The following is a 57,671-nucleotide window of genomic DNA, read 5'->3' on the forward strand; positions in this document are numbered from 1 at the left end:
GCTTCGCGCAGCAACAGCGGCGCCAATCACGGCCTTGGCCTGGCGATCGTCAAAGCCATCGCATTGATGCACGGCGGCACCGTGTTCGTGCGCAGCGAGCATGGTGTGAATACGTTCGGGATTAATTTGCCGAGTTGAGGTCGGCGCCCTGCCGTGTGGATGACTGATCGTTCCCACGCTCTGCGTAGTAACGCCGCCCCAGGATGCTCCGCGTCCCAATCCACGTTTGAATGACGCGGAGCATCATGAGCGGCATTCCCACGCAGAGCGTGAGGAACGATCACAAGCGCACGGTGGCGAGGCCGCATGGACCGCACCTACGGATCAGGTCCTGCGCTTTTTCAACTCGCGCCTCAAGCGCGAATTGTCCACCGCAAGCGCCACAATCATTAGCGTGCTTAGCAGCTCAATGCCCTTCAGACCCACGTAATGCCAAAACACCCACGCGGCATAGGCGACGATCACCGCGACTGTCAGTAGCAAGATTGAGTCTTTCACACCACATGTCCCAAGAATCGATAAATGGTTTTGCCCGGCGTGGCGGCTTGGTATATGCCTGGATACATGTGTAAGCAATGGACCAACCAGTCAGTCCTCAGGTTATGTGTTTGGGCAGTGAGAAGCACGTCGGATAAAGTCGCGCCGTTACCAAGCACCCTTCCGGTAGCGACGGCAATGCTTCCAATCACCGCACCCAAATAGAACGCCGCCGAGCATGCCCCGACGATTGCCAGTTGCTCTAATTTGGTACCCGCGCGCAAAAACTCATTAATGGTCACTTTTTTACCGAATTTCTCGACCTGGCTGAGAAGCGTCGTCGCTGTCGCAACCGCGCTCGTGACAGAGCCAAAAAGCGATTGAGGCGCAGGCAGGCCCATGCTCTCCATATTTTCTTTGAAGTAGCGGTAGAAATCTGACACCGACGCAATCCGGTTATAAGCGACTTCAAGGTGGCAAAGGTTATGGGACCTACGGCGGGATTGATGGGCAGCAATGCCACTCTGTCGGTAGGAAGTGTCCGAAATGGCAGGAGGATCAGGCCTACATATTTGCGGCGCTCTTACCCATGTTCGCGCCTGCATTCCGGCGATGCGGAGCGTCATGAGCGGCATTCCCACGCAGAGCGTGCGGAACGATCAGCAGGTAGACCCGGAGAACGGTGAACCTGCCGATCAGGGCAGGCAGTGATCAACCCTTCTTGACGAACTCCGACTTTAACTTCATCGCGCCGATGCCGTCGATTTTGCAGTCGATGTCGTGATCGCCGTCCACCAGGCGGATGTTTTTGACCTTGGTGCCGACCTTGACCACCAGTGAAGAACCCTTGACCTTCAGGTCCTTGATCACGGTGACGGTGTCGCCGTCCTGCAGGGTATTGCCCACTGCGTCTTTGATCACCTTGGCGTCATCTGCCGCGTCGGCGCTGGCACCATCAGCCGACCACTCGTGGGCGCATTCCGGGCACACCAACTGGCTGCCATCTTCATAGGTGTACTCGGAACTGCATTTCGGGCACGGCGGTAAGCTCACGGCGGATCTCGCATCAGAGGGAATAGGCGCAGGATTATAAGGGTTTTTACCCAACCGAGGAGCAGGCGCTTCAAAGACCTTGAAACATCGCCTGCTGTTGTAGTCTCACGCTAGGACGGCGTCATGCCGAGGTCAGGCTCAGGAGGCTCACAGTGAACGATCAATTTGACCTGCAGCGCTTTGTCGATGCCCAGGCATCCATCCATGAGCGCGCGTTGGCTGAACTGAAATCCGGGCGCAAGCAGTCGCACTGGATGTGGTTCGTGTTCCCGCAACTGGCGGGCCTGGGCCACAGCGACATGGCGCGCCGGTACGGCATCAGCGGACGTGAAGAGGCGATTGCCTACTTGCAGCATTCGGTATTGGGCGAACGGTTGGCGCGCTGTTGCGAGGCGCTGCTTGAGTGGAAAGACCGCAGCGCCATGCAGATCATGGGCTCGCCGGATGACATGAAACTGCGATCGAGCATGACGCTGTTCGCGGCGGTGGCGCCGCAAACACCGGTGTTCCAGCAAGTGCTTGACGCGTTTTTTGGCGGCAAGCCAGATGCCGTGACGCTGTCGAAGTTAGGTTGAACCGTCGCACTTACGACCGTCGATTACCTATGAAGCGCGCCGGGACAGACGCAAATCCGTAGGAGCCGGCTTGCTGGCGAACCCGTTGTGTGAACGATATCTACGCATCTGATGCTCCGCGTTCGCCAGCAAGCCGGCTCCTACAGGACCAGAGACATCCGCAAGACCTAACGCACGCCACGCCAACGGTGCGCGCTATGGTGCTCAAGCCGCACTATATGTCCGCGGTTACGCCAGCGCCGTGTCCATCACCATCATCAAACAGAAGCCGGCCAGCAATCCGAAGCTGGCGATTTTGTCGTGCCCGTTACGGCGGGATTCGGGGATGATTTCGTGGGTCACCACCAACAGCATCGCCCCTGCGGCCAACGCCAGCCCGAGCGGCAACAGCAACGCGGCAATTTCCACCAGCCAGGCGCAGAGCACCGCAAACACCGGCTCGACCAGCCCGGACGCCGCGCCGATCAGGAACGCATTGAGCCGTGACATGCCGGCCGCCGCGAGCACCAGCGCAATGACCAGCCCTTCCGGTACGTCCTGCAGGGCGATGCCCATCGCCAGGCTGTCGGCATGGGCCAATCCGCCGCCTGCCGACACCCCCACCGCCATGCCTTCGGGAATGTTGTGGGCGATGATGGCAATCACAAACAGCCAGATGTTTGAGGGGATCTTTGGTTTTTCGGCCACCTCCGACAACTGCGGCCCGCTCGATACCAGCGTGTCGACTACAAACAAACCGGCAGCACCGAGCAGTATCCCGAAGCTGACCAAGGCGCCGGCGCCCCATGGACTAAAGCCCAGATCGTGTGCGGCACCCAGGCCCGGCACGATCAATGAAAACGCCGTCGCCGCGAGCATGATGCCGGCGCCGAAGCCCAGCAGCCCGTCGGACACGGCCAAGGGCATACCGCGGATTACCAACACCGGCACGGCGCCCAGGGCGGTGCCCAATGCGCAGATGGCGCCACCTTCAAGGGCTCGCAACATCCTGGGTTCCAGCGCTACCCACGAAAGCCCCTGGGCGACCAGCAATCCCGTGCCGACGAGTACCAGAATCGAGCCCAATGCCAGCCGCAATAACCGTCCGCTGCCGAGAGCCAGTATGTCCGAGCGCATAAATCGCCTTATCTCAGATCTGGGAGGTTTCAGCCGAGCGCCGCTGCGTAGCGCTTGGCGACTTCATCCCAGTTGACGACGTTGTAGAACGCGGCGATGTATTCCGGACGACGGTTCTGGTAGCGCAGGTAATAGGCATGTTCCCAAACGTCGAGACCGAGGATCGGCGTGTTGCCGTTCATGAGCGGGCTGTCCTGGTTGCCGCTGCTTTCCACGACGAGCTTTTTGTCCGGCGTGACGCTCAGCCAGGCCCAGCCGCTGCCGAATCGGGTCAGCGCCGCTTTGGTGAACGCGTCCTTGAACGCCTCGAACCCGCCCACTTGCTCGTCAATCGCCGACGCCAGCGCACCGCTCGGCAAGCCGCCACCCTGGGGGCTCATGACGTCCCAGAACAGTGAATGGTTGGCATGGCCGCCGCCTTGGTTGATGACCGCCGGGCGCAGTTTTTCCGGGAGCTCGGCAACACTGGCCACCAGCTTTTCGATGGGCCAGTGGGCGTATTCAGTGCCCTCGACCGCCGCGTTGAGGTTGTTGATGTAGGTCTGGTGGTGCTTGGTGTGGTGAATTTCCATGGTCTGCGCGTCGATGTGCGGCTCAAGCGCATCGTAGGCATAAGGCAAGGCTGGCAAGGTAAATGGCATATCAGTGGACTCCGAACGAGAGGGTGCCGGCGCGGACGGCAGTGTGCTGAAGCGCCGAGCGGGAATGTTCGCCGTGGCTGTTGAGCAGGCGTTGGGTGCGTGGGTACTCGCCGTACTGACCGACGAAACCCAAGAGTTCGCTGTAGGTTTTTGTACTGTGTCGCAGCGCTGCCTGACGCAAGGCGGGTGCCATCTGCGGGTGTTTAATCACCTTCAGGAGGCGCTCATGAACGGCGCAAAGGTATTCGGAGCTCTCCTCCGGCTGACCCAGGCTCAAGTGCAGATCCGCCAGGTTGTGGTGCGAAATCACCAACGCTGCCACCGCCTCATCGGCGACGCTCCAGCGGTCGAAAAGCACCTGCGCCAGCGCGAGCGCTTGCAGGTACAGCTCACGCGCATCGATCAGGTCGCCTCGGTTGAAGCAATCGTTACCGCTCAGGATGGTACGTTTCCATTGCTCCATGGCGCAGGTCCTCACGAGTGGCGCCGGCGATCAGAAGCCGTCGGCAGGGCGTTTTGCGGGTTCGATGGCACGGCGTCGGTCAGAACAATCGACGGCAACAAGACACAGCTCGCCAGACGCTGGGCGAACGCCTGCACCCGCTGCTGTTGCGCGGCGGACTCGGCAAGCGCCTGCATGTCCCGCAACGGGCGCCACGCCTGGTCCAGACAGAGGCAACGCCAATGCCAGGGCAGCGCGGTATCGCTGGCGGTGTCGATGAGCAGGCGAAAGGTGCTTTCGCAGATGAGGGATTTGGGCGTGGCGGTAAAGCGCGCCAGATAGCGGCCTTCGGCGAGGTAATGTTCGATGACCCGCGGCTCGTCCGGATCCAGCGCGCAACGAATCCGCAGGCTTAACGCGCGCCAGTTTTCCAGGTACGGCGACTCGTGCAGAACAGTACCCATGACCGAGGCCCACTTAACGAATGAGATTCATTATTAAATGAGTTTAAGAATCAAAACAAGCCCATGCCGTGCATTGGGTCTGAACGCAGCTCAAGAGAACGCCAGAGGTGAAAGCCTGCCCGTACTCCTTTCCTCAGAGTTTGCCGCGCAACGACCAAAAAAAGGCCCGCGCCGTCAATCGGGGCAGGCCTTCAGGATGAAGCGTTAAGCAGGACGAACTCAGCTCCCCGCCACCATCATCTTCTCGATCAGCACCGAACCTGTGCGTATGTTGCTGCGCAGCTCCAGATCACTGCCCACCGCAACGATCTGCTTGAACATATCGCGCATGTTGCCCGCGATGGTCACTTCCTGAACCGGGAACTGGATCTCGCCGTTCTCCACCCAGAAACCCGCCGCACCGCGGGAATAGTCGCCGGTGACCATGTTCAGGCCGCTGCCCATCAACTCGGTTACCAGCAAACCGCGCCCCATTCGGCGGATCAACGCGGCCTGGTCTTCGGTGCCATGGCTGACGAACAGGTTGTGCACGCCCCCCGCATTCGCCGTGCTCGGCAGGCCCAGTTTGCGACCCGAATACGTGCTGAGGATGTAGGACACCAGGTCGCCATTTTCGACGAACGGCTTGGCGTAGGTCGCCAGGCCATCGCCGTCGAACGCGGAGCTGCCCATCGCGCCCACTAAATGCGGGCGCTCGTCGATGGTCATCCATTCCGGGAACAGCCGCTGGCCGATCGCGCCTTCCAGGAACGACGATTTACGGTACAGATTGCCACCGGAGATCGCGCCCATAAAACTGCCAAACAGACCGCCCGCCAGTTCTGCGGAGAAGAGCACCGGTACTTCGCAGGTCGGCACCGGCCGGGCGCCCAGGCGGCTCGCTGCGCGCTCGGCGGCTTTCTGGCCGATCAGTTTTGCGTCCATCAGCAGCTCGCCACGGCGATTGACGTCGTACCAATAGTCGCGCTGCATCTGCCCTTCGCCCTCGGCGATCATCACGCAACTCAGGCTATGACGGGTCGACGCATAACCGCCAATGAAACCGTGACTGTTGCCATACACGCGGCAGCCCTGATGCACGTTCAGCGTGGTGCCGTCGGCGTTTTTGATCCGGCTGTCGGCGTCAAAGGCGGCGGCTTCGCAGATCAAGGCGCGCTCGATGGACTGCTCAGGGGTGATGTCCCACGGGTGGAACAGGTCGAAATCCGGCTGATCCCTAGCCATCAGGGCGGCGTCGGCGAGGCCCGAGCTTTCGTCTTCCGAGGTGTGTTTGGCGATGGCCAGCGCCGCTGCAACGGTCTCGCGAATGGCATCGGGGCCGCTGGCGGAGGTGCTGGCCGAACCTTTGCGGTGGCCCACGTACAAGGTGATGCCAAAACCCTGGTCACGGTTGAACTCGACCGTCTCAACCTCGCGCTGGCGCACCGTCGTGGACAGGCCCTGTTCCAGTGACACGGCCACTTCGCACGCGGTCGCGCCCTGACGTTTGGCTTCAGCGACGATCTGTTCGACCTGTTGCTGCAATGCCGGCAAAGCCTGCGGGCCGACGCTTTCTGATGCACTCATGACGTACTCCATCAAATTCCGATTTCAGCAGCCGGGCCGGACAATCACGCCCCGACTGGTTATCATGGCGGCGTTTATTTGCGGACGGCCCCCATGGTTGATTCTTACGACGACTCCTTTGACGGAGAGAAAAGCAAAACCCAGGTCAAACGAGAGCTTCACGCTCTGGTGGAGCTGGGCGAACGCTTGACGACATTCAAGCCCGATGTGCTGGCCAAGCTGCCTCTGACCGACCCGCTGCGTCGGGCATTGGCCGATGCTTCCAAGCACACCGCGCACATTGCGCGCAAACGCCACATTCAATTCATCGGCAAGCTGATGCGCGATCAGGATCTGGACGAGATCCTGGTGCTACTGGATCAGCTCGACGCTTCCACGCGCCAGTACAACGAGCGTTTCCACAATCTGGAACGCTGGCGTGATCGCCTGGTGACCGGCACTGACGACGTGCTTGAGCAGTTCGTCAGCGAATACCCGGACGCCGATCGTCAGCAACTGCGCTCGCTGATCCGTCAGGCTCAGCACGAAGCGGCACAGAACAAAGCCCCCACCGCAACCCGCAAAATCTTCAAATACATCCGCGAACTGGACGAAACCAAACGCGGACTTCGCTGAAACTGCTGCGCCGTTTGATCACTCAAACGGCGCACGCCCCTCTACTTCTCACGCCCCGCCTGTGCCGCCAACAGTGATCGCATCGATTTTCAGCGTCGGCTGACCCACGCCCACCGGCACCGATTGACCGTCTTTGCCGCAGGTGCCGACGCCGCTGTCCAGGGACAGATCGTTGCCGACCATCGACACACGGCTCATGCATTCCGGCCCGTTGCCAATCAGCGTCGCGCCTTTGACCGGGGCGGTGATCTTGCCGTCTTCGATCAGATAAGCCTCGCTGGTGGAGAAGACAAACTTGCCGCTGGTGATGTCCACCTGCCCGCCGCCTAGATTGGCGCAATAGATGCCGCGTTTGACCGAGGCGATGATTTCCGCCGGATCGCTCTCGCCGCCGAGCATGTAGGTGTTGGTCATGCGCGGCATCGGCAGGTGCGCGTAGGACTCACGACGACCGTTACCCGTGCGCGCCACACCCATCAGCCGAGCATTGAGCTTGTCTTGCATGTAGCCCTTGAGCACGCCGTTTTCGATCAGCGTTGTGCACTCGGTCGGGGTGCCTTCGTCATCGACGGTCAGGGAACCGCGGCGATCGGCCAGCGTGCCGTCATCGACGATGGTGCAGAGTTTCGACGCGACCATCTCGCCCATGCGACCGCTGTAGGCCGAACTGCCCTTGCGGTTGAAGTCGCCTTCAAGGCCGTGGCCGACCGCTTCGTGCAGCAGCACGCCGGACCAGCCCGAGCCCAACACCACCGGCAACGTGCCAGCCGGCGCCGGAATCGCCTCCAGGTTGACCAGCGCCTGACGCAGCGCTTCACGGGCATAGCCCATCGCGCGGTCGTCGCTGAGGAAATAGCGGTAATCGGTACGACCGCCGCCGCCGTGTCCGCCGCGTTCACGACGGCCGTTCTGCTCGACGATAACGCTGACGTTGAAGCGCACCAGCGGACGCACGTCGGCTGCAAGACCGCCGTCCGTGGAAGCAACAAGGATGCGCTCCCAGACACCGGCCATGCTCACGGTGACTTGCTGGATGCGCGGGTCCAGCGCACGTGTGGCGGCGTCGACGCGCTTGAGCAGCTCGACCTTCTCGGCGCGGGTCATGACTTCCAGCGGGTTGTCCGGGGCGTACAGCTGGGCGACGTCCTGGGTGGTAAACGCCTGAACCCGGCCGTTCTGACCCGCGCGTGAAATCGACCGTGCGGCACGGGCGGCCTGGGTCAGGGCTTCAGGGGTGATGGCGTTGCTGTAGGCGAAACCGGTTTTCTCGCCCGATTGCGCTCGCACGCCAACGCCCTGATCGAGGTTAAAGCTGCCTTCCTTGACGATGCCGTCTTCCAGCGCCCAGGACTCGGAAATCTGCCCTTGAAAATACAGGTCGGCAGCGTCGATGCCTGGGCCGGCCAGCTCACCGAGCACCGATTGCAGGCTGTCGATACTCAGGCCGCCTGGCGCCAGAAGGTGTTCGCTGACAGAGGACAAGTGGCTCATATTCACTCCGGGGTATTGGCAGGTCGCACGGCGGCCTGCGAAAAAAATCGCCGGTGATTCGATACCGGCATGCGCGCCCGTACGGACGCTTGTTCTACGCTGTCTCTTTCGGCCAGCAGCACGGCTTCACCCTGTGCCTGCTCGGCCAACACGCGGCCCCATGGGTCTATGATCGCCGCGTGCCCAAATGTTTCTCTCGGTCCCGGATGAATTCCGCCCTGCGCGGCTGCCAGCACGTAGCACTGGGTTTCGATAGCCCGGGCGCGCAGCAGAATTTCCCAGTGCGCCGCGCCGGTCACGGCCGTGAACGCTGACGGCGCAGTGATCAGCTCGGCGCCGGCTTCACGCAGCGCGGTATACAGCTCTGGGAAGCGCAGGTCGTAACACACCGAAAGCCCCAGACGCCCCACCGGCGTGTCAGCCACCACCACATTGCTGCCGTGGGCGTAATCGTCGGATTCGCGATATCGCCCTCGTGCATCGGCGACATCGACGTCGAACAGATGAAGCTTGTCGTAACGCGCGACTTGCCGGCCCTGATCGTCAATCAACAGTGAACACGCCGTGACCTTGCCATCGGGCTGACCTTCGGGGGGCAGCGGCAGTGTCCCGGCCACTATCCATAACGTGAGGTCTCGGGCAGCAAGTTTCAACCATGGCAGGATCAATCCTTCGCCAAGGGCCTCGGCGCGGCCGATGGCGGCGACATCACGACGGCCCATGGCAGCGAAGTTTTCCGGGAGCACGGCCAGTTTCGCCCCCGACGCAGCAGCCTGTTCCAGCAACCGCCGCGCCTGGGCCAGATTGCCCTCGATATCGCTCTGGCTGACCATCTGAATGACTGCGAAGGACATAAACGCTCCCTGATCGATAGAACTGCACTCTACCCCAAGCACCGGTGATTGGGCTTGCCCCACACGCTATCTCAGCTTAGTGGGACCGGCTTGAGCCGGGAAGGCGTCAGGCGTCACACTGCAAAACTGTCGGCGTTCCAACCGGCCTCTTCCCGGCTGAAGCCGGTCCTACGCACGGCGCACACCCTGTTGGACTGGCTTTAGCCGGGAACGCGTCAGGCGTCACACCGCGAAATCGAGGGTGTTCAGACTGGCTTCTTCCCGGCTGAAGCCGGTCCCACTAAAACCGCGTATACCTTGTAGGACTGGCTTTAGCCGGGAAGGCGCCGGGAGCCAAACCACAAAACTGTCGGTGTTCCAGCCGGCCTCTTCCCGGCTGAAGCCGGTCCCACTAAAACCGCGTATACCCTGTAGGACTGGCTTTAGCCGGGAACGCGTCAGGCGTCACGCCGCAAAATCGAGGGTGCTCTGACTGGCCTCTTCCCGGCTGAAGCCGGTCCCGCTGACACTGCGTATACCCTGTGGGACCGGCTTTAGCCGGGAAAGCGTCGGGCGTCACGCCGCAAAATCGAGGGTGCTCTGACTGGCCTCTTCCCGGCTGAAGCCGGTCCCACTGACACCGCGTATACCCTGTGGGGCCTGCTTTAGCCGGGAAAGCGTCAGGCGTCACACCGCAAAATCGAGGGTGCTCGGACTGGCCTCTTCCCGGCTGAAGCCGGTCCCACTAAAACCGCGTGTACCCTGTGGGACACGCTTCAGCCGGGAAAGCGTCAGGCGTCACGCCGCGAAATCGAGGGTGTTCAGACTGGCCTCTTCCCGGCTGAAGCCGGTCCCACTGACCGCGTGCACATCGTGGACCGGCTTTAGCCGGGAACGCGTCAGGCGTCACACCGCGAAACTGTCGGCGTTCCAACCGGCCTCTTCCCGGCTGAAGCCGGTCCTACGCACGGCGCGCACCCTGTAGGACTGGCTTTAGCCGGGAACGCATCGAGTGTGACGCCACACATTCGTCCGCCGGGCGCACACCTCACTGAGGCTTCTCGAACGGCTTGTCGAAGGTGATCTTGGGTTCTTTCCATGGACCTTCCACCTTGTACTGCACGCTGGCGAAGCGCGATACGCGGTCACCCAGCAGTTTGTCGACCAGAAACAGCGCGCCGCCAATCGCCGGCGCACCGACGATCAAGGCGGCAATCGGCAGGTTGTTGGTAACAGGCAACGTCACCAGAAGCTTGGCATCAACCCGGTCACGGACCATGTCCAGTGTGCCGTTGAGCTCAAGGTTGGTGGACGGCCCCGTCATGGTGATCGGGTCGCGGGTCACGTAGACGCCGTCGCTGGCGACCAGCAGACCTTTGACCTTGTCATAGCTCAGCCCCTTGCCCAGCAGGTCGGAGAAGTCCAGACGCAGACGCCGACCAATGGAATTGAAGTTAAGCAGGCCGAACACCCGCAACGCCTGCGCTCCGCCCTCGACTTCGACGAACTGGCCGTTCTTCAGCGTCGCGTCCAGGCTGCCGGAATAGCGTTTCAAGCCCACCCACGCGGGCGAGCCCGGCCAGCGGCCGTCCGCGTTCAGCTCGAACTCCTGGCTGGTCACCGTGGGCGCGAAACCCCAGGCTTTAAGCACATCGGCCAGATTCTTGCCGCTCACCTGGCCCTTGAACCAACTGCTGGTCGCCCCCGGGGTGCCTTCCCAGCCACCGTTGCCCAGCAGCGCAATGCCTTTGAGGCCCAGATTGAGGTCAGCCAGTTGAAGCCCGTTGGGCGTCGGCCGGACCTTGAGCGACCAGGCGCCCATCAACTGATCGCCCTGAAACAACTGGGTGATTTTGATGTTCAGCGCGGGGATCTTGCGCGGGTCGACATCCGCCAGCGGATCCGGGGCGTTTTCCACGACAGCGGCATTCGGGTCCGGCGCCGGCAGGCGTACATACAGCAGGCTGATGTCGATCGGCGCGGTCTTGCTGTCCGGCAGCGTTGCCGTGCCCTTCACTTTAGCGCTGTCCAGCGACAGCGCCCACGCAGCAGCACTGCGCGCGAGCTGGACGCCCGCCTGCTCCAGGGTCGTGCCCATCGCGGTCAGCTTGCCGATCTGCAGGTCGACACTGTTGAGCAACTGCTTGGCGCTGCCGCCCGGGTCATTGCCGGCGTAACGCTCAGCCATGGCTTGCCAGGGCGCTATATCAAGCTCGGACAGTGAACCGCGAAGACGCAGGCCCTTGCTGTCCGGCACGATCGCCCCGCCTTCGCCCAAAAACAGCTCGCCGCGCCCTTCTCCGAATTTGCCGGGCGGCGATGCGAACGCCAGATTGGCCATATTGCCGTAGCCGACGTCGATGCGTCGTTCCGGGCCCTGCAAGTTCATACGAAAATCGGTGTCGCGCGTCTCATCAGCGGCTTTGCCGAACGGTGCCGGCAGATCGACGGCGAGGCCTTTAAGGTTCGAGTTAATCTGCAGCTGGCTGGCGTTGCCGTTCAATGTCAGCTGCAGTTGGTAGGGCAAGTCACCCGAAATCGGCAGCGGCTGCGTGACGCCCAGCCAGTCGGTCAGACGCTTGCTAGCGACCTGGCTGCTGGCGGTGATACGCGTCACCGGCGCGCCGGGTTTGCCTTCGGCGAAAATCTCGGCGTTCACCGGCTTGTCGAAGGCGACAGCCTTAATGTTCTTGCCGCTCAGGCCCTTGGTGTAATCGAACCGGAAGTCGCCGCGAAGCTGCGTCAGCTCCAGCACAGGGTCGGCGAGCTTGAGCCGCGCGCTGTCGGTGCTGAAGTCCACCACGACCTTCGGGTCCTGCCCCTTCACCAGAGGAATATCCAGATTAATATGGCCCTGCAGCGGCCCTTCCGCCTGCCAGCCGGCGAAGATCTGGCCGGTGCCGATCGGCGCTTCCTGAAGGATCTTCATGCCGTCCTGAAGGCTGCCTTTCAGGTTCCCATCAACCAGCAGATGGCTGGACTGACCCGCCGCAACGTGGGGAATGTCCACCGCGACATTGCTGACCTGGGTGTTCAGCAGCTGACCTTTGTTGGCGCGGATGCGCACGCCGCTGTTTTCGACGAAGACGTCGCCGTCTACGTTGGTCAGCTGCGGCCAGCCCGGCTGGAAGGCCAGGCTCGCATTGCGCACTTTGAAGAACAGGCTGATGACCCGTGCGACGGCGGGTGCGTCGTGGTTGATCGAGCCTTGGTACTGGAAGAAACCCTGATCGACATTGCCGCCCAGGATCGCGGTGCGCAGCCACTGGTCGAGGGCCGGGCTGAGGACAGCAGGCAGGTATTTGGAGGTGTAGCGACCGTCGCCGTCGACCAGCCCGACGCGCAGGTCCATGTAGTCTTCCTGGCTGTGATCGAAGTGCAGACGGATGAGGAAATCGCTGGCGATAGTGCCCTCCTCCGCCGCCACCTTGATGTACGGCGCGATCAGCGTGAAGCCTTGATCGTCCAGCGTCCAGGTCAGACGCGCGTTGGCGTGACGGTACTTCCACTCGTTACGGAAGATCGGGTCCAGGTGCAGCATGAAATCGTCGGTGTCCAGGCGCAGTTCGCCCTGGCCCAGGTCACCGCTGATGGCACCGCTGACGTTCCCCGCCGCCGGCGCGCCGTGGTAAGCGTCGAAGCCTACCTTGTCCAGATTGGCGGCGAAGCTCAGTCGCTTCGGCGCCTCGGCCTGTGGCCGGTAATCGACCAGCACGTTGCGCAATCCACCGGTGACTTTCAAGCGGTCGAGCGCCACCATCGCCGGGTCGGGCAAGGGCGCCAGTGAGTCAAGCAGCGGCGTGAGGGGCGTCAGATCAAGCCGATCCGCCTGGACGTGCCACAGCGCCTGGCTGTCGGTCGTCGCCGCGGTCTGCTGCAAGTGGATGCGGCTTTCCCAACGCTTACTGTTCAGGTCCATCGCCAGCGAATCAAGGGTGGCGCTGAAGCCTTTTTCATCGCGCTGAAACCAGGCGTTAAGCGCCAGGTTGTTGATGCTCGCGGGCTTGCGGTCCGCGTACGCGCCTTTGAACGTCGGCGCATTCAGGCGCGCGACCGCGCTTTGCAGCGAGCCCTTGCCCCAGTTCAGCCAGAACTCGCCACCGGCCTTGAGCTTCTGAATCTTCCATTCACGGGTCAGGCTCTTTGGCAGCCAGTGCGACCACTCGCTTTGCGGCACGCTCAGGTAGGCCTGTGCCTCGCCGTCGCGCCATTCATGGGCGCGCACCGTGGAACGGATGTTCAGCGACAGCGGCTGACCGTCGGGCAGGTTCAGGCGAGCGTCGAGACGCTGATGCAGGCTGCCGGTCTTCAGCGTCAGGCTTACATACGTCAGCGTCAGAGGCGATTGTTCGTATGGCTGCAAGGTGATCTGGCTGTCGAACAGCGACAGGTGCGAGACCATCTGCATCTGATTGAGGATTTTCTCGGGGTCCACGCTCTGCTCAGGCTGCACGGGAAGCCCTTGCAGCGCCCAGTGGCCAGTCTGGTCTTCTTTCAGGCCAATCTGCAGGCCGTCCAGCTCAAGACGCTCAAGGCGCACTTCGCGGTGAGTCAAGCTGGCAAGCAGGTCAGGCATGGCCCGCACGTGATCAAGTCGAACGGCGTTACCGCCCTCGCCAACCATCACATCACGTGCGACGAAGACAGGGGCGAAGCCGCTCCAGCTGCCTTCCAGCCGACCAATACTGACCGGCATGCCCAGCGCGGTCTGCGCCTTGGCTTCAACGTCGGCGCGGTATTCAGCCACCATCGGCACCAGTTGACGGCCAACGCTCACGTACAGCGCAACCAGAACCACCACGAGGGCGCACAGCGTCAGGCCCCAGCGGGTCAGCGCAGCCAGAAACCGGGTCAGACGCTCCATGTCGCTGCGCCTCCGCAAAAACTGCCTGCAAATGGCATCCGGCCCAAGGGTGCAGGTGCGGGTACGTCCAGGTTGTGCTCAATCGCCACGCGTTGTTCTCGTTGGACGGCATCCGTTCCGTCTGCCTCAAGGGCACTGTTTTCTGTATTCAACTGCACCGCAACCGAGTAGCGCGGCGCATCACGCACACTCAGAGCAACACGACGTCATATTGTTCCTGGGAGTACATGGTCTCGACCTGGAAGCGAATGGTCCTGCCAATGAACACTTCCAGCTCGGCCACGTTGCCGGATTCTTCGTCGAGCAGCCGGTCGACCACTTTCTGATTGGCCAGCACTCGGTAGCCCACGGCCTGATAGGCACGGGCTTCGCGCAGGATCTCCCGGAATATCTCGTAGCAGATGGTTTCCGGGGTCTTCAGCTTGCCACGGCCCTGGCAACTGCTGCACGGCTCGCAAAGCACTTGCTCAAGGCTTTCCCGGGTACGCTTGCGCGTCATCTGCACCAAGCCCAGTTCGGTGATGCCGATGATGTTGGTTTTGGCATGATCGCGTTCAAGCTGTTTTTCAAGCGTACGCAGCACCTGACGCTGGTGCTCGGCGTCTTCCATGTCGATGAAGTCGATGATGATGATGCCGCCGATGTTGCGCAGGCGCAGCTGGCGAGCGATCGCTATCGCCGCTTCCAGATTGGTCTTGAAAATGGTCTCTTCAAGATTGCGATGGCCCACGAACGCACCGGTGTTCACGTCGATGGTAGTCATGGCTTCGGCGGGATCGATTACCAGGTAGCCGCCGGACTTGAGCGGCACCTTGCGGTCCAGCGCCCGCTGAATCTCGTCCTCGACGCCATACAGGTCGAAAATCGGCCGCTCGCCGGGGTAGTGCTCCAGGCGGTCGGCAATTTCCGGCATCAGCTCGGCGACGAACTGGGTGGTCTTCTGAAAGGTTTCGCGGGAATCGATACGGATTTTTTCGGTGCGCGGGCTGACCAGGTCGCGCAACGTACGCAGGGCCAGGCCCAGGTCCTCGTAGATCACGCTGGCGGGGCTGATGGTTTTGATCTGCTCACCGATCTGATCCCACAGCCTGCGCAGGTAGCGGATGTCCATCATGATCTCGTCCGCGCCCGCGCCTTCGGCCGCCGTGCGCAGGATGAAACCGCCCTTTTCCTTGATGCCTTCTTTGGCGACGCAATCGCTGACCACTTGCTTGAGGCGTTCGCGCTCAGCCTCATCTTCGATTTTCAGGGAGATACCGACATGGGCCGTGCGCGGCATGTAGACGAGGTAGCGCGACGGTATCGACAGCTGCGTGGTCAACCGCGCACCTTTGCTGCCGATCGGATCTTTGGTGACCTGCACGACCAGACTCTGCCCGTCGTGGACCAGCGAGCTGATGGTCTCCACGGCAGGGCCTTCGCGCATGGATATTTCCGAGGCGTGAATGAACGCCGCACGGTCCAGGCCGATGTCGATGAACGCCGCCTGCATGCCAGGCAGCACGCGCACGACCTTGCCCTTGTAAATGTTGCCCACGATTCCGCGACGCTGGGTGCGTTCGACGTGCACCTCTTGCAACACCCCGTTCTCAACGACCGCCACGCGCGATTCCATTGGCGTGATGTTGATCAGTATCTCTTCACTCATGACTTGTCACCTTCCGGGCGTTGCCAACAGGGTATGCCGAAACGCTGAAGGATTTCTGCGGTTTCGCACAAGGGCAAACCGACCACGGCGGAATAACTGCCACTGAGGTTTTCCACGAACACCGCGCCCAGGCCTTGAATGCCATAGCCGCCGGCCTTGTCGCAGGGCTCGCCGCTGGACCAGTAACGACGCGCCTCTTCTTCCGGGATCGCCCGGAAACGCACTCGGCTGGTGACCGTTCGGGTTTCGCAGCGCTCTTCGTGCACCACGGCGATGGCGGTCAGGACTTCGTGCTCTCGACCGGAGAGGGCCGCAAGCATGGCCAGTGCTTCGGCTTCGTCCGCCGGTTTGCCGAGGATGCGCCCGTCGAGGACCACCGCCGTGTCGGCGCCGAGGACGCAGGCGGTAGGGTAGGCGGGATCATTGGCCAGCTGCAGCAGCCCGGCGTCGGCCTTGCCACGCGCCAGTCGCAGGACATACGCGGCAGGGGTTTCGTCAGCCAGAGGGGTTTCGTCGATGTCGGCGCTGAGGGTCGTAAACGGCACGCCGATCTGGGTGAGCAGCTCACGGCGGCGCGGGGAGCCGGAGGCAAGAAGCAGTTGGGGCATGGGACGTCTCCGTGTCGTTGATCACAAGCGTAGCCTTGGTGCACACCGCAGACGTGATGGTGACCACACCGGCCTCTTCCCGGCTGAAGCCGGTCCCACTAAAAACAGATCGCGTATCTGATGCCAATCTCACTGATGCGTCGCGTGCTTGTGGGACCGGCTTTAGCCGGGAAAGCGTCGGGTGTCACGCCGCAGAATTGAGGGTGCTCGCACTGGCCTCTTCCCGGCTGAAGCCGGTCCTACAAAAACTGGCAGATGCCGTTCCCACTTACCTAATTGATCTTCAACCGCAGCCGCAACCCACGCAGACCATAGCTGACCCACGGCCAGAGCAAAGCGCTGACCAAGGCTGGCAACACCAACGCGAGGGTGGGCTGGCGATTGCCGGTCAGGGCGCTGAGCCACAACTGCACCAGCTGCGCGAGGCCGAATATCACCAGGATCACCAGACACTGCTGCCACATCGGGAACATCCGCAAGCGCTGCTGCAACGACAGCACCAGAAACGTAATCAGCGTGAGGATCAATGCGTTCTGCCCCAGCAACGTGCCGTAGAGCACATCCTCGGCCAGCCCCAGCATCCACGCCGTGACCATGCCGATCTTGTGCGGCAGCGCCAACGCCCAGAAGGCCAGTAACAGCGCGAGCCACAAGGGGCGAAAAATCTCCATGAACTGCGGCAGCGGTGAAACGCTGAGCAGCAGGCCGATGGCGAAGGTCAGCCAGACCACCCAGCCGTTTCGTGCGGGAGCGTGACGCGCCATTATTCTTCCCTCTCGCGTGGGGCGGCCGGGGTCGCAGCGGGTGTCGCCGGTCGGGTGGCGGCAGGTTTTGCCGCAGGTTTGGCCGGCGGCTTGCTGGTCGCGGGCTTGGCAGGCGTTGTTGTCGCCGGGGCGGTGGTGGCCGGAGCCGACGCGTTGGTACTGGACGGCGTCGACGAAGCACTGCGCGCAGCAGGTTTCGGCACGGTGGCCGGAACGACAGGTTTGTTCGGCGTGGCCGCAGGGGCAGCGCCCGGCACAGTCGCCGATGGCACCGCTGCCGGATCAGCCGCCTGACGATCAAGGGATTCCTGCTGCTGCGCGGCGTCGGCAGCGCGCTCCTCAGGGGAACGGCCGTCCGAGAACACCAGCAACAGATAACGACTGCGGTTCAATGCCGCGGTGGGGACTGCCCGCACAATGGCAAAAGGCTGGCCGGAGTCGTGAATCACTTCCTTGACCGTCGCCACCGGATAACCGGCCGGGAAACGCTGACCCAGGCCGGAACTCACCAGCAGGTCGCCTTCCTTGATGTCAGCGGTGTCCGCTACGTGGCGCAGCTCAAGACGTTCCGGGTTACCGGTGCCGCTGGCAATCGCGCGCAGACCGTTGCGGTTCACTTGCACCGGAATGCTGTGGGTGGTGTCAGTCAGCAGCAGCACACGGGAGGTGTACGGCATCAATTCGACCACCTGCCCCATCAAGCCGCGCGCGTCTAACACTGGCTGGCCCAGAACCACGCCGTCGCGCTCACCCTTGTTGATGATGATCCGGTGAGTGAACGGGTTGGGGTCCATGCCGATCAGCTCGGCGACTTCGACCTTTTCGTTGACCAGCGCCGATGAGTTCAGCAGCTCGCGCAGGCGCACGTTCTGCTCGGTCAGGGCAGCCAGCTTTTGCAGGCGGCCTTGCAGCAGCAGGTTTTCGGTCTTGAGTTTTTCGTTTTCGGCGGCGAGTTCGGTGCGGCTGCCAAACTGGCTGGCGACGCCCTGATACAGGCGCTCGGGCAGATCGGCAATCCAGTAAGACTGCATCAGCACCAGCGACATCTGACTGCGGACAGGCTTGAGCAGGGTGAAACGCGCGTCCACGACCATGATGGCCACAGACAGCACGACCAGCACCAGTAGACGGACGCCCAGGGACGGGCCCTTGGAGAAAAGCGGTTTAATGGGCCGCTCCTTCCAGAGATGCGTGAGTGGGGCTGTGCTTATTCATGCGACATGAAACCGGCCTGATGCGGGTTGATGGAAATGCAGGGTGCCAGACTTGCAACATCGCTGCGCGACGTCAACAGGTCGGACACGAACAGGCAGCACGGTAAGGTGCTGCCCGTTAAGCGCAACATGCTGCGTTCCGGCGATTTATTCGCTGGAGAGCAGGTCCATGGTGTGCTTGTCCATCATTTCCAGCGCACGACCACCGCCACGCGCGACGCAGGTCAGCGGGTCTTCGGCCACGATGACCGGCAGACCGGTTTCCTGAGCCAACAGTTTGTCCAGGTCACGCAGCAGCGCGCCACCACCGGTCAGCACCAGACCGCGCTCGGCGATGTCCGACGCCAGCTCTGGCGGGGATTGCTCCAGCGCGCTCTTCACGGCCTGAACGATGGTTGCAAGGGATTCCTGCAACGCTTCCAGCACTTCGTTGGAGTTCAGGGTGAAGGCACGTGGCACGCCTTCAGCGAGGTTACGGCCGCGTACGTCGACTTCACGCACTTCCCCGCCCGGGTAGGCGGTACCGATTTCCTGCTTGATGCGCTCGGCGGTGGATTCGCCGATCAGGCTGCCGTAGTTGCGACGCACGTACGTGATGATCGCTTCGTCGAAACGGTCGCCACCCACACGCACGGACTCGGCGTAGACAACGCCGTTCAGGGAGATCAGCGCGATCTCAGTGGTACCGCCACCGATGTCGACGACCATTGAACCGCGAGCTTCTTCAACCGGCAGGCCGGCACCGATGGCTGCTGCCATGGGTTCTTCGATCAGGAATACTTCACGGGCGCCGGCACCCAGAGCGGATTCGCGGATGGCGCGACGCTCGACCTGGGTCGATTTGCAAGGCACGCAGATCAGCACGCGAGGGCTTGGCTGCAGGAAGCTGTTCTCGTGAACTTTGTTGATGAAGTACTGAAGCATTTTTTCGCACACGCTGAAGTCGGCGATGACGCCGTCTTTCATGGGGCGAATGGCGGCGATGTTGCCCGGGGTACGGCCCAGCATTCGCTTGGCTTCCATCCCGACAGCAACAACGCTCTTCTGATTTCCGTGGGTCCGAATGGCCACAACTGATGGCTCATTCAGCACAATGCCGCGCTCACGCACGTAAATAAGGGTGTTGGCAGTGCCCAGGTCGATGGAAAGATCGCTGGAAAACATGCCACGCAGTTTCTTGAACATGGGGAAAGGACCCTAGGCAACGCGTGGGTAAAAAAGTGCGGCAAACTCTAACAACGACAGGGATTTTGGGCAAGGAGCCAATATGTTAAATTGGCGGTTTTTCCGAGCACTACCCTGGAAGATCGCGGCCTTATGACCGTTTAAAGGGCGTAGTGTTCCGCAATCTGACGTACGGCTCACCCCGTGCGCATTCCACTGGAGAACCCCATGGCGCTTGATCGCTCCGACGTGGAAAAAATCGCTCATCTGGCCCGACTGGGCCTCAATGACGCCGATATCCCGCGTACTACTGAAGCACTGAACAGCATTCTCGGGCTGATTGACCAGATGCAGGCGGTCGATACCACCGGCATCGAGCCCCTCGCGCACCCCCTCGAGGCCTCGCAACGCCTGCGTGTGGATGCGGTTACCGAGGTCAATCATCGCGATACCTATCAAGCCATCGCACCAGCGGTCCAAGACGGCCTTTATCTGGTTCCGAAGGTCATCGACTAAGGGAATGTGCCTGCAATGCATCAAATGACTCTGGCAGAGATCGCTCGCGGACTCGCCGATAAAAAGTTTTCTTCCGAAGAATTGACCCGCACTCTGCTGGCGCGCATCGCCCAGCTGGATCCGCAGCTCAATAGCTTCATTACTGTCACCGAAGACCTGGCGATCACCCAGGCTCAGGCCGCCGACGCCCGTCGTGCGGCAGGCGAAACCGGCGCGCTGCTGGGGGCTCCCCTGGCGCACAAGGACCTCTTCTGCACCAAGGGCATTCGCACCAGCTGCGCGTCGAAGATGCTCGACAACTTCAAGGCGCCGTACGACGCCACCGTAGTTGCCAAGCTCGGCGCCGCTGGCACCGTGACCCTGGGCAAGACCAACATGGACGAATTCGCCATGGGGTCGGCCAACGAATCCAGCCACTACGGCGCCGTTAAAAACCCGTGGAACCTGCAGCATGTTCCTGGCGGGTCGTCCGGTGGTTCGGCGGCGGCGGTGGCGGCGCGTCTGCTGCCTGGCGCCACCGGCACCGACACCGGCGGTTCCATTCGCCAGCCTGCCGCGCTGACCAACCTGACCGGCCTGAAGCCGACGTACGGTCGCGTGTCGCGCTGGGGCATGATCGCCTACGCCTCCAGTCTCGATCAGGCCGGCCCGATGGCCCGCACTGCGGAAGACTGCGCGTTGTTGCTGCAAGGCATGGCTGGTTTCGACGTCAATGACTCCACCAGCATCGACGAACCCGTGCCGGATTACAGCGCCGGCTTGAATGCCTCATTGCAAGGCCTGCGCATTGGCGTACCGAAAGAGTATTTCAGTGCCGGTCTGGACCCACGCATCGCCGATCTGGTCATGGCCAGCGTCGAGGAGCTGAAAAAGCTCGGCGCGGTGGTCAAGGAAATCAGCCTGCCGAACCTGCAACACGCGATCCCGGCTTACTACGTGATCGCGCCGGCCGAGGCGTCCTCCAACCTGTCGCGCTTCGACGGCGTGCGCTTCGGCTATCGCTGCGAGGACCCCAAAGACCTCACCGATCTGTACAAGCGCTCCCGTGGCGAAGGCTTCGGCCCTGAAGTACAGCGCCGGATTCTGGTCGGCGCCTACGCGCTGTCGGCCGGTTACTACGACGCTTACTACTTGCAGGCGCAGAAGATTCGCCGCCTGATCAAGAACGACTTCATGAACGCGTTTGCCGAAGTCGACGTGATCCTGGGCCCGACCACGCCGAACCCGGCCTGGAAAATCGGCGCCAAGAATGCCGACCCGATCGCCGAGTACCTGGAGGACTTCTACACCATCACCGCCAACCTCGCGGGCCTGCCGGGCCTGTCGATGCCCGCTGGTTTCGCCGATGGCCTGCCGGTGGGCGTGCAACTGCTGGCGCCGTATTTCCAGGAAGGCCGCTTGCTGAACGTTGCCCATCAATACCAGCAAGTAACCGATTGGCACACCCGCTCGCCGGCTGGCTTCTAAGGAGAAAACACATGCAATGGGAAGTCGTCATCGGGCTGGAGATTCACACCCAGCTCACCACCCAATCGAAGATTTTCTCCGGCAGCGCCACCACGTTCGGCTCTGAGCCCAATACCCAGGCCAGCCTCGTCGACCTGGGCATGCCCGGCACACTGCCGGTGCTGAACAAGGAAGCCGTGCAGATGGCGGTCAAGTTCGGCCTGGCCATTGATGCCGAGATCGGCCAGCACAACGTGTTCGCCCGCAAGAACTACTTTTACCCCGACCTGCCCAAGGGCTATCAGATCAGCCAGATGGAGCTGCCGATCGTTGGCAAAGGCCACCTGGACATCACGCTGGAAGACGGCACCATCAAGCGCATCGGCGTGACCCGCGCCCACCTTGAAGAAGATGCCGGCAAAAGCCTGCACGAAGACTACAGCGGCATGACCGGCATCGACCTGAACCGTGCCGGCACCCCGTTGCTGGAAATCGTGTCCGAACCGGACATGCGTTCGGCGAAAGAGGCAGTCGCCTACGTCAAGGCGATGCACGCGCTGGTGCGCTACCTCGGCATCTGCGACGGCAACATGGCTGAAGGCTCGCTGCGCTGCGACTGCAACGTGTCGATCCGCCCCAAAGGCCAGGTCGAGTTCGGAACGCGCTGCGAGATCAAGAACGTCAACTCGTTCCGCTTCATCGAGAAGGCAATCAACAGCGAGATCCAGCGCCAGATCGATTTGATCGAAGACGGCGGCAAGGTCATTCAGCAGACCCGCCTGTACGACCCGAACACCAACGAAACCCGCGCCATGCGCAGCAAAGAGGAAGCCAACGACTACCGTTACTTCCCCGATCCTGACCTGTTGCCGGTGATCATCGAAGACGCATTTCTGGAGCAGACCCGCGCCACCCTGCCAGAGCTGCCGCCACAAAAACGCGAGCGGTTCCAGTCGCAGTTCGGGTTGTCGCTGTACGACGCCAGCGTATTGGCGTCCAGCCGCGAACAGGCGGACTTCTTCGAGAAGGTCGTCAGTATTTCCGGTGACGCGAAGCTTGCGGCCAACTGGGTAATGGTGGAGCTGGGTTCGTTGCTGAACAAGCAAGGCGTCGAGATTGACGAATCGCCGGTCAGCGCCGAGCAACTGGGCGGCATGCTGCTGCGCATCAAGGACAACACCATTTCCGGCAAGATCGCCAAGACTGTTTTTATCGCAATGGCTGAAAGTGAAGCAGTCGTGACAGGCCTTGGTAGTGCGGACGAGATTATCGAGCGTCTGGGTCTGAAGCAGGTCACCGACAGCGGCGCCATCGAGTCAATGCTGGATGACGTGCTCGCCGCGAACGCCGAACAGGTCGAACAATACCGCGCGGCCGATGAAGCCAAACGCGGCAAAATGTTTGGCTTCTTCGTGGGGCAAGCGATGAAAGCGTCGAAAGGCAAGGCCAACCCGGGTCAGGTCAACGAACTGCTCAAGCGCAAGCTGGAAGGCTGAAGGCATTCCCCGCAATGATTGTTCCCACGCTCCGCGTGGGAACACCTATCTGGACGCTCTGCGTCTGTTTTGTAACGCAGAGCGTCACCCTTTGCATTCCCACGCGGAGCGTGGGAACGATCAATTCCCGGATCAGGACCCTGCCCCATGCGGCGAATCCTCGGCGCTTGCGCCCTGCTCTCTCTGCTCGCCGGCTGTGCCAGTGACGGCATTATCGACCCGCACGGTTACAACGCCACCGGCAGCGCCTCGTATTACGGCTCCCAACACCAGGGTCAGCGCACCGCCAGCGGCGAACGCTTCGACCTCAATTCCCTGACGGCGGCGCATCGCCAACTGCCGTTCGGCACACGCGTGCAAGTCACCAATCTGGACAATGACCGCAAGGTGATCGTCCGTATCAACGATCGCGGCCCGCATACCCGGGGGCGGCTGATCGATGTGTCACGTGCAGCGGCTGCGCAATTGGGTATGCTGCGCAGCGGAACCGCCCAAGTGCGGGTACAAGCCCTCGACGACTGACTGGTGCCCTGAATTCTTGCCCTGACGAATCTTCCCCTGCCCACGGTGATCGAGTTGATCTGCGGCCTGCTGCTGATGATCATCGGTGCGCAACTGTCGGTGCGCGCTGCCGTGGCCCTCGCCGCCCTGCTCAAGACCCGTCCGTTATTCCTTGGCCTGACCGTCGTCGCGTTGGGCAGCAGTGCCCCGCAGCTGGCCGTCGGCCTGCAGGCGGCGTTCACGGACAGCACGGACATCGCCGTGGGCAGCGTGATCGGCAGCAATATTTTCAATGTGCTGGTCACGCTGGGGCTGTCCGCGCTGATCATCCCGCTGCGCGTGGCCCGGCAGTTGGTGCGCGTTGATCTGCCGCTGATGATCGCGGCCACCGCCCTGGTCGCCGCACTCGCGTGGAACGGTGAGCTGAGCGCGCTGGATGGCATCGTGCTGTTACTGGGCATGGCGGGCTATGTGTTCGTCGTGGTGCGCCAGTTTGCCCACGGCGCCCGGCATGTGCCGAGAACGGACCTTGCACCGCGCCGGCGCATCGGGCCCTTGCTGGGCCGGCTGGTCCTGATGGCCTGTGGCCTGGCTCTGCTGACGTTTGGCAGTCATCTGTTGGTCGGCGCGGCCGTCTCGGTTGCACTGGACCTGGGCCTGTCGGAGCGCGTCATCGGCCTGACAGTGATCGCCGTGGCAACCTCGCTGCCCGCGCTGATGACCTCGCTGGTCGCGGCATTGCGCGGCGAGCGGGACATCGCCGTGGGCAATATCATCGGCAGCAACCTGTTCAACCTGCTGGGTGTACTCGGCATTACCGCGTTGATTTCGACAGGCCCGCTGTCCATCTCGCCCAATGCGCTGGATTTCGATTTGCCGGTGATGCTGGGGGTCGCAGCGCTGTGCGTGCCGCTGTTTTATTCGGGCTATCGCATCAGCCGACTCGAAGGCCTGTTGCTGCTCGGCCTTTACGCGGTGTACGGGCTGCACATCGTCTCATTCACCACAGGGATGCCCCTGGCCGAGCGGCTGGAGCGCCTGATGATTCATTACGCGCTACCGGTGATTGCGCTATGTGTCGTCGTGGGTACGGTGCGGGCCTGGCGTCGTCAGCATTGATCAACTGCGGTTGAACCGCGACCCACTGTAGAAGCCGGCTTGCTGGCGAGAGCGGCAGATCAGTGACGAGGATGTCGCCTGACGCACCGGGTTCGCCAGCCAGCCGGCGCCTACGGATTGCGATCCAGGCCGTGGAATGTCGCCAGTGAGAGCATGGCTTTATTGCCTAAATCCAGCCGCCCCACTGCAGAATGAAGATGCCGATATTGGTCGTCACGGCCGCCGCCAAGGTGGTCATGACGATGATCGACGCGGCCAGCTCGTGATTGCCATTGGCCGCGCGGACCATGACGAAACTGGCCGACGCCGTCGGTGCGCCGAAGTACAGAAACAGAATACCCAGCTCCGCATGACGAAAGCCCAGCAACCACGCACCCAGCGTGCAGATCAGCGGCAGCCAGACCATTTTCATCAAGCTCGCGCTGATTGCCAGCGTGCCGCTCTCTCGCAACGACTTCAACGACAGCGTGCCGCCAATGCACATCAACGCCAGCGGCAAGGTCATCTGCGCCAGATAGCTGCCGGAGGTGTCTAGCCATTTAGGTAGAGGGATCTGGAAGTAGGCGAACGGCGTAGCGAGGACAATGCTGATAATCAGCGGATTGGCCATGACGCTCTTGGTAATGCTCCACGGGTCGGACTTGATGACCGGGCTGTAGACCGCCAGCACGACGGTGGACAGGGTGTTGTAGAAAAGGATAACCAGCGCGGCGAGGATCGCGCCGAGAGAAATGCCATAGTCGCCATACATGCTCGCGGCCAGGGCAAGGCCGATGACGCCATTATTGCCGCGAAACGCCCCTTGGGTGTAAGTGCCACGCTCGGCGAACGGCACGCGGTAAATGGCCCAACCCCATGACAAGGCGAAACCGGCCAGCGTGGCGACGATGAAATAGATCAGGACGCCGGGCTGCAGCGCCGCATGAAGGTCAGCGTGAATGATCCCCAGAAACAGCAGTGCGGGCATCGTGCAGTTGAACACCAGCGATGAGGCGGTGTGGATAAAGCTGTCGTTGATCCAGCCAACGCGCTTGAGCAACACGCCGAGAAACAGCATCGCGAAAACCGGCGCGGTGATGTTCAGGGTTTCCAGAAAGATTGCCAGCATGCACGCCAAACCCTGAGCCGTCGTTAGGTAGCTAATGATAGGCCAGCGGCGCGGGAAGTGTTACCGGCAATTGCACAGTTGTCGTACAACTCCGGGGCCGCGGGGTCAGACCGAAATAAACGGCCGCTGCACAAATCCAAGGAGCCGGCTCGCTGGCGAAAGCGGTGGATCCGGGACGAGGTGTCGCCTGACACTCCGGGTTCGCCAGCAAGCCGGCTCCTACAGTGACCGCGTTCCGGATCAAGCCTGGTTGGCAGGCTGCAGCTTCTTCTCGAACACCGAAACCCCGTCCAGATCGCGCAGCGTCACGGTCATCTCCGCGCTCTGTCCATCAATGTTCACTTCGCCGAAAAACTGGAATCCGGCGAACGGCGAGGTGTTCTGCGCCGGCGGGGCCTTCTGGAACACCAGTTCGGGCCCAAACGTTTTATCCAGGGTGTTGGGCCCGAAACTGCCAGCGTTCAACGGCCCGGCAACAAACTCCCAAAACGGATCGAAATCCTGAAACACCGCCTGCTCAGGGTGGTAGTGATGAGCTGCGCAGTAATGGACATCGGCGGTGAGCCAGACGGTGTCGCGCACCTTCTGCTGGCGCAGAAAGCCCAGCAGTTCGGCGACTTCCAGTTCGCGGCCTTTTGCCGCGCCATCGTCGCCGTTGGCAATGGCCTCCCAACGCATCACGCCCGGGCTGATCTCGCCATCAGGCACCCCGAGGCCGATGGGCATGTCCGCGGCAATGACTTTCCATTGGGCGCCGGACGCTTGCAGTTCGCGCTTGAGCCAATCGAGCTGTTCACGGCCGAGAAACGCAGTGGTTGGCCCCGGTTGGGAAGCCAGATTGGCGTCGTTGCCATCGCGGTAACTGCGCATGTCGAGCACGAATACATCCAGCATCGGGCCGTAGCTGATTTTGCGATAGACCCGCCCGCCGTTGTCGGCGCTCTGCAAACGCATGGGCGCGTATTCGAGAAACGCCTGACGCCCGCGCGCCGCCAACAGCTGGATATCCTTGACCTTGTAGCGGTCGTCGAGCTGTTTGCTCGGCGACCAATTGTTGGTCACTTCGTGGTCGTCCCATTGCCAGATCTGGGGGACCTCGGCATTGAAGCGGCGCAGGTTTTCATCCATCAGGTTGTAGCGGTAAGCGCCGCGGTATTCGTCGAGGGTCTCGGCGACCTTGCTCTTCGCCTCGGTGGTGATGTTGCGCCAGACCCGCCCGCCCTCAGTGACCACTTCGGCAGGCACCGGGCCGTCGGCGTAAATCGTGTCACCGCTGTGAATGAAGAAGTCCGGCAAGCGCAGGCGCATGGCTTCGTAGATGCGCATACCTCCGATCTCGGGGTTGATGCCGAACCCTTGGCCGACGGTGTCGCCACTCCAGACGAAGCGAATGTCGCGGCGGTTGACCGGCACGCTGCGCAGATGCCCGAACCAGGGTTCGCTGGGGACACCGGTTTGTGCGTCTTCGAAGAACACGCGGTAGAAAATGGCTTGATCCGCCGGCAGGCCGGTCAGCTCGACGCGGGCGGTGAAGTCCGTGCGGTGGTCGGCGAGCAGCGAGACCGCGCGCCGGGGCTGGGTGAACATACTGCGGGTGTCCCATTCAACCACCATGCGCGCCGGCCGATCGGTGCGACTCCAGACCATGGCGCGGTCGCCCAGCAGGTCGCCGGACTGCACCCCATCGGTCATCTTCGGGCGATCCTTGACCGACGCAATGACCGCCGGCGCAAGCCCCGGCAACAACAATCCGGCGCCAGCGGCCTGGATGATACGGCGGCGAGTCAGGTCGAACCGGGACATGCTTATCCTCCTTAGGCGAATGCCAAAAAGAGGAAACTAGCAGCCGATTGTTTGCAGGAGATGACAGCGGACCGGAACAGCCGCTGGTGAAGAATCACACCGCACATTTGAGGGCGCGCCCAATGGCCCCTTCCCGGCTAAAGCCGGTCCCACTAAAAGCATTGCGTCTCCAGCGGGGCCGGCTGGAACCTCAACCTGTGGGACCGGTTGAAACCCAAACTTGTGGGACCGGCTTTAGCCGGGAAGAGGCCGGTACTGCCTGCGATTATGCCCCGGCTGGCACGGCGTCAATTTCCACGGTTTCGGGCCGTTTCAGCATCGCATAGAGCACGCCGGTCACGACACTGCCCGCAACGATCGCCAGCAGGTAGAGCAGCGCATGGTTGATCGCATTCGGGATCAGCAGGACAAACAACCCACCGTGCGGCGCCATCAGTTTGCAGCCGAAGAACATCGACAGCGCACCGGTCAACGCGCCACCGACGATGCTCGCCGGGATCACCCGAAGCGGATCTTTCGCCGCAAACGGAATCGCACCTTCGGAGATGAAGCACAGGCCCAGTACGAACGCCGCCTTGCCCGCTTCACGCTCGCTCTGAGCGAACTTGCGACGGGCGATCAGGGCGGCAATGCCCATGCCGATCGGCGGCACCATGCCGGCAGCCATCGTTGCCGCCATCGGCGCGCCGCTGCTCGACGCCAGCAAGCCCACCGAAAAGGCATAGGACGCCTTATTGATCGGCCCACCCAAATCCACGCACATCATCGCGCCCAACAGCACGCCGAGCAGTACGGCGTTGGCGGTGCCCATCGTGTCAAGGAAGTGCGTAAGGCCTTCGAGCATACCGGCCACCGGCTTGCCCACCACGTAAATCATGACCAACCCGGTGAACAGGCTCGCCAGCAGCGGAATGATCAAGATCGGCTTCAGCGCTTCGACACTCGCTGGCAGCTTCGCGTAGCGATTGACCGCCCACGCGCTGTACCCCGCCAGAAAGCCCGCGATGATCCCGCCAATGAAGCCGGCGCCCAAAGTGCTTGCCAGCAGCCCACCGATCATCCCCGGCGCAAGGCCCGGACGGTCGGCAATGGAATAAGCGATGTAGCCCGCCAGCAGCGGCACCATCAATTGGAAGGCTGCGCCAGCGCCGATCTGCTTCAAGGCGGCCGCCAGCGTTCCCGGCTCTTCCGCCGCGTGGATGCCGAACACGAACGACAACGCAATCAGCAAACCGCCCGCCACCACCATCGGCAGCATGAACGACACACCGGTGAGCAGGTGTTTGTAGACGCCAGTCTTTTCCTTTTTGACGGACGCCTTGGAGGCCGACGCCGTGGATTCGACCTCCGCCTCCTCCAGCGCTTTGTTCAGCGTGGCTTCGGCTTGCTTGAGCGCCACGCCCGTGCCGCAGCGATAGATGCGCTTGCCGGCAAAACGCTCGGTGGCGACTTCGATATCGGCCGCCAGCAGCACCACATCGGCGTCGGCAATTGCCTGGGCGCTGAGCGGGTTACGCGCGCCCACCGAGCCCTGGGTTTCCACCTGCAGGTCATACCCGAGCTTTTTTGCCGCCTGCTGAATCGCCTCGGCGGCCATGAACGTGTGAGCAACACCGGTCGGGCACGCGGTCACCGCCACCAGCCGTGGCTGCGCACTGGGCGCAGCGGCCACAGCGGAGGTCGCGGTGTGCTCGGTCGCCAGCGCGGCCGCAGAACGCAGAAAGCCATCGGCGTCCTGCAGCGCTTGCGCGGGTGTGGCCTGATACAGGCGCTTGCCGGCGAACCGCGCCAGGTCCAGCGCACCGGTGTTGACCACCAGCACCCAGTCGGCGGCCTCGATATCGCCCGGCGACAGTTGCTTTTCCGGATGACGCGGGTCGTGAATCTCGACGCTGGTGCTCCAACCCTGACGCTGCGCCGCGGCATCGAGCAGCCGGGCGCTGAGGACGCTGCTGATTTTGCCGTTCGGACAGGCCGTAACGATGGCTAACTTCATCACACTTCCTCTCTTGTCATGCCGTCAGGACGCGGACATTCACGCCGCTTTCCAGACGTTTGAGTTGCGCCGGATCATTGATGCCAAAGCCGATCTGGGTGACGGCCATGGCCGCGATGGCGGTGGCGGTGCGCAAGGTGAGCTCGGGGGTATGGCCGCAGAGCAAACCGTGAACCATTCCCGCCAGCAGCGAGTCCCCTGCGCCAACCGTGCTGGCGACGGTGACCTTGGGCGGCAGCGCCTGCAACGCGACGTCGGCACTGAACCAGTGAACGCCTTCCGAGCCTTGGGAAATCACCACATGCCCGATGCCGCGTTGGCGCAGGTCCGCCGCGGCTTGCGCTTGCGCGGCGATAGAAATGATCGGCGCATTGAGCGCGTCGGCCAGTTCCTCAGTGTTGGGTTTGATCATCCACGGCGAAGCTTCCAGCCCGGCGCGCAGTGCTTCGCCGCTGGTGTCCAGCGCGACCTTCAGGCCCATCGCGTTCAAGCGCAGCAACAGGGTTTTGAGCCACTGCGCGCTGACCCCACGGGGCAGACTCCCGGCCACGACCACCGCATCAAAGCCTGCCGCGATCTGTTCAACGCGAGTGGCCAGCGCCTGTTGCGCTTGCACGCTGACTTCGGGGCCCGGGCCATTGAGGTCGGTGATGCGCCCGCTGCTTTCGGCCAGCTTGATATTGCTGCGCGTCTCGCCGGGCACCCGCACGAACTCGTCGACAAAGCCGCGCTTGGCAAACAAGGTTTCGAACGGCTGCTGGTTATCGACGCCGAGGAAGCCGGCGACAGTCAGCTCATGCCCCAGATCAGCCAGCACCTGAGCAACGTTGATGCCCTTGCCGGCCGCGTGGCTGAGCATGGCGTCGCTGCGGTTGACCTGGCCGACCTGCAATGGGCCCAACTGCACGGTCAGGTCCAACGCCGGGTTCATGGTCAATGTCAGAATTTTTGCCATTACAGCCCCTCCACCAAGGCTCGCACGTCAGCCGCGCTGCCAACGGACAGAGCCGTCTGCGCGAGTTTCCGGGCTTCGATCAGATTCAATTCGCGGACGCAGGCTTTGACTTCGCCGATGCTCCGCGCCGAGACGCTCAATTCATCCACACCCAGGCCGACCAGCACCGGCACCGCCAGCGGGTCCGCAGCCAATTCGCCGCAGACGCCCACCCATTTGCCCTGGGCATGCGCCGCACGCACGGTGATGTCGATCAGTTGCAACACCGCCGGGTGCAGGCCATCGGCCTGGGCGGACAGGGTCGGGTGACCGCGGTCGATTGCCATCGTGTACTGGGTCAAGTCGTTGGTGCCGACGCTGAAGAAGTCCACTTCCCGGGCCAGTACCGGCGCCAGCAGCGCCGCCGACGGCACTTCGATCATGATGCCCAGCTGCAAATCGGCAACCGGAATCTCCAGACGCAGGCGCTCAGTCATATCACGGGCCTGACGCCATTCTTCAACGGTGCCCACCATCGGAAACATGATGCGCAGCGGACGATTGTCGGCAGCGCGCAGTAATGCACGCAGCTGGCTCTCCATGATGTCCGGGCGCTGCAAGGTCAGGCGAATGCCGCGCACGCCCAGAAACGGGTTTTCTTCTTTGTCGATGGGCCAGTAAGGCAGCGGTTTGTCACCGCCCACGTCCAACGTGCGAACCACCAGCGGGCGGCCGTCGAGGTCGTCGAGGACGCGGCGGTATTCGGCTTCCTGAGTCGCTTCATCAGGCGCAGAACTGTGCGCCATGAACAACAATTCGGTGCGCAGCAGGCCAATGCCTTCGGCGCCCTGCTCCACTGCGGCGGGCGTGCCCGCGCTGTCACCGATGTTGGCGAACACCTCAACGGCATGGCCGTCCTGAGTAATGGCAGGCTCCATGCGCAGCGCGGCGGCGGCCTTGAGGCGTTGCTCACGGGTATCGCGGTCCTGCAAGGCGCGTTGAAGGGTCGCCTCGTCCGGCGCGACGTCGAGACGCCCTCGCTGGCCGTCGATCAACAACTGCGTGCCGGACTTGATCAGCAGCACCGCGTCACCTGCCCCCACCAGCGCCGGAATGCCCAGGGCCCGGGCAACGATAGCGCTGTGGGCCGTGGCGCCGCCGCGCGCCGTAAGAATGCCAGCGACACGGGCAGGGTCCAGGCGCGCGACGTCGGACGGGCCGACCTCGTCCATCACCAGAATGTACGGCTCTTCGGGCTCAACCAAGTCCTCGACGCCACAGATCTGCGCCAGCACGCGGCGGCCTACATCACGCAAATCAGCGGCCCGCTCGGCCAGCAGCGCATCTTTGAGCTGTTCCTGCTGACGCGCGGCGGCTTCAATCACCGTCACCCACGCTGCTGCAGCGCTTTCGCCTTGTTTCAGGCGCTGCGCCACTTCGTCCACCAGTTCGGGGTCGGCGAGCATTTCCTGGTGCGTGACGAAAATCTCCCGGATGGCCTTCGCCGTGCTGCGTTGAATCAATTGCTCGATGTCGATGCGCACCTGAGCCAGTGCGTTGTGCAGACGCTCATGTTCGGCGCTTTGCGATTCGCCTTGCGACGGATAATCGAACACCGGCAGGACATGCACATGGGCCGGGCCGACGGCGATGCCGGGCGCGGCAGGCACAGCCTGAATCTGTGAACCGGCGGCCGGCGCGCTGAGGGTTTTCTCGACAACCTTCGGGGCTGGCGTGACTTCGGTATGGGTCGGCAACGGCTCGATTTCTTCGCCCAGCCCTTCGAGCACCGCAGCGATCAGCGCGGGCAAGGCCTCGGCGGCAATCGTCGGTTCGGCAATGAACTCAAGGGACTGACCGCGCTGCACGCCAAGGCTCAGCAACTTGCTCAGGCTTTTGGCTGACACCGGATTCTCGGTGCCGTCGACGATGCGCACGCGGACATCACCGTCGAAGCCTTTGGCCAACTGCGCGAGGATTTTTGCCGGTCGCGCATGCAGGCCGTGGGCATTGGCGAGGGTCACGCGCTCGCTCGGCCAGTCCGGCGGTACTTCGCCGCCCAACGCCTGAAGCACGGCGCGACTGCTGGTGGCCTGGCCCAACTCGTGACCGCGGCCTTCGATCAGCAAGGTGCAAAGGCGCTCAAGCAATGCCTGGTGCGATTCGCCCAGGCTCGCCAGGCAAAACAGACCGGTCAGTGACTGACCCAAATGACGCATGGGTTTGTCCGGGGTGACGAACGCCAGCCCGGGCTTATTGACCATCTGCTCGCTGTGCAGCCACCAGAGGCCTTCGCCCAATGGCAGCGGCTCGACCTGCTGGAGCACCGCGGCGAAACCGTTGTTCACGCACTCGGCCTTGCGCAACAGACGCGCGCCACGCCAGACGAGTTCTTCGAAATCATCGACCGTGACGCCCAGGCTGATCATCTGCGCATCGAGGGCCAGTTCTTGCGGTGCGCCCTGCAGCAATTTGAGCAGCGATTCGGGGTCCTTCGCCTGACGCAGTGCTTCGCCCAGATCATTCTCGCCGAGGGCGCGGGTCAGCAGTTGCAGCAAGCGCAGGTGTTCATCGGACTTGGCCGCGATACCGATGGCCAGGTAAACGATTTGTCCGTCGCCCCAGTCAACGCCTTGGGGAAATTGCATCAGGCGCACACCGGTGGCGAACACTTGGTCGCGGGTCTGTGGCGTGCCGTGGGGAATGGCGATGCCTTGCCCCAGAAAGGTCGAACCCTGTTGCTCGCGCGCCTGCAAGCCTGCAAGGTAGCCGGCAGCAACCAAGCCATCGGCGACGAGCAAGTCAGCCAGCAGTTGCAACGCGGCGGGCTTGTCCACCGCCGACTGGTCCATGGAAATTTGCTCTATGGTCAGCTCGAGCATTGCGTTCTCCTGTGCTGCGCGGGGTCGCGCCAGATTCTTGTTGTAGGATCGGTCATACGCGTCGATGACGTACCGTTGCGCATATTGGAATGCGTAGATTCGCATTGATGCTTACATTCAGCGGCGATAGCGCGATAAACAGGCCTGCTGAATCGTTTAATCTAAAGTGTCGCGCACGTTACTCGATAATCTCGACGGTTTGAAGCTCATCCGGTCGAATCGTGTAGGAAACGTCCTCGTGGAAGCGCGCGCTTCCTACAAGAACACGGTCTGCTGTCATGATGGCTGTTAATCGGTGAAAATCCCTGCCACGGTAGTTCAGCTCTCACTCTTGCTTCTCATCACGAAAGGATGCCCGGCTTGAAACTCAGTGATATTGCGCGTCTGGCCGGTGTTTCTGTGACCACGGCCAGCTACGTGATCAACGGAAAGGCCGAACAGCAACGTATCAGCACCGCAACGGTCGAGCGCGTGCGCGCGGTGGTCGAGGCTCACGGCTTCCGGCCCAACCCGCAGGCAGCCGGGCTGCGCAGCCGCCACACGCGGACCCTCGGCTTCATCTTGCCCGACCTGGAAAACCCCAGTTATGCGCGCATCGCCAAACAACTGGAACAGGGCGCTCGCGCTCGCGGCTACCAACTGCTGATCGCCAGTTCAGACGACGATCCCATCAGCGAGTTGCAGTTGTTACAGCTGTTTCGCGCGCGACGCTGCGACGCACTGTTTGTCGCCAGTTGCCTGCCGGCCAGTGACGACAGCTACCGCGCGCTGCAACAGCAAGGGGTTCCGGTAATCGCGATCGACCGGGAGATGGACCCGGCGCACTTCTGCTCGGTGGTCAGCGATGACCACGACGCCAGCCAGCAGCTGACCCGCAGCCTGCTGGAGGTCAAGCCGCGGCACATCGCCCTCATCGGCGCACGCCCCGAACTGAGCGTCAGTAAGGCCCGGGCCAGCGGTTTTGAAGATGCCCTGGAGGGGTTCGACGGCTCGGTCATCATCGAACACGGCGACGCGTTCAGCCGTGATTGCGGCCAGCAACTGGCCAGCGATATGTTCGACCGCCTGGGTTATTTCCCCGACGCGCTGATCACCACTTCCTACGTGCTGCTTCAAGGGGTGTTCGACCTGCTGCAGCAGCGCCGCTTGAATCCGGACCAACTTCATTTGGGGACGTTCGGCGACACCCAATTGCTGGACTTCCTGCCGTTGCCGGTCAACGCCATGGCTCAGCAGCACCATCTGATCGCAGAAAAAGCCCTGGCGCTTGCGTTGTCGGCCATTGAGCAGGACCAGTACGAGCCCGGTGTGCACGCCATCGTGCGGACCTTCAAACAGCGGATTCACGAGGCCTGAAAAACGTGGAACTGATCGACACCCACACGCACCTGGATTTCGAGGATTTCGACGCCGACCGTGACAAGGTGCTCGCCGCCAGCCAGCAACTCGGTGTCGAGCGCGTGGTGGTGTTGGGCGTCTATCAGCGCAATCTGCAACGGGTGTGGGACCTGGCGCTCAGCGAACCCTCGGTGTACGCCGCGCTTGGGCTGCACCCGGTGTTCCTCGACCAGCATCAACCCGAGCACGTGCAGCAGCTGCGCGATTGGCTGACCCGTCTGGCCGGGCACCCAAAACTGTGCGCCGTGGGCGAGATCGGGCTGGATTACTACGTCGAATCGCTGGCCCGCCCACCGCAAAAGACCCTCCTGGACCAACAGCTGCAGATGGCAGCCGACTTCCATCTTCCCGTCCTGCTCCACGTACGCCGCAGCCACGCTGACACCATTGCTGCGCTCAAGCGTTTCAAACTCAAGCGCCGTGGCATCGTTCACGCGTTCGCCGGCAGTCGCGAGGAAGCCCGGGAGTACATCAAACTGGGTTACAAGCTGGGGCTCGGGGGTGCGGCGACGTGGCCGCAGGCCTTGCGCATGCACAGGGTGATTGCCGATTTACCGCTGGAGAGCGTCGTCCTCGAAACCGATTCGCCGGACATGGCACCCGCGATGTTCCCGGGCATGCGCAACAGCCCCGAGCATCTCCCCGCGATTTGCGCGGCCATCGCCGAGCTGATGAACATCCCCACCGAAACGCTGGCGGCCGCCAGCACCGCCAACGCGTGCGAGGTGTTCGGCTGGGACTGAACCTGTCACCGATTTCATCTTTCAAGAAGAAATTACAGCGAAGCGGTGCGGTCCCTTGGTTACCCTTCTGGCTAACACAGGAAAACGTTCATGAAATTCTCGAAGTTCGCGCAGGCCTTGTCGCAGTGGTCCGGCAGCCCCCGAACGTTCCTCGTGGCGATTGCGCTGATAGCCGTGTGGGCCGCTACCGGGCCGCTCTTCCATTACAACGACACCTGGCAACTGATCATCAACACGTCCACGACCATCATCACTTTCCTGATGGTGTTCCTGATTCAAAACACCCAGAACCGCGACACCGATCAGCTGCACATCAAGATCGACGAACTGCTGCGCGTCACCAAAGACGCACAGAACGCCGTGCTGAGCCTCGACAACCTCAACCAGAAGGAACTGCACGCCCTGCGCAAGAAATACAAAGCGATGGGTGAAGGCATCGAGTTCGACCACACCGAGGCGTTCCCGGAGCCGGAAACGGATGAGGAGCAAGCCCAGCCCCAACCCGCAGGCCGCTGATCAGTACGGGATGAACAATCGCGCCAACTGTCCTTCCTAATAACAGAAGGTATCGCAGCGCGCTCATCCTTAATCTGTACAGGAGTCCGGAAATGCCCACTGATAACAAAGACAAGTACACCGACAAACAGAAGCGCAAGGCCGCCAAGATCGAGGACAGCTACGAGTCAAAGGGCGTGTCGAAAGATGAAGCCGAAGCGCGCGCCTGGGCGACGGTGAACAAACAGTCCGGTGGCGGCGAAAAGAAAGGCGGCTCAGGCACCAAGAAGCCCGCCAGCGCCAAAGCCCATGATCGCAAAGATTCCGCCAAGCGCGCGGCGGCCTCTCGAGAAGGCGCCCCACAAAATGCAGACACGAAGTTGGCCGACGGCACCAAGGCTGACCTGCTCAAGCGGGCGCGGGAACTGGATATCGCTGGACGCTCGACCATGAGCAAAGGGGAGCTAGTAGACGCGATTGAAAAGGCGAAATGACAGGAGTGGAACTAAAGATGGCGAGTCACCGCCGTTGGTGACTCGCCATCTTGCCCTGCCAGCGGGTGCTCGCAAGGGCTGCCTGCCTGTACTACTCAGGTAGTCGACGCCTCAAGTAATAGGTGCCGGGTTGAACAGGGTGATGTCGTTGTGCAGGCGGTACTTCTCGGTCCAGGTCTTTTCCTTGCCGCTGGCCACAGCCAGGTAGAAGTGGAACAGCTCCCAACCCAGCTCTTCAATGCTTGACCGCCCGGTAGCAATGCGCCCGGCATCAATGTCGATGAGGTCCGGCCAGCGTTGAGCCAGTTCGGTACGGGTCGACACTTTCACCACTGGTGACATGGCCAGACCGTACGGTGTACCGCGTCCGGTGGTGAACACGTGCAGGTTCATCCCGGCCGCCAGTTGCAGCGTCCCGCAGACAAAATCACTGGCCGGCGTCGCGCAGAAGATCAAGCCTTTGCGCGTCACACGTTCGCCAGGGCCAAGCACCCCGTTGATCGCGCTGCTGCCGGATTTCACGATCGACCCGAGGGACTTCTCGACAATGTTCGACAACCCGCCCTTCTTGTTCCCCGGGGTGGTATTGGCGCTGCGGTCGGCTTCGCCCTTGGCCAGGTAACGGTCGTACCAGTCCATTTCGCGGACCAGCCCCTCAGCGACTTCCATGTTTTCCGCGCGAGACGTCAGCAGGTAGATCGCGTCACGCACTTCGGTCACTTCCGAAAACATCACGGTTGCGCCCGCGCGCAGCAACAGGTCAGAGGCATAGCCCAGTGCGGGGTTGGCGGTGATGCCGGAAAACGCATCGCTGCCGCCGCACTGCATGCCCAGAATCAACTCCGAGGCCGGCACGGTTTCGCGACGACGTTGGTCGAGCTTCTTCAGGCGTGTTTCGGCCAGCTCCATGATCTGCTCGATCATTTCGTTGAAGCCGTGTTTGGAATCCTGCAGGCGATACAGCCAGGGCTCGCTCAGATCAACCGAGGCGTCGTCGGTATGCATGACCTGATCGGCCTGCAACTTCTCACAGCCCAGGCTGATCACCAGCGCTTCGCCACCCAGGTTCGGGTTGCGCGCCAGGTTGCGCACGGTGCGGATCGGGATGTAAGCGTCCTTCGCGGTGATGGCGACGCCGCAGCCGTAGCTGTGGGTCAGCGCCACCACGTCGTCGACGTTCGGGTACTTGGGCAGCAGTTCTTCGCGGATACGCTTGACGGCGAAGTCCAGCACGCCGGTGACGCACTGTACCGTCGTGGTGATGCCCAGGATGTTGCGCGTGCCGACGGTGCCGTCGGCGTTGCGGTACCCCTCAAAGGTGAAGCCTTCCAGCGGCTCACCCCTGACCGGCACGGCATCGGACATCGGCAGGCTGTCCAGCGCCGGCGCTGACGGCATGCGCAGCTGATCTTCCTTGACCCAACTGCCCTTCGGGATCGGCTGCAGCGCATAGCCGATGGTGTGGCCGTAACGGATGATCGGCTCCCCTTCGGCAATGTCCACGGTGTTCACCTTGTGGCTCTGCGGCACATTGTCGACGGTCACCAGACCGTTATCGAATTCAGTCCCCGCCGGAACGCCCTGGTCATTGACCACGACGACGACGTTATCAAGCGCATGCAAGCGGATGTAACGTGGCGAGTCGGCATGTTGAATCAAGTTCATCACGGTTTTTCCTCAGAGTTTCGCTTGAGAAAGCTCGGCTTCACTGGCCGGCAAGGTACCCTTCGTTGGGGTTTCCTTGAGTTCTACACGTTTGATTTCACCCACGATGAAGATGTAGCTGATCACCGCCACCAGCGCGTTGGCGCCGACGAACACCAGAGCCCATTTGAACGAACCCGTGGTGCTGATGATGTAGCCGATGACGATCGGCGTGGTGATGGATGCGATGTTACCGAACATATTGAACAGACCGCCGCTTAAACCGGCGATTTGTTTAGGCGATGCGTCGGACATGACCGCCCAGCCCAGTGCGCCCACGCCCTTGCCGAAGAAGGCCAGTGCCATGAAGCCCACAACGACCCATTCGATATCCACATAGTTGCAGGTCACGATCGAGGTGGACAGCAGCAAACCGCCAATGATTGGCGCCTTGCGTGCGAAGGTCAGCGAGTGGCCTTTGCGCAACAGGTAGTCGGAAATGATCCCGCCGAGCACGCCGCCGATAAACCCGCAGATGGCCGGCAGCGAAGCGATGAAGCCCGCCTTCAGGATGGTCATGCCGCGTTCCTGTACCAGGTACACCGGGAACCAGGTCAGGAAGAAATAGGTGATGCCGTTGATGCAGTACTGGGCGAGGTAAATGCCCAGCATCATGCGGTTGGTCAGGAGCTGGCGTACGTAGTCCCATTTCGGACCGCTGGCCGAGCCTTTACCCTTGTCCTGGTCCATGTCGACCATGCCGCCGTTGTTGGCGATGTGATCGAATTCTTCCTTGTTGATTTTTGGGTGGTTACGCGGGCTGTGGATAACTTTAAGCCAGATCAGCGAGAACAGGATGCCAATGCTGCCCATCACCAGGAACACGTGCTGCCAGCCGAAGGTGTAGACGATCCAGCCCATGATCGGGGCGAACAACACGGTGGCGAAGTACTGCGCCGAGTTGAAGATCGCCGAGGCTGTGCCGCGTTCCGACGTCGGGAACCAGGCCGCCACGATACGGGCGTTGCCGGGGAAGGACGGTGCTTCGGCGAGGCCGACCATAAACCGCAGCGCGAACAGCAGGAAGATTGCAGTCGAAAGACCGAACTCACCCACATAGCCCTGCAGCACGGTGAACAGCGACCAGGTGAAGATACTCAATGCGTAGACTTTCTTGGAGCCGTATCGGTCCAGAAGCCAGCCGCCAGGAATCTGGCCGGCGACGTACGCCAAACCAAATGCGGAGAAGATAAAACCGAGGGTGACGGCGTCAATGCCGAGGCTTTTTTGCAGGCTGGAGCCCGCGATAGCGATGGTGGCACGGTCGGCGTAGTTGATCGTGGTCACCAGAAACAGCATGAGCAAGATCAAATAGCGGACGTGAGTCGGCTTGGTTTTCAGCATGTTCGAAACTCCCACTAATTATTTTTTTGCGCGGGTAAACGATCTTATGTGTGTGTGTGTGCCGCTCGCCTCTGCCCCTAAAACCAGATGCGATGTGGAGCTGTTTTACCAAGCGCCTGTCGGGTGAACCTGAAGGCACTCGTACGCCGGCGGCCTTGCTGGCACGAACTGAAAATCCCTGGCTGATATCTTGATCGAGAGGCCTGTCGCCCAAGCCCCGAGGGCAAAAAACCGCTGATCGCTCAGCGGTTTTGGGGCAACGGGGCTATTACTGCTTGCCCTGCTTGTCCATCAGTGCAGCCAACATGTCGACTTCATCCGAAGTCAGGTCAGTCAGCGGCGCGCGGACCGGACCTGCGTCGTAGCCGGCGAGCTTGGCGCCCGCTTTGACGATGCTCACTGCGTAGCCGTGTTTGCGGTTACGGATGTCCAGGTAAGGCAGGAAGAAATCGTCGATCAGCTTGCCGACGGTCTCGTGATCGTCTTTGGCGATGGCGTGGTAGAAATCCATGGCCATTTTTGGCAGGAAGTTGAACACAGCCGATGAGTAAACCGGCACGCCCAGTGCCTTGTAGGCGGCAGCGTAGACTTCTGCGGTAGGCAGACCACCCAGGTAAGAGAAGCGGTCACCCAGACGACGGCGGATCGAAACCATGAGCTCGATATCCCCCAGGCCGTCCTTGTAGCCGATCAGGTTAGGGCAGCGCTCGGCCAGTTGCTCCAGCAGCGATGGGGTCAGGCGGCAGACGTTACGGTTGTAGACAACAACGCCGATCTTGACCGATTTGCAGACCGCTTCAACGTGAGCGGCAACGCCGTCCTGGCTGGCTTCGGTCAGGTAGTGAGGCAGCAGCAGCAGGCCTTTGGCCCCCAGACGCTCGGCTTCCTGAGCCATCTGGATCGCCTGGCGGGTCGGACCACCGACGCCAGCCAGAATCGGCACGGTGGTTTCGCACGTGTCGACGGCAGTCTTGATGATTTCGGAGTATTCGTCGCCGGTCAGGGAGAAGAACTCACCTGTGCCGCCTGCGGCGAACAGCGCGGAGGCGCCATACGGAGCAAGCCATTCCAGGCGCTTGATGTAGCCGGCGCGGTGGAAGTCGCCTTGGGCATTGAAATCGGTAACCGGGAAGGAAAGCAGACCGTGAGAGAGGATGGACTTCAGTTCTTGTGGATTCATTATTCGAACACCCTGGGGAGCTATTTTTGTGGATGAAGCACCAGTCCTGCGCTGATGTCGTAAGTCATCGTACAACTGAGGAGTGGATCACTCAATAGCGTTTTGAAATATTTATGACGGTAAGGATGAGTGGTGCCTGCTGAAGTCGATATTGATCGCGGCGTCGGATTATCAAATGCCGCAGTCGCTGCAGGGGTTGCGCCGAATGGCGCTACTTGTAGGAGTGAGCTTGCTCGCGATCTGGCGCGAAGGGGCAGCATTCCTAGTGATGCGGCGTGTCGGAAAGCACCGCAGTTTCAGTTTGACGACTGCTGCGCAGCGGATCACGAGCAAGCTCACCCTTTCCGCTTCCGGCCAAAATCACCCGTTTTCATCGCCCTCTCGGATCATTCCGTAGTCCAGTGATCCAGGCGTTGTAGTCCTTCTCTGAAACTGCTCGCGGACATGGCTGGAAAACCTTCTGTGGGGCGCGTCACGTCGTTAGAGTCGTCGCGGTTCAGATTCAGATTTCTTAATCACCGTGAAATCACAAGGAAGGAAACGAAATGGCAATTGATGCATTTTTGAAAATGGCTGATATCCCGGGCGAGTCACTGGATGCGCAGTTCAAAGACTGGATCGAGATGGAGGACTTTGATGTTGGTGCCAGCCAGTCGGCCTCCGCGACCACGACGAGTTCGGGCGGGGCCAGCAGTGGTCGCGCGAAAATGAGTGATTTGTACTTCCGAAAAGCTGTCGATAAAGCAACCCCGAAACTGCATGAAGCCTGCTGCAGTGGCAGGCACTTCAAAGAAGTCACCATCGCGTTGAATCGGGCTGGCAACGACAAGGTCAAATACCTGGAAATAAAACTTGAGGAAGTGATTGTTTCGTCAGTCTCTCTTAATGGCAACGGCAGCAAAGAAACCGGTTTCCCCAGTGAAACAATCCGTCTGAATTACGCACGGATCAAGATGACCTATATACAGCAGAAGCGCTCTGATGGATCAGGCGGTGGCCAGATTGTTGGAGGCTGGGATGGTGTCGCGAACAAGATATACGCGTAACGCCGACCCTACCCGTTAGAGGATAGCTGACATGGCTGGCAAAAATGAGCGGAACCCGAATATTGCTTACTGCACCTATGTACTTAACGGCGAACCGTTAAGCGAATTGACGTGCGAGGGAAAGACTTATGAAGCTTTTTCAGGCAACAGTGCTACTTACGTCAACGATTCCCGATATCAAGATATTGTCAACAGCGGACCGTTGCCACTGGGACGGTACTATATTTTGGACAGAGAGTCCGGGGGCATGATGGGCTGGATTAGAGAACCCGTAAAAGACCTGTTTGCCAGAACTAACAGAAGCGAATGGCTTAGCCTATACCGCGACGATGGAGTAGTCGATGACCTAACGTCCGTCAACAACATATCCAGAGGCGCGTTTCGTATTCATCCCGTAGGCCCACAGCGTATCAGTCAAGGCTGCGTAACCTTGAATTCCGAACTGGCTTTTGAAGAACTCAGGACTTTCATCAGAAATATGCCAGGCGAGGTGCTGGAAGGAACCAGTATCAAATTCTATGGGGTACTTGAGGTGCTCGACAAATCATCCAGTAAATCTAGATGATAGCGAGAATGCTGACAGCTTCACTAAAAATCACCTTCACACTTGTTCTCACAGTGGTGCTTACCAGATGGGCCATGGACACGGGACCGATCACATGGATATTGCAGACTGATCGTGGAATGGACCTCTACTACTGGTTACTTGCCTCTTTTGGTTTGATGGGAATGGAGCAAGGTGAGGACATGCTCATTACGATCTCGCTCTGTGTGATGCTCGTTTTCTCATCCATAACGTGCCTGGCTGTCACCCTACTCGTGCGGAGGCTAAAGCGGGCTTCTGTTAAACACCGGGCAAACTAGCGAGCAGCACTTTATTTGCTGCGTCTTAATCCATTACCAAAAAGTGTCCTGCATGTTGTTACCGGAACGACCTACGTGTCGGATCGGCATGGAATGGACGCCTATGTCTGGCTTCTTACCCTCTTCGATCTGGAAGGCTGCGAAGACGGGGAAGACATGCTCATTCTCTTGACGCTCAGCGTGACGCTTATGGTTTCAACGCTGACATGCGTAGCGCTGACTAACGCCTTGCGAAAATTGAGACGCGCACCGGCCGATCCAGACGTCCAATAACCCAACCAAAACGTGTTCAGTCACGGGCAGCGCAGCAATGCCCTGCCCTGCCCTGCCCTGCCCTTTCAAACAATCCGCCTTAAGCCCGCTGCGATTCAGCCTCTTCATGGGCATGGCGCAGTCGCTCGCGGCTGTTGGTCAGGTGCAGACGCATGGCGGCGCGGGCGGCGTCGGAGTCCTGACGCGCGATGGCGTCGTAGATTTCCTCGTGCTCTCGGCTCAGGCGGGTCATGTAATGCTGGTTGTCATCGTGGGCCAGGCGCGCGGAGTTCAGGCGCGTGCGCGGGATGATGCTGGTCCCCAGGTGATTCATGATGTCGGTGAAGTAGCGGTTGCCGGTCGACAGCGCTATGGCCATGTGGAACTGGAAATCGGCGCCGACGGCATCGCTGGCGTGGGCCGCGCTTTCGCTCAGTGCATCGAGGGCAGCGCGCATGTCGGCCAGTTGCTCGTCAGAGCGGCGTTGGGCGGCCAGGCCGGCTGATTCGACTTCGAGACTGATGCGCAGCTCGAGAATCGCCAGGACGTCACGCAGGGTGACGATGGTGGCCGGGTCGATACGGAAACCGCTCGGGCTCGGTGTGTCGAGCACGAAGGTGCCGATGCCGTGACGGGTCTCCACCAGCCCGGACGCCTGCAGGCGCGAGATGGCTTCGCGTACGACGGTGCGGCTGACGCCTTGCTCTTCCATGATTGCAGACTCGGTGGGCAACTTATCCCCACGCTTGAGTCCGCCGGTGCGGATGCGCTCGGAGAGTTCGGTGACCAATTCCTGCGCAAGACTGCGGTGCTTTCGCCGGACACGAGGCGGAGCGCTCTGATTTTCCATATCCAACATGCATCTCTTAGTACGCTGAACGGTGATGATAGCTCACCGGGTTGTGCGATCACACACCGACCCCGGCGAAGCTCCTGGTTTTACGACCTTTATGGCTTCAGCACTTTACGCTCAAAGCGCCGTTTCAGTCAGCGGCTGTTCCTGAAGCTGTCCGCCGTCGATGCGCACATGCCGGCGATGGAAGCGCTTGAGGCTGCTGCGATGGCCAATGCTGAGCAGTGTCACGCCCGGCAATTCATCCAGCAACGCCTGATACAAGGCGGCTTCATCCTCTTCGTCCATCGCGGATGTCGCTTCGTCCAGGTACAACCAGTCCGGCGCAAACATCAGGGCGCGGGCAAATGCGACGCGCTGTTGTTCACCCGGCGACAGCAGGCGCTGCCAATGCTCGCTCTCGTCCAGTCGCGGGATGAGATGACCCAGGCGGCAGGTTTCCAGCACTTGAGCGAACCGCTCGGCGGGATACACCTCCGGCGCCTGCGGATAGCTCAATGCCTCACGTAGCGTGCCGATCGGCAAGTAGGGCTTTTGCGGCAGGAAGAACGCACGGCTGGCCGGCAGTTTCACCGCGCCGTGGCCTTCCTTCCACAATCCGCCCATGGCCCGCAGCAACGTACTTTTGCCACTGCCGGAGCGGCCGCTGAGCATGACTTTCTCGCCTGCCGCAATGCGAATGTTGGCGTTGTCCAGCAACTGGCGACCGCCCACCAGCGAAAGCGCCAGACCTTCGAGCTGCAAGGCGTCGCTCTCGTGACTGACCTTGATGGCCGGCACGCGAGCTTCGTTTTCATCCATGGCCTGACGGAAGCTGAGCAGACGATCACAGGTGGCGCGCCACGAGGCCAGTTGGGTGTATGCGTCGATGAACCAGCTGAAATTCTCCTGCACATTGCCGAACGCGGAGTTGATCTGCATCAACTCGCCGAGCTCGATCTTGCCGGCGAAATAACGCGGCGCGGCTACCACGAAGGCGAAGACAATCGCGATTTGCGAGTAACCGGCGGTGAAAAAGGTGAGGCGCTTCTGCACCTTCATGATCGTCCAGAAGTTGCTCCAGACCATGCCGAAACGCGCACTCAGGCGCTGGTTCTCGTTGGCCTCGCCGTCGGACAGGGCAATGCTTTCGGCGTTCTCGCGAACGCGCACCAGCGAGAACCGCATGTCGGCTTCGTAACGCTGTTGCTGGTTGCTTAGCAGGATAAGACGTTTGCCGATCACGTGAGTCAGCAAGCTGCCCACCGCTGCATAAATAAGCGCAGCCCAGAACATGTAGCCGGGAACGGTAATGCCAAAAAACTCGATGCTGCCGGACACACCCCACAGGATCACCGAGAACGACACCAGACTGACCACGGTGCGCAGCAGGCCGAGGCTCAGGCTGAGGGTGTCGGACGTAAAGTTATTGAGGTCTTCGGACAAGCGCTGGTCAGGGTTATCGGTGTAACCGCCCTGCTCCAGCCGGTAGTAGTTTTTGTGCGCGAGCCATTTGGCGAAATGCTGTTCGGTCAGCCAGCGGCGCCAGCGAATGGTCAGCATCTGCGTGAGATAAAGCCGATACACCGCGCCAAGAATGGCGATGGCGGCGATGCCACAGAAATACAGAATAAGGTGGGTGAAGGCTCCCAGATCCTTGTTCTGCAGAGCATTGTAAAAGTCGCGGTACCAACTGTTGACCAGCACCGAGATGAACACGCTGAACAGCGACAGCACGATCACCGCGACCAGCAGCACCCAGGCCATGCCCTTTTCTTCGCTGCGCCAGTAGGGCGTCACGAGTTTCCAGACCCGGGAGAAGAAATTCCCGTTCACAGCGTCGTTGACCCTGGATTCATCTACATCGAAATTCATGGCAAAAGCTCGGCGGCGGGCAATAAGGGACGTCGGCGCCAATGTGCCAGACGCCGCAGACGATCTTCCATGAAGAAATCTTTAACAAGCCTTCCCGGCTTAACGACGGACCGGACGCTTCTGCAACTTGCGCTGCAAGGTGCGCCGGTGCATGCCGAGCGCCCGCGCCGTGGCGGAAATATTGCCCTCGTGCTCGGTCAATACGCGCTGAATGTGCTCCCACTGCAAGCGGTCCACCGACATCGGGTTTTCCGGCACCAGCGTGTCCAGGTCGGCATGTTCGGACAGCAACGCTGCCAGCACGTCATCGGCATCGGCAGGTTTGCACAGGTAGTTGCAGGCGCCGCGCTTGATGGCTTCGACCGCCGTGGCGATGCTCGAATAGCCGGTCAGGATCAAAACCCGCATTTCCGGGTCCAGTTCCAGCAGCTTGGGCAGCAGCACCAGGCCTGAATCGCCTTCCATTTTCAGATCAACCGCGGCGTAGTCCGGAATATCCTGCTGCGCGAGGGCCAGGCCTTCGTCGGCGGAACCCGCGGTGCTCACGCGAAAGCCACGGCGCGCCATGGCCCGAGCCATCACGCGGGTGAAGGTGGCGTCGTCGTCCACCAGCAGCAGGTGCGGCAGCTCTTCGCCTTCAACCTGGATTTCGTCAGTCATGCTTCATCTCCTCGTGCGTCACGGGGCAGGCGCAGCTCGGTGAGCGTACCGCCCTCCTCGTGAGGATAGAGTTTCACCGAGCCGCCCGCGCGGGTCACGCTGGCCTTACTCAAGAACAGGCCAAGGCCGAAGCCCTTGCCCTTGGTGGTAAAAAACGGTTTGCCGATCTGCTCGGCGATGGCCAATGGAACGCCAGCACCATGATCGCGGATGCTGAGGCGTATCTCGGTGGCGGTCCAGTCCAGATTCACTTCAAGCCCTTCGGCGCAGGCATCGGCGGCATTGTTCAGAAGGTTCAGCAAGGCCTGGGTCAGATCGGGCGGCGGCGCCAGCATCGGCACGTCGCCCTGCCCCAGGCGCTGAAAGCGGTACGTGGCCTCAGGGCGCATGAGGTGCCAGCGATTGAGGGCCTGATCGAGCCAGTGCGTGACCGTCTGCTCCTGCACCGAGAGCCGGCGATTGGCCTCGGCGGCGCGAACTAGCTGCTGCAATGTCTCTTTGCACAGCTTGACCTGGTCCTGCAGCACCGAAAGGTCTTCCTGCAGCGCGGGGTCCTTGTGGTCCTGCTGCATTTCCTTGAGCAGCACGCTCATGGTCGCCAGGGGCGTGCCGAGTTCATGAGCCGCGCCAGCCGCTTCGGTTGCCACCGCCAGCAGTTGCTGGTCGCGCGCGCCCTCTTCACGGCGCAACGCTCGCATGTGCTCCTGACGGCGCAGCTCTTCGGCCATGCGCGCAGCGAAGAAGGTGATCACGCCGGCAGCCAGCGCGAAGCTCAGCCACATGCCGTAGATCTGCATGTTCTCGCGGGCCACAAACGCATCCAGCGGAAAGAACTTGGCCAGCATCAAGGTGTACAACGCCAGCGCGATGCCCGAGAGGATCAGCGAATAACGCCACGGCAGCGTCACGGCGGCGATGGTCAGCGGCACCAGATAATAAGAAACGAACGGGTTGGTCGAGCCGCCGGAGAAGTACAGCAGCGCGCTGTGGATAAACAGATCGAACGCCAGTTGCACGGCGTACTCAAGCTCGGTCACCGGCCACGAGGTGCGCAGGCGAATGGCCGTCAGCAGGCAGACGATCGCAGAGAAACCCAGGGTGATGTCCAGTTGCAGCCAGGGTAAAGGCAGCAGATCGAACAGATAGGTAAACCCTACCGAGCCCGCTTGCGCACCCAGCACCAGGATGCGAATGAACGTCAGGCGCCAGAGGTTCTGGCGGGTGGCGGAAAGCAGTTGCAAGGGGGCGAGCATGAGCTCTCCTGATGAGCGCTCCAGGCGAATCGGAGCGAGTATAACCAATGCGACAACAGTTGCCGTCAAAGTGCGTCAAAGCGCCACATCCAATTAATGCCCGCGCGCATGGGGAGGAACAAGCCCCCGGGTTCGCAGTCACATGGGCACCCGTCCGCCGAGGGCTTGCAACGCGCTTCGGGACGGTTCGCCAAACAAGGAGTTTTTATGCTCACCCTTCGCCCTAGTGCCACATTGTTCACCCTCGGCGCACTCGCGCTGGCCAGCGCCCCTGCCCTCGCCGATGACGTTCATTACAACCAGGTGTCGGTGCGCGCCGAGGTCAGCCAGGAAGTGCAGCGCGACCTGATGACCGTCACCCTGTACACCGAATCGCAGAATACCGACCCGGCCAAACTGGCGGCAGGCGTCACTGAAACGCTGAACAAGGCCCTGGGCGAAGCGCGTCAGGTCAGGGACATCAACATTCGTCAGGGCAGCCGCAACAGCTACCCGATCTACGACGACAAAGGCCAGAAGATCACCGGCTGGCGAGAGCATGCCGAAGTGCGCCTCGAAAGCGCCGACTTCGCCGCCCTTTCCAAATTGACCGGCGACCTGCTCGGTGGCGACATGAAAATGGCTGGCATGGACTTCTCCATCTCCAACCCCGCACGCAAAGCCAGCGAAGACACGCTGCTGAAGGACGCCGTCAGCGCCTTCCGCGCCCGCGCCAAGCTGGTCACCGACGCGTTGGGCGGCACCGGTTACAAGCTGGTCAACATGAACCTGAACACGGCGGGGTATCCACAGCCCTACCTGCGCGCGCCGGTCATGATGATGAAAGCTGAGCGTTCGGATGCAGCGCCGACGCCGGATGTGGAAGCCGGCACCAGCCAGGTCACCGTTACAGCCGACGGCATCATCGAAGTCGCCATCCCGTGATGCGCACGGCGGCAGCCAGGGGCTGCCGCCGTTTCCCTCTCTCGCGCTCACTTCTTACCCGCTATCCGGTCGCCCCTTCTCCATCAGCGTAACCCCTTGTCCTACTTTTCCCAGCGAATCGGCCGCTTTTCACGCAGCCTGGAGTCAATAGAATTCTCCCCGCGACTCTCACCTACAACGCACACTGAAGGTCGCCTGACCACAGGACCCGGCCGTGCGAAGCCAATGATTCAAGGAAGAATCCACTCATGCCTTTTCAAGCACAAACCGTCATTCCGGTCGATATGACCGCCTGCACATTGCACAGCACCTTCGCGATGAACCTGCTGACCCACGTGGCCAGCGCACTCAAACCAGACGTTTTTGCTCTGGAGATGAGCGATGTCTTTGGCAGCGACATCCCGCCTCGCATTTACATGAAGCTGCACGAAAAACTGCTGGCAGGTGAAGTAGAACGCCCTGCCCTGCTTCTGACCCGGGAACTGGGCTTCGAGGCGGACTACGACAACCGCGAACGCGTCATTCGCATCGATTGGGCATTTTTTTCCCGCACAACCGCCAGTCCGCAGCACTACTGGTGGTTGCTGACCGCACTGCTTCACGAATTCGGTCACCACATCGACAATGTTCTTCGTCGAGAGCTGAGCGCAGGGAACACTTGCGTGGCAACCGACGCACCGTTCGAGGAAGGCCATCTGTTCACCTTGTGGCTAACCGAAGCAGCCCGCCCGGCTCAGGACGAGCTGACCTTCGCCACGTATTTCGACAGTAAATCCGATCGTGTTCATCAATCCGCAATGTCCTGGACGAAAGCCTGCGAAGCCATTCGCAACTACCTGGCGGGAATCGATCTGCAGATCGAGCCCTCCCATCCCCATCCTGATCGTGAAGCCTTCGAGGCCGGTAATGGTGAGGCGCACGGCAGCACACACCAGACGATCGAATGGGTACTGCGCGATTTCCAGTTCAGTCAAAAGGAAATAGACGCTGTTTATTTTGGCAACTGGCTGCGGGATTACTCTCAGGTGGTCGATCCCAAGATCACCCGCGCGGCGGACATGCCAAAAGAATTCCCGGCGGCGCTGTCCCGCGAAAGCTGGACCCAACTCGTCGATGTGCTGGCCGCTAAAAAATTCATCGATCTGCGGATGCATTTCCCGAAGGAAATGAAGGTGACGCCCAAGAAACTTGGCGTGTACCGCGCGCAAGAGCACATCGATAACCCGTTGGTCATCGATCCTCCGTTTGCAAACCCCAAGGTGCGCGACCCGGACTTCGAGGCGTGGGTATTGCCAGGCGACCCAAGCCTTGAGGCAGACCGCTCCACTTCCATGAAACGCTACATCGCCAAAGCAGTGGATTACATGACGCAGGAACTGCGTCTGGCGATGAGTCAGGGCCGCTCGCTCGATGGCCTGCGCAGTTTCGGCGCTGCGTTGCATGTGGTTGAGGATCTGTTCGCCCATTCAAATTTCACTGAACTGAGCCTGATCAAGGCCGGACACGTCAAGGTTCTGCCCTGGACGACGCCTGCCAGGGTCAAATGGAATTTGCCGCTGGTCACGGGCACGTTCGGTGCGACCGACGTCGTTGCCAGCCTGGCGGGGCCGCTCGGCAAAATCCTGTTTTCCACCGCAGAGCTGGAGTTCGAACTCACTCAGCCGGGTTATCGCTCGGACCGGGACAAAGTGATGCTGGTGCTGCTGAGCGAGCATCCTGATCCCGACTATCTGAACGCATTCGACGCGTTGCTCAAGGCCAGGGACGGCCTGGTGACGCTTGCCCAAAAAATGGGCGTCGACACGCTCAGGTTCTATCGCTGGCTGATCAATACCCCGGCGGGCATTCTGGTCAACGCTTATAACAGCGCGGCGCAAGGCGTCCTGACCTGGGTCGGCAACAGCGTCGACGATGCGCAGACCCTGCTGGGCAGTGACCCCAACGCAGACCCGGACATCGAGCCGAGCCACTCGCAGTTGTCCAAAGATCACGCTGAACACCCTCTTCATCCTCTGGCCGCCCTGCTCGCCACCGAAGCCGTGCGCAAGGTTGCCCAGTCCATGGTGGATTACTGGTCAGGCAAACCGGGCGCCGATCCGGTCGCCGTCGCTTCGGGATTCTTCTGCCACCCCGCTGACTGTCAGTGGCAGTATCCGATCGTCAACGCCTGGGCACAAAGCAATCCGGAGGAAGTGGCCCGCAGCGAATCGAAAACCGAGCTAGACAAAACCCACCAAGCGGCGCTCGACGAAGTTCGTGCCATCCAGAACAAAATGGTCAAGGACAGCCAGAACTATATGAATCACCTGTTTAACAGCAAGGACTCGCCGGCCTCAGGTCTGCAGGGCTATGTAGAGCAAGGATTCATGAAACTCGTTGCCAGCACATCCTGGTGGAAAGAGCTGCAACAACTCATCAAGTAATAAGCTTATGAATTTCAGTAGCTTGTTGCTTTGGTGAGCTGTGCGGCATTCTTCGCGGTCTATCATCCTGTCGATGAATTCAGGCATGAGTGCCGCACCTTATGAGGTTCACATGGACACACCCTTCAAAGTTCTGCTCCTGGCAGGCGCTATGGCGCTGTGCGTTCCCTCGGTGCAGGCGGCCAGCACCCTTGTCTACTGCTCGGAGGCCAGCCCTGCCGGCTTCGATCCCAGCCAGTTCACCAGTGGCACGGAATTCGATGCGTCAGCCGAAACCGTCTTCAACCGCCTGACCCAGTTCAAGCGCGGCGGCACGGAGGTCGAGCCAGGCCTGGCCACAAAGTGGGATGTGTCTGACGACGGCCTGACCTATACCTTTCACTTGCGGCCAGGAGTGAAATTCCACACCACGGACTATTTCACGCCGACCCGCAACTTCAACGCCGATGACGTGCTGTTCACCTTTAACCGCCTGCTCAACGCGGACGATCCGTTCCGCAAGGCGTACCCGTCGGAGTCGCCGTACTTTACCGACATGGGCATGAACACCACCATCAAGCAGGTTGAAAAAGTCGACGACCAAACCGTCCGCTTTCACTTGAACAACATTGATGCGGCGTTCATCCAGAATCTGGCAATGAGCTTCGCCTCTATTCAGTCGGCGGAATACGCAGCGCAACTGATCAAGCAAGGCAAGGCTGGCGACATCAACCTTAAGCCGATCGGCACAGGGCCATTCGTGTTCAAGCGCTACCAGAAAGACGCGCAGATCCGTTACGTCGGCAACAAGGAATACTGGAAGCCGGAGGACGTGAAGCTGGATAACCTGATCTTCTCGATCAACACCGACGCTGCCACCCGCCTGCAGAAACTCAAAACCGGCGAATGTCAGATCAGCGGTTACCCGCGTCCGCAGGACATCGAAGAAGCGCAGAAGGACCCGAACCTCAAGGTGCTGAGCCAGGCAGGTTTCAATCTGGGCTTTCTTGCGTACAACGTGACCCATCCGCCGCTGGATCAATTGAAGGTGCGTCAGGCGCTGGACATGGCCATCGACAAGCCGGCCATCATCAAAGCGGTGTACCAAGGCGCCGGGCAACTGGCTCAGAACGCCTTGCCCCCTGCGCAATGGAGCTTTGACGCGAACATCAAAGACGCGCCCCATGACCCGGAAAAAGCCAGGCAGTTGCTCAAGGAAGCGGGCGTCGCCCCCGGCACGCAAATCAATCTGTGGGCAATGACCGTGCAGCGCGCCTCCAATCCGAACGCCCGCATGTCGGCGCAGATGATTCAGTCGGACTGGGCGAAGATCGGCATCAGGGCCAACATCGTCAGCTATGAATGGGGCGAGTACATCAAGCGCGCCAAGGCCGGCGAGCATGACGTGATGATCTACGGCTGGACCGGGGACAATGGCGACCCTGACAACTGGCTCGGCGTGCTCTATAGCTGCGGCGCGGTGAATGGCAGCAACTACGCCAAGTGGTGCAACCCCAGCTACGACAAACTGGTGACCCAGGCCAAGCTGACCAGCAACCGCGACGAGCGGATCAAGCTGTACCAACAAGCGCAGAACATCTTGAAAAACGACGTGCCGATCACCCCGATCGCCAACTCCAAGGTGTTCCAGCCGATGCGCAAAGAGGTTCAGGACTTCAAACTGAGCCCATTTGGCCTGACGCCCTTCTACGGCGTCAGCCTGGCCAAATAATTGCCTGAAACCAACAGCGAAGTAACACTTGCTGACCGAAGCGGGTGCAATCGCCACGTTGCGATGCACCGTTTTGGGGCGGCAAAGATATCGATATGCGACACGCAAACGTTCAACAGCGTCAGAAATTACACTTATGCGACATTCGTGTACGTTCGTGCCACTGTTTGTCACCTTGCTGGCGCCAACGTCTTGCTTTGGGTATGGCGCCTGCATAAGTATCCGCGGGACCGGCTCAAAAGGCCGTACCCTCAATCAAAAAATGACAACAACTGAGGCCACCATGCTCAAAAAAGCGGTCATTCCGTTTCTTCTCGGCGCAGGTTTGATCGCCAGCGCTCCCTTCGCCCATGCAGCATCGAATCTGGTGTTCTGCTCCGAAGGCAGCCCTGCTGGTTTCGATCCAGGTCAATACACCACCGGTACCGACTTCGACGCTTCGGCCGAGACCGTTTTCAACCGTTTGAGCCAGTTCGAACGTGGCGGCACCGCTGTCATTCCAGGCCTGGCCACCAGCTGGGACGTGACCCCGGATGGCCTGACCTACGTCTTCCATCTGCGTGAAGGTGTGAAATTCCACACCACCCCGTACTTCAAGCCGACGCGTACCTTCAATGCCGATGACGTGCTGTTCACGTTCAATCGCATGATCAACAAGGACGACCCGTTCCGTAAGGCGTACCCGACCGAATTCCCGTACTTCACCGACATGGCGATGGACACCAACATCACCAAGATCGAGAAGGTCGACGATCACACCGTCAAAATGACCCTCGGTACCGTCGATGCCGCGTTCATCCAGAACCTGGCGATGAGCTTCGCGTCCATTCAGTCCGCTGAATACGCCGCCCAACTGCTTAAAGAGGGCAAGCCGGAAGACATCAACCAGAAGCCGATCGGCACTGGCCCGTTCGTGTTCAAGAGCTACCAGAAGGACTCCAACATCCGGTTTACCGGGAACAAGGACTACTGGAATCCTGAAGACGTCAAAGTCGACAACTTGATTTTCGCCATCACCACTGACGCCTCGGTTCGCGCGCAGAAGCTGAAGAAGGGCGAATGCCAGATCACTGCTTACCCGCGTCCGGCTGACCTTGCGCCATTGAAGGCTGACCCGGCATTGAAGATGCCTGATCAGGCGGGCTTCAACCTGGGTTACATCGCCTACAACGTAATGCCGAAGATCAAGGGCGACGACAAGCCGAACCCGCTCGCTGACGTGAAAGTGCGTCAGGCTCTGGACATGGCAGTCGACAAGAAAGCCATCATCGACGCGGTGTACCAGGGCGCCGGCCAACTGGCGACCAACGCCATGCCACCTACCCAGTGGTCATACGACACCACGATCAAAGACGCACCGTACGATATCGCCAAGGCCAAGGACCTGCTCAAACAGGCAGGCGTGAAGGAAGGCACCGAGATCACCCTGTGGGCGATGCCGGTTCAGCGTCCTTACAACCCGAACGCCAAGCTGATGGCCGAGATGCTCCAGAACGACTGGAAGAAGATCGGCGTCAACGTCAAGATCGTTTCCTATGAGTGGGGCGAGTACATCAAGCGCGCCAAGGCCGGCGAAAACGGCGCAATGCTGATTGGCTGGAGCGGCGACAACGGTGACCCGGACAACTGGCTCGGCACCCTGTTTGGCTGTGACGCCCTTAACGGCAACAACTTCGCCAAATGGTGTGACAAGCCGTTCGATACCTTGATCCACCAGGCCAAGGAAACCACCGATCAGGCCAAGCGCACCGAGCTGTACAAGCAAGCTCAACACCTGCTCAAAGATGCCGTGCCTATGACGCCAATCGCACACTCGACTGTTTATCAGCCGATGCGCAAGGAAGTTCAGGACTTCAAGATCAGCCCATTTGGTCTGAACTCGTTCTACGGCGTCAGCGTCAGCGGCAAGTAATACCTCACTATGACTGCTCGGTCGCGTTGCCCAAGGGCAATGCGACCGCGTTGTCATGTGCGCGACTGTTAGATGAAATGACTATTGTTAGATGAGTAGCGACCGGATTACAGATCCTGCCTACTAACAATAAGCACTTTTCCTACAGACTTTGAAGCACGCGTAACTATGGACTGTGCGGCGTCAGAGACATACCTTCTGACATGCCGCAACTGCAGTCCGTTGTTATCTTGAACAGTGGGCTGTATCCGGGCGTTGACTTTCCATTTGCGCAAACGATTGCCATGGAATTCGCGAGCATTTGTATTTAATCGCGCCCCTCACGATAAGGAATATCATGCGTTCAAATATCGTTATGCCATCACTTATAACTGCCGGCCTCCTGGCCCTGACGCCTGTGACTCAAGCCGCCAGCAACAGCCTGGTCTTTTGCTCGGAAGGCAGCCCGGCCGGGTTTGATATCGGCCAGTACACCTCCGGCACTGACAACGATGCCGCCGAGCCGATCTACAACCGTCTTGCCGAGTTCGAACGCGGCGAAACCAGCGTGGTGCCTGCTCTGGCGACAAGCTGGGACATTTCCCCTGACAACCTGACCTACACGTTCCACCTGCGTGAAGGCGTCAAATTCCACAGCAACAAGACCTTCACACCCACGCGTGATTTCAATGCGGACGACGTACTGTTTACGTTCAACCGCATGCTGCACAAGGACCATCCTTTCCGCGTTGCTTATCCGACGGAGTTCCCGTTCTTCACCAGCATGGGCCTGGACAAGAACATCAAGTCGGTTGAAAAGACCGACCCGATGACCGTCGTATTCACACTCAACAAAGTTGACGCGGCATTCATCCAGAATGTGGCGATGAACTTCGCGTCCATCCTGTCCGCTGAATATGCGGACCAACTGATGGCCTCGGGTGATGTGCGCGATATTAATCAGGCGCCCATTGGCACCGGTCCGTTTGTGTTCCAGCGATATCAAAAGGATTCGCAGATTCGCTACGTCAAAAACAAAGCGTTCTGGGACCCAAGTCGGGTCAAGATTGATCAGTTGATCTTCGCCATCAATACAGATGCTTCGGTGAGAATTCAAAAACTCAAGAAGGACGAGTGTCAGGTAACACTCAATCCGCGTCCGGCGGACGTGGAATCGATCAAGGCAGACAAAGACCTGCAGGTTATCGAAAAGCCTGGCTTCAACCTGGGTTACATCGCCTACAACGTACGCCACGCCCCATTGGACAACTTGCAGGTCCGCCAGGCGCTGGACATGGCGGTGGATAAAAAGGCGATTATCGCCGCGGTGTACCAGGGCGCCGGACAACTGGCGCAGAACTCCATGCCGCCTACGCAGTGGTCCTATGACGACACAGTCAAGGACGCCCCCTATAACCCGGACAAAGCCCGCGAGTTGCTGCGCGCCGCCGGGGTCAAGGAAGGCACCGAGCTGACCCTGTGGGCCATGCCGGTCCAGCGCCCTTACAACCCCAACGCCAAGCTGATGGCCCAAATGCTTCAGGCCGACTGGGCCAAGGTCGGCATCAAGGCGACCATCGTCAGCTACGAATGGGGCGAGTACCTCAAGCGCAGCAAGAACGGCGAGCATGACATTTCGCTGATTGGCTGGACCGGTGACAACGGTGACCCGGACAACTGGATGGGCACGCTGTACAGCTGCGCCTCCATTGGCGGCAACAACTACTCGATGTGGTGCGACGAGAAATACGACGCACTGGTCAAGGCCGCCGTCTCGAACACCAACAAGGACCAGCGCATCGCGCTGTACAAACAGGCTCAGCATTACCTGAAAGAGCAAGTGCCCATTACGCCGATTGCCCACTCGACGGTGATCCAGCCGCTGCGTAAGGAAGTGCAAGGTTTCCGGGTGAGCCCGTTCAATCGCAACAACTTCTCGGGCGTCAGCATCGCCGACTAATTCAAAAACATGCCTTTGGGGCGCAACTGCGCCCTTTGGCATCGCTTTATCCGCGTTTAGACGGATAGGCAAATAAATGGCCCATGAGGCCGCACCACCGAGCGGGCTACACCATAAAAAGCCCGCCTCTAAAAAAGCAGTAATCGGGAGCTTCAAAACGTGAAAAAAGCCAGCACCGCTGTATTCGCCTTATCCGTACTCGCCATAAGCGTCGCGGCCCAGGCAGAGCCCACCAGTCAGGAATTCGTTCCGACCACACTGGCTACAAGCAACGCCCAGGGCGAAGCGAAGGGATTCCTGGAAGACTCCAAACTGACCGGTTCGACCAAGAACTGGTATGCCAACGAGCTGTTGCGCCGTGGCGGCGAGTTCCGCCGCAGCGAGAACGGCGTTGTGGTCGACAGCGATCCGCGCCGGATCAACTGGGTTCAGGGCACCATCGTCGACTACAGCTCGGGCTTTACCCAGGGCACCGTCGGTTTCGCGACGCAGTTGGCGATCTACAACGCCGTTGCGCTGGACCGTGACAAAGACGACCTGATGGGCGGCGCCAACCGTACGCTGACCGAAAACAACGGCGACCCTGTCGGGCAGTGGAGCAAGATGGGCCTGGGCAACATCAAGGCGCGCATCTCCAACACCACACTGACCGCCGGCCGCCAGTCGATGAACACCCCGGTGCTGGCTTACATCGGCAACCGTGCGCTGCCTTCGAGCTTCGAAGGTGTGAGCATCCTGAGCGAAGAGTTCAACAACATCTCGTTCCAGGCCGGCAGCTTTGATCGCGTGTCCCCACGTAGCGAGCAGAGCCTGACCAAGTTCCGTTCCGAGTACACCAACAACACCGCCACCGCCGACCGTGTCGACATGGCGGGCGTGGATTACAAACCGTTCAAAAGCCTGACCACCAGCTTCTACGCCTCCAACGTCGAGGACTTCTGGCACCAGTACTACTTCGCGTTCACCCACGAACTGGGTGATGCCGATGTACTGGGCCTGAGCACCAACCTGAACTACTACAAGACCAAGGATTCCGGTCAGAAGAAGATGGGTGAGATCGACAACGACACCTACAGCCTGTCGTTGACCGCCACTCACAAGGCGCACAGCTTCAGCGTCGCGTACCAGGAAGTCGAAGGCGACACCTACTTCGACTACGTCCACGACACCAACGCCATCTTCCTCGCCAACTCCCTGCTCTCGGACTTCAACGGCCCGAACGAGAAGTCGGTTCAACTGAGCTACCTGCTGAACATGGCCGACTACGGCGTGCCAGGCCTGAAGTT

48 protein-coding genes (1 of these 48 running past the window's edge) are annotated in these 57,671 nt (G+C 60.8%); 20 read left to right on the plus strand and 28 right to left on the minus strand.

Annotated features, from left to right (window positions below; translation table 11 throughout):
- Positions 1-138 (plus strand): ATP-binding protein (locus tag VF672_RS15665; protein ID WP_331105555.1); only part of this gene is annotated, 138 nt, incomplete at its 5' end.
- A gap of 186 nt (positions 139-324) precedes the next feature.
- Here the strand turns inward: VF672_RS15665 and VF672_RS15670 are convergent.
- The 3 genes from VF672_RS15670 to VF672_RS15680 form a co-directional block, all read right to left on the minus strand.
- Positions 325-498, minus strand: a complete 174-nt coding sequence (locus tag VF672_RS15670; RefSeq protein WP_331105480.1) for a hypothetical protein — start codon at positions 496-498, stop codon at positions 325-327.
- Positions 495-920 carry a hypothetical protein gene (locus VF672_RS15675; protein WP_331105481.1) on the minus strand — a complete coding sequence of 142 codons (426 nt, stop codon included), beginning with the start codon at positions 918-920 and terminating at the stop codon, positions 495-497. The genes VF672_RS15670 and VF672_RS15675 overlap by 4 nt, the downstream gene beginning before the upstream one ends.
- 268 nt (positions 921-1,188) lie before the next feature.
- Positions 1,189-1,530 carry a zinc ribbon domain-containing protein YjdM gene (locus VF672_RS15680; RefSeq protein ID WP_331105482.1) on the minus strand — a complete coding sequence of 114 codons (342 nt, stop codon included), beginning with the start codon at positions 1,528-1,530 and terminating at the stop codon, positions 1,189-1,191.
- A gap of 152 nt (positions 1,531-1,682) precedes the next feature.
- Here VF672_RS15680 and VF672_RS15685 point away from each other — a divergent pair, with 152 nt between their 5' ends.
- Positions 1,683-2,105: a DUF1810 domain-containing protein gene (locus VF672_RS15685; RefSeq protein ID WP_331105483.1), complete on the plus strand. Its 423-nt coding sequence runs from the start codon at positions 1,683-1,685 to the stop codon at positions 2,103-2,105.
- Between the two features lie 228 nt (positions 2,106-2,333).
- Here the strand turns inward: VF672_RS15685 and VF672_RS15690 are convergent, their stop codons facing one another.
- The 5 genes from VF672_RS15690 to pmbA all read right to left on the minus strand — a co-directional run bounded on the left by VF672_RS15690 (position 2,334) and on the right by pmbA (position 6,334).
- The gene (locus tag VF672_RS15690; RefSeq protein ID WP_331105484.1) at positions 2,334-3,221 is read right to left on the minus strand and encodes a ZIP family metal transporter; all 888 of its coding nucleotides are present in this window, start codon (positions 3,219-3,221) and stop codon (positions 2,334-2,336) included.
- 29 nt (positions 3,222-3,250) lie between these two features.
- Positions 3,251-3,862 (minus strand): superoxide dismutase, encoded by a 612-nt coding sequence (locus VF672_RS15695; RefSeq protein WP_331105485.1) that lies wholly within the window; start codon positions 3,860-3,862, stop codon positions 3,251-3,253.
- Position 3,863: 1 nt separating this feature from the next.
- Positions 3,864-4,325: a hypothetical protein gene (locus tag VF672_RS15700; RefSeq protein ID WP_331105486.1), complete on the minus strand. Its 462-nt coding sequence runs from the start codon at positions 4,323-4,325 to the stop codon at positions 3,864-3,866.
- Between the two features lie 11 nt (positions 4,326-4,336).
- Positions 4,337-4,768, minus strand: a complete 432-nt coding sequence (locus VF672_RS15705) for a FagA protein (protein ID WP_331105487.1) — start codon at positions 4,766-4,768, stop codon at positions 4,337-4,339.
- 219 nt (positions 4,769-4,987) lie between these two features.
- A complete protein-coding gene (pmbA, locus tag VF672_RS15710; RefSeq protein WP_331105488.1) occupies positions 4,988-6,334 on the minus strand; it encodes a metalloprotease PmbA in 1,347 nt (448 codons plus the stop codon).
- A 93-nt stretch (positions 6,335-6,427) separates the two neighbouring features.
- Between pmbA and yjgA the strand changes: the two genes are divergently transcribed.
- Complete coding sequence (gene yjgA, locus VF672_RS15715; RefSeq protein ID WP_331105489.1) at positions 6,428-6,949, plus strand: ribosome biogenesis factor YjgA; 522 nt, start codon at positions 6,428-6,430, stop codon at positions 6,947-6,949.
- Positions 6,950-6,997: 48 nt separating this feature from the next.
- Here the strand turns inward: yjgA and tldD are convergent, their stop codons facing one another.
- The 8 genes from tldD to mreB form a co-directional block, all read right to left on the minus strand.
- Entirely contained in the window at positions 6,998-8,440 is a 1,443-nt protein-coding gene (gene tldD / locus VF672_RS15720) for a metalloprotease TldD (RefSeq protein ID WP_331105490.1), read from the minus strand.
- Between the two features lie 2 nt (positions 8,441-8,442).
- Entirely contained in the window at positions 8,443-9,294 is an 852-nt protein-coding gene (locus tag VF672_RS15725) for a carbon-nitrogen hydrolase family protein (RefSeq protein ID WP_331105491.1), read from the minus strand.
- Between the two features lie 1,027 nt (positions 9,295-10,321).
- Positions 10,322-14,137 carry a YhdP family protein gene (locus VF672_RS15730; protein ID WP_331105492.1) on the minus strand — a complete coding sequence of 1,272 codons (3,816 nt, stop codon included), beginning with the start codon at positions 14,135-14,137 and terminating at the stop codon, positions 10,322-10,324.
- Positions 14,138-14,327: 190 nt separating this feature from the next.
- A complete protein-coding gene (gene rng / locus VF672_RS15735; protein WP_133776249.1) occupies positions 14,328-15,785 on the minus strand; it encodes a ribonuclease G in 1,458 nt (485 codons plus the stop codon).
- Positions 15,782-16,393, minus strand: a complete 612-nt coding sequence (locus VF672_RS15740) for a nucleoside triphosphate pyrophosphatase (protein WP_331105493.1) — start codon at positions 16,391-16,393, stop codon at positions 15,782-15,784. Before VF672_RS15740 ends, rng begins: the two co-directional genes overlap by 4 nt.
- Positions 16,394-16,665: 272 nt before the next feature.
- Positions 16,666-17,157, minus strand: coding sequence for a rod shape-determining protein MreD (gene mreD, locus VF672_RS15745; protein WP_065990112.1), 492 nt, complete (start codon positions 17,155-17,157; stop codon positions 16,666-16,668).
- On the minus strand, positions 17,157-18,326 hold the full coding sequence (gene mreC, locus VF672_RS15750; protein WP_331105556.1) for a rod shape-determining protein MreC: 1,170 nt from the start codon (positions 18,324-18,326) through the stop codon (positions 17,157-17,159). The genes mreD and mreC overlap by 1 nt, the downstream gene beginning before the upstream one ends.
- Before the next feature lie 192 nt (positions 18,327-18,518).
- Positions 18,519-19,556, minus strand: a complete 1,038-nt coding sequence (gene mreB / locus VF672_RS15755; RefSeq protein ID WP_020292894.1) for a rod shape-determining protein MreB — start codon at positions 19,554-19,556, stop codon at positions 18,519-18,521.
- A 207-nt stretch (positions 19,557-19,763) separates the two neighbouring features.
- On the opposite strand from mreB, the gene gatC reads away from it, so the two are divergent.
- The 5 genes from gatC (at position 19,764) to VF672_RS15780 (ending at position 24,613) form a co-directional block, all read left to right on the plus strand.
- The gene (gene gatC / locus VF672_RS15760; protein WP_331105494.1) at positions 19,764-20,051 is read left to right on the plus strand and encodes an Asp-tRNA(Asn)/Glu-tRNA(Gln) amidotransferase subunit GatC; all 288 of its coding nucleotides are present in this window, start codon (positions 19,764-19,766) and stop codon (positions 20,049-20,051) included.
- 15 nt (positions 20,052-20,066) lie between these two features.
- Entirely contained in the window at positions 20,067-21,518 is a 1,452-nt protein-coding gene (gene gatA, locus VF672_RS15765; protein ID WP_331105495.1) for an Asp-tRNA(Asn)/Glu-tRNA(Gln) amidotransferase subunit GatA, read from the plus strand.
- A gap of 11 nt (positions 21,519-21,529) precedes the next feature.
- Positions 21,530-22,993 carry an Asp-tRNA(Asn)/Glu-tRNA(Gln) amidotransferase subunit GatB gene (gene gatB, locus VF672_RS15770; protein WP_331105496.1) on the plus strand — a complete coding sequence of 488 codons (1,464 nt, stop codon included), beginning with the start codon at positions 21,530-21,532 and terminating at the stop codon, positions 22,991-22,993.
- 147 nt (positions 22,994-23,140) lie between these two features.
- On the plus strand, positions 23,141-23,515 hold the full coding sequence (locus tag VF672_RS15775; RefSeq protein ID WP_331105497.1) for a septal ring lytic transglycosylase RlpA family protein: 375 nt from the start codon (positions 23,141-23,143) through the stop codon (positions 23,513-23,515).
- A gap of 45 nt (positions 23,516-23,560) precedes the next feature.
- The gene (locus VF672_RS15780; RefSeq protein ID WP_331105498.1) at positions 23,561-24,613 is read left to right on the plus strand and encodes a calcium/sodium antiporter; all 1,053 of its coding nucleotides are present in this window, start codon (positions 23,561-23,563) and stop codon (positions 24,611-24,613) included.
- Positions 24,614-24,779: 166 nt separating this feature from the next.
- Here the strand turns inward: VF672_RS15780 and VF672_RS15785 are convergent, their stop codons facing one another.
- The 5 genes from VF672_RS15785 to ptsP form a co-directional block, all read right to left on the minus strand.
- The gene (locus VF672_RS15785) at positions 24,780-25,721 is read right to left on the minus strand and encodes an AEC family transporter (RefSeq protein ID WP_331105499.1); all 942 of its coding nucleotides are present in this window, start codon (positions 25,719-25,721) and stop codon (positions 24,780-24,782) included.
- Positions 25,722-25,961: 240 nt separating this feature from the next.
- On the minus strand, positions 25,962-27,524 hold the full coding sequence (locus tag VF672_RS15790; RefSeq protein ID WP_331105500.1) for an alkaline phosphatase D family protein: 1,563 nt from the start codon (positions 27,522-27,524) through the stop codon (positions 25,962-25,964).
- Positions 27,525-27,789: 265 nt separating this feature from the next.
- Positions 27,790-29,520: a PTS fructose-like transporter subunit IIB gene (locus VF672_RS15795; RefSeq protein ID WP_331105501.1), complete on the minus strand. Its 1,731-nt coding sequence runs from the start codon at positions 29,518-29,520 to the stop codon at positions 27,790-27,792.
- A gap of 16 nt (positions 29,521-29,536) precedes the next feature.
- Positions 29,537-30,475 (minus strand): 1-phosphofructokinase, encoded by a 939-nt coding sequence (gene pfkB, locus VF672_RS15800; RefSeq protein ID WP_331105502.1) that lies wholly within the window; start codon positions 30,473-30,475, stop codon positions 29,537-29,539.
- Entirely contained in the window at positions 30,475-33,336 is a 2,862-nt protein-coding gene (gene ptsP, locus VF672_RS15805; RefSeq protein WP_331105503.1) for a phosphoenolpyruvate--protein phosphotransferase, read from the minus strand. Before ptsP ends, pfkB begins: the two co-directional genes overlap by 1 nt.
- Before the next feature lie 360 nt (positions 33,337-33,696).
- Between ptsP and cra the strand changes: the two genes are divergently transcribed.
- From cra to VF672_RS15825, 4 genes are all read left to right on the plus strand, one after another.
- Complete coding sequence (gene cra / locus VF672_RS15810; RefSeq protein ID WP_331105504.1) at positions 33,697-34,692, plus strand: catabolite repressor/activator; 996 nt, start codon at positions 33,697-33,699, stop codon at positions 34,690-34,692.
- Positions 34,693-34,697: 5 nt separating this feature from the next.
- Positions 34,698-35,477, plus strand: coding sequence for a TatD family hydrolase (locus VF672_RS15815; protein ID WP_331105505.1), 780 nt, complete (start codon positions 34,698-34,700; stop codon positions 35,475-35,477).
- Positions 35,478-35,567: 90 nt separating this feature from the next.
- The gene (locus VF672_RS15820) at positions 35,568-35,993 is read left to right on the plus strand and encodes a low affinity iron permease family protein (protein WP_331105506.1); all 426 of its coding nucleotides are present in this window, start codon (positions 35,568-35,570) and stop codon (positions 35,991-35,993) included.
- 92 nt (positions 35,994-36,085) lie between these two features.
- Positions 36,086-36,466, plus strand: coding sequence for a Rho termination factor N-terminal domain-containing protein (locus VF672_RS15825; RefSeq protein ID WP_331105507.1), 381 nt, complete (start codon positions 36,086-36,088; stop codon positions 36,464-36,466).
- 111 nt (positions 36,467-36,577) lie between these two features.
- On the opposite strand, the gene garD is transcribed toward VF672_RS15825, so the two are convergent.
- The 3 genes from garD to kdgD all read right to left on the minus strand — a co-directional run bounded on the left by garD (position 36,578) and on the right by kdgD (position 40,694).
- Positions 36,578-38,131, minus strand: a complete 1,554-nt coding sequence (gene garD, locus VF672_RS15830; protein WP_331105508.1) for a galactarate dehydratase — start codon at positions 38,129-38,131, stop codon at positions 36,578-36,580.
- 12 nt (positions 38,132-38,143) lie between these two features.
- A complete protein-coding gene (locus VF672_RS15835; protein WP_331105509.1) occupies positions 38,144-39,514 on the minus strand; it encodes an MFS transporter in 1,371 nt (456 codons plus the stop codon).
- Between the two features lie 268 nt (positions 39,515-39,782).
- The gene (gene kdgD / locus VF672_RS15840) at positions 39,783-40,694 is read right to left on the minus strand and encodes a 5-dehydro-4-deoxyglucarate dehydratase (RefSeq protein ID WP_331105510.1); all 912 of its coding nucleotides are present in this window, start codon (positions 40,692-40,694) and stop codon (positions 39,783-39,785) included.
- A 545-nt stretch (positions 40,695-41,239) separates the two neighbouring features.
- Here kdgD and VF672_RS15845 point away from each other — a divergent pair.
- A complete protein-coding gene (locus VF672_RS15845; RefSeq protein ID WP_331105511.1) occupies positions 41,240-41,740 on the plus strand; it encodes a type VI secretion system tube protein Hcp in 501 nt (166 codons plus the stop codon).
- A gap of 31 nt (positions 41,741-41,771) precedes the next feature.
- Positions 41,772-42,305 (plus strand): DUF2778 domain-containing protein, encoded by a 534-nt coding sequence (locus VF672_RS15850; protein WP_331105512.1) that lies wholly within the window; start codon positions 41,772-41,774, stop codon positions 42,303-42,305.
- 651 nt (positions 42,306-42,956) lie between these two features.
- Here VF672_RS15850 and VF672_RS15855 read toward each other — a convergent pair.
- The 4 genes from VF672_RS15855 to VF672_RS15870 form a co-directional block, all read right to left on the minus strand.
- A complete protein-coding gene (locus VF672_RS15855; protein WP_331105557.1) occupies positions 42,957-43,706 on the minus strand; it encodes a FadR/GntR family transcriptional regulator in 750 nt (249 codons plus the stop codon).
- A 120-nt stretch (positions 43,707-43,826) separates the two neighbouring features.
- Entirely contained in the window at positions 43,827-45,563 is a 1,737-nt protein-coding gene (locus tag VF672_RS15860) for an ABC transporter ATP-binding protein/permease (protein WP_331105513.1), read from the minus strand.
- A 99-nt stretch (positions 45,564-45,662) separates the two neighbouring features.
- A complete protein-coding gene (locus VF672_RS15865) occupies positions 45,663-46,223 on the minus strand; it encodes a response regulator transcription factor (protein ID WP_065990162.1) in 561 nt (186 codons plus the stop codon).
- Positions 46,220-47,476 carry an ATP-binding protein gene (locus VF672_RS15870; protein WP_331105514.1) on the minus strand — a complete coding sequence of 419 codons (1,257 nt, stop codon included), beginning with the start codon at positions 47,474-47,476 and terminating at the stop codon, positions 46,220-46,222. Before VF672_RS15870 ends, VF672_RS15865 begins: the two co-directional genes overlap by 4 nt.
- A gap of 207 nt (positions 47,477-47,683) precedes the next feature.
- Here VF672_RS15870 and VF672_RS15875 point away from each other — a divergent pair, with 207 nt between their 5' ends.
- The 6 genes from VF672_RS15875 to VF672_RS15900 form a co-directional block, all read left to right on the plus strand.
- On the plus strand, positions 47,684-48,400 hold the full coding sequence (locus tag VF672_RS15875; RefSeq protein WP_331105515.1) for an SIMPL domain-containing protein: 717 nt from the start codon (positions 47,684-47,686) through the stop codon (positions 48,398-48,400).
- A gap of 248 nt (positions 48,401-48,648) precedes the next feature.
- Positions 48,649-50,823 (plus strand): HET-C-related protein, encoded by a 2,175-nt coding sequence (locus tag VF672_RS15880; RefSeq protein WP_331105516.1) that lies wholly within the window; start codon positions 48,649-48,651, stop codon positions 50,821-50,823.
- A gap of 112 nt (positions 50,824-50,935) precedes the next feature.
- On the plus strand, positions 50,936-52,534 hold the full coding sequence (locus tag VF672_RS15885) for an ABC transporter substrate-binding protein (RefSeq protein ID WP_414705619.1): 1,599 nt from the start codon (positions 50,936-50,938) through the stop codon (positions 52,532-52,534).
- Positions 52,535-52,817: 283 nt separating this feature from the next.
- Positions 52,818-54,446, plus strand: a complete 1,629-nt coding sequence (locus tag VF672_RS15890; RefSeq protein ID WP_331105517.1) for an ABC transporter substrate-binding protein — start codon at positions 52,818-52,820, stop codon at positions 54,444-54,446.
- A 337-nt stretch (positions 54,447-54,783) separates the two neighbouring features.
- Complete coding sequence (locus tag VF672_RS15895; RefSeq protein ID WP_331105518.1) at positions 54,784-56,385, plus strand: ABC transporter substrate-binding protein; 1,602 nt, start codon at positions 54,784-54,786, stop codon at positions 56,383-56,385.
- A gap of 159 nt (positions 56,386-56,544) precedes the next feature.
- Positions 56,545-57,671: the 5' portion of an OprD family porin gene (locus VF672_RS15900; protein ID WP_331105519.1), read on the plus strand. 253 nt of this gene lie beyond the right edge of the window; the window shows 1,127 of its 1,380 coding nt (coding positions 1-1,127); it begins with the start codon at positions 56,545-56,547; its stop codon lies off the right edge, out of view.

This window comes from Pseudomonas sp. (assembly GCF_036387035.1).
In the GTDB taxonomy this organism is placed as follows: domain Bacteria; phylum Pseudomonadota; class Gammaproteobacteria; order Pseudomonadales; family Pseudomonadaceae; genus Aquipseudomonas.

Coding starts and splice junctions, on each gene's coding strand:
- gatA (WP_331105495.1), top strand. CDS start 20,067: ATGCATCAAATGACTCTGGCAGAGATCGCTCGCGGACTCGCCGATAAA.
- VF672_RS15885 (WP_414705619.1), top strand. CDS start 50,936: ATGGACACACCCTTCAAAGTTCTGCTCCTGGCAGGCGCTATGGCGCTG.
- ptsP (WP_331105503.1), bottom strand. CDS start 33,336: ATGCTCGAGCTGACCATAGAGCAAATTTCCATGGACCAGTCGGCGGTG.
- VF672_RS15825 (WP_331105507.1), top strand. CDS start 36,086: ATGCCCACTGATAACAAAGACAAGTACACCGACAAACAGAAGCGCAAG.
- mreD (WP_065990112.1), bottom strand. CDS start 17,157: ATGGCGCGTCACGCTCCCGCACGAAACGGCTGGGTGGTCTGGCTGACC.
- VF672_RS15875 (WP_331105515.1), top strand. CDS start 47,684: ATGCTCACCCTTCGCCCTAGTGCCACATTGTTCACCCTCGGCGCACTC.
- VF672_RS15790 (WP_331105500.1), bottom strand. CDS start 27,524: ATGTCCCGGTTCGACCTGACTCGCCGCCGTATCATCCAGGCCGCTGGC.
- VF672_RS15890 (WP_331105517.1), top strand. CDS start 52,818: ATGCTCAAAAAAGCGGTCATTCCGTTTCTTCTCGGCGCAGGTTTGATC.
- VF672_RS15795 (WP_331105501.1), bottom strand. CDS start 29,520: ATGAAGTTAGCCATCGTTACGGCCTGTCCGAACGGCAAAATCAGCAGC.
- tldD (WP_331105490.1), bottom strand. CDS start 8,440: ATGAGCCACTTGTCCTCTGTCAGCGAACACCTTCTGGCGCCAGGCGGC.
- VF672_RS15865 (WP_065990162.1), bottom strand. CDS start 46,223: ATGACTGACGAAATCCAGGTTGAAGGCGAAGAGCTGCCGCACCTGCTG.
- VF672_RS15850 (WP_331105512.1), top strand. CDS start 41,772: ATGGCTGGCAAAAATGAGCGGAACCCGAATATTGCTTACTGCACCTAT.
- gatC (WP_331105494.1), top strand. CDS start 19,764: ATGGCGCTTGATCGCTCCGACGTGGAAAAAATCGCTCATCTGGCCCGA.
- VF672_RS15690 (WP_331105484.1), bottom strand. CDS start 3,221: ATGCGCTCGGACATACTGGCTCTCGGCAGCGGACGGTTATTGCGGCTG.
- VF672_RS15880 (WP_331105516.1), top strand. CDS start 48,649: ATGCCTTTTCAAGCACAAACCGTCATTCCGGTCGATATGACCGCCTGC.
- kdgD (WP_331105510.1), bottom strand. CDS start 40,694: ATGAATCCACAAGAACTGAAGTCCATCCTCTCTCACGGTCTGCTTTCC.
- VF672_RS15895 (WP_331105518.1), top strand. CDS start 54,784: ATGCGTTCAAATATCGTTATGCCATCACTTATAACTGCCGGCCTCCTG.
- VF672_RS15855 (WP_331105557.1), bottom strand. CDS start 43,706: ATGGAAAATCAGAGCGCTCCGCCTCGTGTCCGGCGAAAGCACCGCAGT.
- garD (WP_331105508.1), bottom strand. CDS start 38,131: ATGAACTTGATTCAACATGCCGACTCGCCACGTTACATCCGCTTGCAT.
- VF672_RS15785 (WP_331105499.1), bottom strand. CDS start 25,721: ATGCTGGCAATCTTTCTGGAAACCCTGAACATCACCGCGCCGGTTTTC.
- gatB (WP_331105496.1), top strand. CDS start 21,530: ATGCAATGGGAAGTCGTCATCGGGCTGGAGATTCACACCCAGCTCACC.
- mreB (WP_020292894.1), bottom strand. CDS start 19,556: ATGTTCAAGAAACTGCGTGGCATGTTTTCCAGCGATCTTTCCATCGAC.
- VF672_RS15695 (WP_331105485.1), bottom strand. CDS start 3,862: ATGCCATTTACCTTGCCAGCCTTGCCTTATGCCTACGATGCGCTTGAG.
- VF672_RS15775 (WP_331105497.1), top strand. CDS start 23,141: ATGCGGCGAATCCTCGGCGCTTGCGCCCTGCTCTCTCTGCTCGCCGGC.
- VF672_RS15740 (WP_331105493.1), bottom strand. CDS start 16,393: ATGCCCCAACTGCTTCTTGCCTCCGGCTCCCCGCGCCGCCGTGAGCTG.
- VF672_RS15725 (WP_331105491.1), bottom strand. CDS start 9,294: ATGTCCTTCGCAGTCATTCAGATGGTCAGCCAGAGCGATATCGAGGGC.
- VF672_RS15870 (WP_331105514.1), bottom strand. CDS start 47,476: ATGCTCGCCCCCTTGCAACTGCTTTCCGCCACCCGCCAGAACCTCTGG.
- VF672_RS15860 (WP_331105513.1), bottom strand. CDS start 45,563: ATGAATTTCGATGTAGATGAATCCAGGGTCAACGACGCTGTGAACGGG.
- VF672_RS15700 (WP_331105486.1), bottom strand. CDS start 4,325: ATGGAGCAATGGAAACGTACCATCCTGAGCGGTAACGATTGCTTCAAC.
- yjgA (WP_331105489.1), top strand. CDS start 6,428: ATGGTTGATTCTTACGACGACTCCTTTGACGGAGAGAAAAGCAAAACC.
- VF672_RS15835 (WP_331105509.1), bottom strand. CDS start 39,514: ATGCTGAAAACCAAGCCGACTCACGTCCGCTATTTGATCTTGCTCATG.
- VF672_RS15820 (WP_331105506.1), top strand. CDS start 35,568: ATGAAATTCTCGAAGTTCGCGCAGGCCTTGTCGCAGTGGTCCGGCAGC.
- rng (WP_133776249.1), bottom strand. CDS start 15,785: ATGAGTGAAGAGATACTGATCAACATCACGCCAATGGAATCGCGCGTG.
- pfkB (WP_331105502.1), bottom strand. CDS start 30,475: ATGGCAAAAATTCTGACATTGACCATGAACCCGGCGTTGGACCTGACC.
- pmbA (WP_331105488.1), bottom strand. CDS start 6,334: ATGAGTGCATCAGAAAGCGTCGGCCCGCAGGCTTTGCCGGCATTGCAG.
- VF672_RS15730 (WP_331105492.1), bottom strand. CDS start 14,137: ATGGAGCGTCTGACCCGGTTTCTGGCTGCGCTGACCCGCTGGGGCCTG.
- VF672_RS15845 (WP_331105511.1), top strand. CDS start 41,240: ATGGCAATTGATGCATTTTTGAAAATGGCTGATATCCCGGGCGAGTCA.
- VF672_RS15705 (WP_331105487.1), bottom strand. CDS start 4,768: ATGGGTACTGTTCTGCACGAGTCGCCGTACCTGGAAAACTGGCGCGCG.